This is a genomic window from Pseudomonas sp. TE6283 (genome assembly GCF_054060555.1).
Genome location: NZ_JBSSDH010000007.1, coordinates 227,053 through 279,408 on the forward strand (window position 1 = coordinate 227,053; position 52,356 = coordinate 279,408).

Annotated in this window: 44 protein-coding genes and 1 pseudogene (1 of these 45 only partly in view); 27 read left to right on the forward strand and 18 right to left on the reverse strand. The window is 66.7% G+C overall.

Annotated features, from left to right (window positions below):
- Positions 1-1,448 carry the 5' portion of a bifunctional acylase PvdQ gene (pvdQ, locus tag ACVWZ5_RS12650; RefSeq protein WP_457340652.1) on the reverse strand. It extends 859 nt beyond the left edge of the window, so the window shows 1,448 of its 2,307 coding nt (coding positions 1-1,448); it begins with the start codon at positions 1,446-1,448; its stop codon lies beyond the left edge, outside the window.
- A 199-nt stretch (positions 1,449-1,647) separates the two neighbouring features.
- On the opposite strand from pvdQ, the gene ACVWZ5_RS12655 reads away from it, so the two are divergent.
- A complete protein-coding gene (locus ACVWZ5_RS12655; RefSeq protein ID WP_062574301.1) occupies positions 1,648-2,010 on the forward strand; it encodes a hypothetical protein in 363 nt (120 codons plus the stop codon).
- Positions 2,011-2,046: 36 nt separating this feature from the next.
- On the opposite strand, the gene ACVWZ5_RS12660 is transcribed toward ACVWZ5_RS12655, so the two are convergent.
- Positions 2,047-2,235, reverse strand: coding sequence for a hypothetical protein (locus ACVWZ5_RS12660; RefSeq protein WP_011533313.1), 189 nt, complete (start codon positions 2,233-2,235; stop codon positions 2,047-2,049).
- Between the two features lie 425 nt (positions 2,236-2,660).
- On the opposite strand from ACVWZ5_RS12660, the gene ACVWZ5_RS12665 reads away from it, so the two are divergent.
- The gene (locus ACVWZ5_RS12665) at positions 2,661-3,041 is read left to right on the forward strand and encodes a Mor transcription activator family protein (protein WP_062574302.1); all 381 of its coding nucleotides are present in this window, start codon (positions 2,661-2,663) and stop codon (positions 3,039-3,041) included.
- An 18-nt stretch (positions 3,042-3,059) separates the two neighbouring features.
- Here ACVWZ5_RS12665 and ACVWZ5_RS12670 read toward each other — a convergent pair whose 3' ends face one another.
- The 3 genes from ACVWZ5_RS12670 to ACVWZ5_RS12680 are packed head-to-tail and all read right to left on the reverse strand — an operon-like array spanning position 3,060 to position 9,177.
- Positions 3,060-6,734: a translocation/assembly module TamB domain-containing protein gene (locus ACVWZ5_RS12670; RefSeq protein WP_457340653.1), complete on the reverse strand. Its 3,675-nt coding sequence runs from the start codon at positions 6,732-6,734 to the stop codon at positions 3,060-3,062.
- On the reverse strand, positions 6,731-8,473 hold the full coding sequence (locus tag ACVWZ5_RS12675) for an autotransporter assembly complex protein TamA (RefSeq protein ID WP_457340654.1): 1,743 nt from the start codon (positions 8,471-8,473) through the stop codon (positions 6,731-6,733). Before ACVWZ5_RS12675 ends, ACVWZ5_RS12670 begins: the two co-directional genes overlap by 4 nt.
- 53 nt (positions 8,474-8,526) lie before the next feature.
- On the reverse strand, positions 8,527-9,177 hold the full coding sequence (locus ACVWZ5_RS12680) for a GNAT family N-acetyltransferase (protein ID WP_062574305.1): 651 nt from the start codon (positions 9,175-9,177) through the stop codon (positions 8,527-8,529).
- Between the two features lie 164 nt (positions 9,178-9,341).
- On the opposite strand from ACVWZ5_RS12680, the gene xthA reads away from it, so the two are divergent.
- From xthA to ACVWZ5_RS12705, 5 genes are all read left to right on the forward strand, one after another.
- The gene (xthA, locus tag ACVWZ5_RS12685; protein WP_062574306.1) at positions 9,342-10,154 is read left to right on the forward strand and encodes an exodeoxyribonuclease III; all 813 of its coding nucleotides are present in this window, start codon (positions 9,342-9,344) and stop codon (positions 10,152-10,154) included.
- Between the two features lie 196 nt (positions 10,155-10,350).
- Positions 10,351-11,229, forward strand: coding sequence for a formylglycine-generating enzyme family protein (locus tag ACVWZ5_RS12690; protein WP_028690732.1), 879 nt, complete (start codon positions 10,351-10,353; stop codon positions 11,227-11,229).
- Between the two features lie 130 nt (positions 11,230-11,359).
- Positions 11,360-13,024 (forward strand): cyclic peptide export ABC transporter, encoded by a 1,665-nt coding sequence (locus ACVWZ5_RS12695; RefSeq protein WP_062574308.1) that lies wholly within the window; start codon positions 11,360-11,362, stop codon positions 13,022-13,024.
- 226 nt (positions 13,025-13,250) lie between these two features.
- Positions 13,251-15,695, forward strand: coding sequence for a TonB-dependent siderophore receptor (locus ACVWZ5_RS12700; protein WP_062574309.1), 2,445 nt, complete (start codon positions 13,251-13,253; stop codon positions 15,693-15,695).
- Between the two features lie 131 nt (positions 15,696-15,826).
- The gene (locus ACVWZ5_RS12705) at positions 15,827-16,834 is read left to right on the forward strand and encodes a GlxA family transcriptional regulator (protein ID WP_028690729.1); all 1,008 of its coding nucleotides are present in this window, start codon (positions 15,827-15,829) and stop codon (positions 16,832-16,834) included.
- A gap of 35 nt (positions 16,835-16,869) precedes the next feature.
- Here ACVWZ5_RS12705 and ACVWZ5_RS12710 read toward each other — a convergent pair whose 3' ends face one another.
- A complete protein-coding gene (locus tag ACVWZ5_RS12710; protein WP_062575738.1) occupies positions 16,870-17,385 on the reverse strand; it encodes a thioredoxin family protein in 516 nt (171 codons plus the stop codon).
- Positions 17,386-17,404: 19 nt separating this feature from the next.
- The gene (locus ACVWZ5_RS12715) at positions 17,405-17,680 is read right to left on the reverse strand and encodes a DUF2790 domain-containing protein (RefSeq protein ID WP_062574310.1); all 276 of its coding nucleotides are present in this window, start codon (positions 17,678-17,680) and stop codon (positions 17,405-17,407) included.
- 219 nt (positions 17,681-17,899) lie between these two features.
- Here ACVWZ5_RS12715 and ACVWZ5_RS12720 point away from each other — a divergent pair, with 219 nt between their 5' ends.
- The 5 genes from ACVWZ5_RS12720 (at position 17,900) to ACVWZ5_RS12740 (ending at position 21,893) form a co-directional block, all read left to right on the forward strand.
- Positions 17,900-18,640, forward strand: coding sequence for a response regulator (locus tag ACVWZ5_RS12720; RefSeq protein ID WP_028690726.1), 741 nt, complete (start codon positions 17,900-17,902; stop codon positions 18,638-18,640).
- Positions 18,637-19,923 (forward strand): sensor histidine kinase, encoded by a 1,287-nt coding sequence (locus ACVWZ5_RS12725; protein ID WP_096049953.1) that lies wholly within the window; start codon positions 18,637-18,639, stop codon positions 19,921-19,923. Before ACVWZ5_RS12720 ends, ACVWZ5_RS12725 begins: the two co-directional genes overlap by 4 nt.
- Positions 19,924-20,053: 130 nt before the next feature.
- The gene (locus tag ACVWZ5_RS12730; protein WP_280071301.1) at positions 20,054-20,752 is read left to right on the forward strand and encodes an AzlC family ABC transporter permease; all 699 of its coding nucleotides are present in this window, start codon (positions 20,054-20,056) and stop codon (positions 20,750-20,752) included.
- Positions 20,749-21,063, forward strand: coding sequence for an AzlD domain-containing protein (locus ACVWZ5_RS12735; protein WP_062363273.1), 315 nt, complete (start codon positions 20,749-20,751; stop codon positions 21,061-21,063). Before ACVWZ5_RS12730 ends, ACVWZ5_RS12735 begins: the two co-directional genes overlap by 4 nt.
- Positions 21,060-21,893, forward strand: coding sequence for an AraC family transcriptional regulator (locus ACVWZ5_RS12740; RefSeq protein WP_028690722.1), 834 nt, complete (start codon positions 21,060-21,062; stop codon positions 21,891-21,893). The genes ACVWZ5_RS12735 and ACVWZ5_RS12740 overlap by 4 nt, the downstream gene beginning before the upstream one ends.
- Here the strand turns inward: ACVWZ5_RS12740 and ACVWZ5_RS12745 are convergent.
- On the reverse strand, positions 21,853-22,662 hold the full coding sequence (locus ACVWZ5_RS12745) for an AraC family transcriptional regulator (RefSeq protein ID WP_062574312.1): 810 nt from the start codon (positions 22,660-22,662) through the stop codon (positions 21,853-21,855). The genes ACVWZ5_RS12740 and ACVWZ5_RS12745 overlap by 41 nt on opposite strands.
- Positions 22,663-22,770: 108 nt before the next feature.
- Here ACVWZ5_RS12745 and ACVWZ5_RS12750 point away from each other — a divergent pair, with 108 nt between their 5' ends.
- Both ACVWZ5_RS12750 and ACVWZ5_RS12755 read left to right on the forward strand, forming a co-directional pair.
- Positions 22,771-23,922, forward strand: a complete 1,152-nt coding sequence (locus ACVWZ5_RS12750; RefSeq protein WP_186600524.1) for an MFS transporter — start codon at positions 22,771-22,773, stop codon at positions 23,920-23,922.
- Positions 23,923-23,937: 15 nt separating this feature from the next.
- Entirely contained in the window at positions 23,938-24,165 is a 228-nt protein-coding gene (locus ACVWZ5_RS12755) for a hypothetical protein (RefSeq protein ID WP_023630605.1), read from the forward strand.
- A 77-nt stretch (positions 24,166-24,242) separates the two neighbouring features.
- Here ACVWZ5_RS12755 and ACVWZ5_RS12760 read toward each other — a convergent pair whose 3' ends face one another.
- From ACVWZ5_RS12760 to ACVWZ5_RS12780, 5 genes are all read right to left on the reverse strand, one after another.
- Positions 24,243-24,725, reverse strand: a complete 483-nt coding sequence (locus ACVWZ5_RS12760; protein ID WP_084943034.1) for a copper chaperone PCu(A)C — start codon at positions 24,723-24,725, stop codon at positions 24,243-24,245.
- The gene (locus tag ACVWZ5_RS12765; RefSeq protein ID WP_062574315.1) at positions 24,726-25,334 is read right to left on the reverse strand and encodes an SCO family protein; all 609 of its coding nucleotides are present in this window, start codon (positions 25,332-25,334) and stop codon (positions 24,726-24,728) included. It abuts the gene before it with no gap.
- 290 nt (positions 25,335-25,624) lie between these two features.
- The gene (gene nfuA / locus ACVWZ5_RS12770) at positions 25,625-26,209 is read right to left on the reverse strand and encodes a Fe-S biogenesis protein NfuA (RefSeq protein WP_023630602.1); all 585 of its coding nucleotides are present in this window, start codon (positions 26,207-26,209) and stop codon (positions 25,625-25,627) included.
- A gap of 57 nt (positions 26,210-26,266) precedes the next feature.
- A complete protein-coding gene (locus ACVWZ5_RS12775) occupies positions 26,267-27,301 on the reverse strand; it encodes an acyltransferase family protein (RefSeq protein ID WP_280071302.1) in 1,035 nt (344 codons plus the stop codon).
- A 190-nt stretch (positions 27,302-27,491) separates the two neighbouring features.
- A complete protein-coding gene (locus tag ACVWZ5_RS12780; protein ID WP_028690717.1) occupies positions 27,492-29,792 on the reverse strand; it encodes a fatty acid cis/trans isomerase in 2,301 nt (766 codons plus the stop codon).
- Positions 29,793-29,966: 174 nt separating this feature from the next.
- Here ACVWZ5_RS12780 and metH point away from each other — a divergent pair, with 174 nt between their 5' ends.
- The 4 genes and pseudogenes from metH to ACVWZ5_RS12800 all read left to right on the forward strand — a co-directional run bounded on the left by metH (position 29,967) and on the right by ACVWZ5_RS12800 (position 36,369).
- The gene (gene metH / locus ACVWZ5_RS12785) at positions 29,967-33,674 is read left to right on the forward strand and encodes a methionine synthase (RefSeq protein WP_062363285.1); all 3,708 of its coding nucleotides are present in this window, start codon (positions 29,967-29,969) and stop codon (positions 33,672-33,674) included.
- Positions 33,675-33,718: 44 nt separating this feature from the next.
- Positions 33,719-33,895, forward strand: a pseudogene (locus ACVWZ5_RS12790) (saccharopine dehydrogenase); the annotation flags it as partial.
- Positions 33,896-34,080: 185 nt separating this feature from the next.
- Positions 34,081-35,235, forward strand: a complete 1,155-nt coding sequence (locus tag ACVWZ5_RS12795) for a cysteine desulfurase family protein (RefSeq protein WP_280071536.1) — start codon at positions 34,081-34,083, stop codon at positions 35,233-35,235.
- 276 nt (positions 35,236-35,511) lie between these two features.
- Positions 35,512-36,369: a CAP domain-containing protein gene (locus tag ACVWZ5_RS12800; protein WP_062574319.1), complete on the forward strand. Its 858-nt coding sequence runs from the start codon at positions 35,512-35,514 to the stop codon at positions 36,367-36,369.
- 138 nt (positions 36,370-36,507) lie between these two features.
- Here the strand turns inward: ACVWZ5_RS12800 and ACVWZ5_RS12805 are convergent, their stop codons facing one another.
- The gene (locus ACVWZ5_RS12805; protein WP_062574320.1) at positions 36,508-37,488 is read right to left on the reverse strand and encodes a GlxA family transcriptional regulator; all 981 of its coding nucleotides are present in this window, start codon (positions 37,486-37,488) and stop codon (positions 36,508-36,510) included.
- 100 nt (positions 37,489-37,588) lie between these two features.
- Here ACVWZ5_RS12805 and ACVWZ5_RS12810 point away from each other — a divergent pair, with 100 nt between their 5' ends.
- Positions 37,589-38,200: a LysE family translocator gene (locus ACVWZ5_RS12810; protein ID WP_457340655.1), complete on the forward strand. Its 612-nt coding sequence runs from the start codon at positions 37,589-37,591 to the stop codon at positions 38,198-38,200.
- A gap of 12 nt (positions 38,201-38,212) precedes the next feature.
- Here ACVWZ5_RS12810 and ACVWZ5_RS12815 read toward each other — a convergent pair whose 3' ends face one another.
- Together ACVWZ5_RS12815 and ACVWZ5_RS12820 are read right to left on the reverse strand one after the other, a co-directional pair.
- Positions 38,213-39,409 (reverse strand): MFS transporter, encoded by a 1,197-nt coding sequence (locus tag ACVWZ5_RS12815; RefSeq protein ID WP_457340656.1) that lies wholly within the window; start codon positions 39,407-39,409, stop codon positions 38,213-38,215.
- A 107-nt stretch (positions 39,410-39,516) separates the two neighbouring features.
- Positions 39,517-40,416, reverse strand: coding sequence for a LysR family transcriptional regulator (locus ACVWZ5_RS12820; RefSeq protein WP_457340657.1), 900 nt, complete (start codon positions 40,414-40,416; stop codon positions 39,517-39,519).
- Positions 40,417-40,489: 73 nt separating this feature from the next.
- On the opposite strand from ACVWZ5_RS12820, the gene ACVWZ5_RS12825 reads away from it, so the two are divergent.
- Positions 40,490-40,819 carry a cupin domain-containing protein gene (locus ACVWZ5_RS12825; protein WP_028690708.1) on the forward strand — a complete coding sequence of 110 codons (330 nt, stop codon included), beginning with the start codon at positions 40,490-40,492 and terminating at the stop codon, positions 40,817-40,819.
- Here the strand turns inward: ACVWZ5_RS12825 and ACVWZ5_RS12830 are convergent.
- The gene (locus tag ACVWZ5_RS12830) at positions 40,810-42,177 is read right to left on the reverse strand and encodes an MATE family efflux transporter (protein ID WP_172402434.1); all 1,368 of its coding nucleotides are present in this window, start codon (positions 42,175-42,177) and stop codon (positions 40,810-40,812) included. The genes ACVWZ5_RS12825 and ACVWZ5_RS12830 overlap by 10 nt on opposite strands.
- A gap of 103 nt (positions 42,178-42,280) precedes the next feature.
- On the opposite strand from ACVWZ5_RS12830, the gene ACVWZ5_RS12835 reads away from it, so the two are divergent.
- The 4 genes from ACVWZ5_RS12835 (at position 42,281) to ACVWZ5_RS12850 (ending at position 48,299) form a co-directional block, all read left to right on the forward strand.
- On the forward strand, positions 42,281-42,874 hold the full coding sequence (locus ACVWZ5_RS12835; protein ID WP_062574325.1) for a TetR/AcrR family transcriptional regulator: 594 nt from the start codon (positions 42,281-42,283) through the stop codon (positions 42,872-42,874).
- 134 nt (positions 42,875-43,008) lie between these two features.
- Positions 43,009-45,414, forward strand: coding sequence for a glucose/quinate/shikimate family membrane-bound PQQ-dependent dehydrogenase (locus ACVWZ5_RS12840; RefSeq protein ID WP_457340658.1), 2,406 nt, complete (start codon positions 43,009-43,011; stop codon positions 45,412-45,414).
- Positions 45,415-45,523: 109 nt separating this feature from the next.
- Positions 45,524-46,774, forward strand: coding sequence for a carbohydrate porin (locus ACVWZ5_RS12845; RefSeq protein WP_186600531.1), 1,251 nt, complete (start codon positions 45,524-45,526; stop codon positions 46,772-46,774).
- Positions 46,775-46,937: 163 nt separating this feature from the next.
- Entirely contained in the window at positions 46,938-48,299 is a 1,362-nt protein-coding gene (locus ACVWZ5_RS12850) for an APC family permease (RefSeq protein WP_457340661.1), read from the forward strand.
- A gap of 24 nt (positions 48,300-48,323) precedes the next feature.
- On the opposite strand, the gene ACVWZ5_RS12855 is transcribed toward ACVWZ5_RS12850, so the two are convergent.
- Positions 48,324-49,337, reverse strand: a complete 1,014-nt coding sequence (locus ACVWZ5_RS12855) for an AraC family transcriptional regulator (RefSeq protein WP_062574329.1) — start codon at positions 49,335-49,337, stop codon at positions 48,324-48,326.
- Positions 49,338-49,509: 172 nt separating this feature from the next.
- On the opposite strand from ACVWZ5_RS12855, the gene ACVWZ5_RS12860 reads away from it, so the two are divergent.
- The 3 genes from ACVWZ5_RS12860 to ACVWZ5_RS12870 are packed head-to-tail and all read left to right on the forward strand — an operon-like array spanning position 49,510 to position 52,157.
- Positions 49,510-50,694, forward strand: a complete 1,185-nt coding sequence (locus ACVWZ5_RS12860; RefSeq protein WP_062574330.1) for an acetyl-CoA C-acyltransferase family protein — start codon at positions 49,510-49,512, stop codon at positions 50,692-50,694.
- 14 nt (positions 50,695-50,708) lie between these two features.
- On the forward strand, positions 50,709-51,557 hold the full coding sequence (locus tag ACVWZ5_RS12865) for a 3-hydroxybutyryl-CoA dehydrogenase (protein WP_280071449.1): 849 nt from the start codon (positions 50,709-50,711) through the stop codon (positions 51,555-51,557).
- 12 nt (positions 51,558-51,569) lie between these two features.
- The gene (locus ACVWZ5_RS12870) at positions 51,570-52,157 is read left to right on the forward strand and encodes a TetR/AcrR family transcriptional regulator (RefSeq protein WP_062574332.1); all 588 of its coding nucleotides are present in this window, start codon (positions 51,570-51,572) and stop codon (positions 52,155-52,157) included.
- The last annotated feature ends 199 nt before the right edge of the window (positions 52,158-52,356 follow it).

Sequence of the window (52,356 nt, forward strand, 5' to 3'; positions counted from 1 at the left end):
GCGTGCTGCACATAGTCGCGCCGTTCCAGGCTCGGCAGCAGGCTCGCCGGGAAGATCCCCGGCTGGGCCGCCTGTGCATCGACCTTCCACTGGCAGGCACTGCGCGAGCCATCGAGCACCACCAGCGGGCCGGAAGCCGCCGGATTGCTGCACTGCGCCAGCAGCGCCTGGTCGACATAGGGCACCACCGACTGGTTCAGGTACAAGGCCTGGCCGGCAGCATCCACCGCCAGGGTGTTGACCCAGGGGATACCCTGCAACTGCCGCACCGAGGCCTTGAGCGTTTCCAGGCTATCGGCGCGGTTGATCCGGTACCACTGCTGCAGGACCCGGGTATTGTCCAGGTTGGCGTCGCGCAGGCTGTAGGCCGCCTGGTTGTCCCAGTCCAGGCGCCCTGGCCACTGCACCACCGGGCCGAACTTCGACAGGTGGATCGTACGCTCCACCTCGCTCAGCGTGCCGTCCTTGTCCTTTACCATGACCTTGAGCTGTTTACGTTCGAGCGGCAGCGACTGGCCGTCAAACAGGTAACGGGTCGCGTCCTTGGGGTCCAGCTGCAGGCGGTAGAGGGTGAAATGCTTCGAGGTATCGACAGTGTGGGTCCAGGCCAGGTGTCGGTTGAAACCGATATTGACCACCGGCAGGCCCGGCAGGGCCGCGCCCATTACATCCAGTTGCCCGGGGATGGTCAGTTGCATCTGGTAGAAGCGCATGCCGCCGATCCAGGGGAAATGCGGGTTGGCCAGTAGCAGCCCGCGACCATTGGCCGAACGCTCGCTGCCCACCGCCACGGCGTTGCTGCCACGCTCGGCGGCGAACTGCGCCTGGCGCGCCAGGGCCACGCCGTAATCGACCGCCGGGCGTTGCGCCGCCAGCTTCGGCGGGGTCGCGGCCACCACCGCCTCGACGAACTGACCGACACCGCCTTCGGCCAGCAAGCGCCGGGTCAGCTTGACCAGGTCACGGCTGCTGATCGGCCGCAGCCAGTCCCCTGCCCCGCACTCGGCCGGCAGGCCTTGGGCGCGCCGCTCGCCCAGGGCGCGGTTGTAACCGCTGGCGTAGCCGTCGAGCAGGTCGCGCACCGCCAGCGGCTGTGCTTGCAGGAAGCCATCCACCGCCGCCGGTTCGTTGAGCCAGGTGAAGAACAGGTCGCTGGACAGGTTGTCGCGCTGCTCGACTGTCTTGCCGTCGCCGCCGAAATAGCGCGAGCGCTCGCCATTGACCGTCAGCACCTCGCCGGCCAGCAGGCACAGGTTGTCCTGGGCGTAGGCATAACCGATGCCGTAGCCAAGGCCGCGTTCGTCCTTGGCCAGGATATGCGGCACGCCGAAGCTGGTACGGCGGATCTGCGCAGAGGCCTCGTCGGCGACCTCCCGTGCCTGAACGACCAGGCTGGAGGCAACCAGGGCGGCGGCAAGGCCCAGGCGGAACAGGGGAAGAGGGATCACAGGCACTCCTCGTGCTATCGGGGTCATCCCGAACAGACGAATGGCCGGATGAAAATTTTACGGTCGACGCGAGGCTGCAACGTTCTCAACAGAACGTGTCAGATTTTTTTCACCGAGGGTTGCAGTTTTGTCGATCTCATTCGTCTTTAGATGTGAGGCACCCATGATTTCGGGACAGTCCACGAAAAGGAGCATTCACATGTACAACCCGCAACATACGCTATCGGCGCCGCCCGCCCCAGGCCAGGCCGCCGCTCCCCAGGAGGAACGCGTGGGCAACGAACAGATCCGCGAACTGCTGCGCGCCTACGGCCTGCGCACCAGCCTGATCCGCCTGAAGGTCATCGACGCCCTGCACACCGCCGGGCGCAATGGCCGCACCATCGGCGTGCGTGGCGTGCATGCGCAACTCGAGCAACTGGACATTCCCTTGTCGTTCCTGAGCGTGCGCGAGGTGCTCAAGCGCCTGTGCAGCGAAGGCGTCATCAGCCTGGGCAGCGACAAGTGCTACAGCCTGAACCCCCAGGCCCGGGCCGTGCTCGAGCAACCCGCCTCGCGTTGAGCGCCTGGCCGGCAGGGATATGCCGGCCCGCCCGTCTCAGGGCTTGACCTTGCGCCGCAAGATCCCGTTGATCACCACCACGACCACCGCGATGGCGATGGCGATGTACTGGAACGTCTGCTCGCTGATAGTGCCCTGCTTCTGCAGGTAGCTTAGGCCGAGCATGATCCCCAGAACCACCAGGATGATCAGGATCGAGTATTTGAGGCGCTGCACGTGGGTCATCGGAAATTCCTTGCGACATCGGGGACATGAGGCTCCAGCGGAGCCGATGCCATGATACCTCGCCCGTTTTCCCCTCGCTGAAGTTCCTGCCGCATCTTTTCCCTGCCCTCCCCAGACCCACCCCGGAACATCCCTGGGCGCACAACTGGGTCATCCACCCAGACTGCCACCATGGAACCCCTTCACTAGACGGTTTGGGGCCTGCAGCCAAAGGGTGAAGGCGTTTCCTACTTAAAGCTATCGTGTTGCCCGCAAACAGTAGGCAGCTGCGACTACAAGCTCCGGTCCGCTTCGCGCCTAGCGACCCTTTCCACTGCTGTTCGAAAATCGAACCACGCCACTCGGACCGCCACCCGTGGCCGACCACGCCGCAGCCATCCGGGCCTCGGCGTCTGCCAAACCTACATGACGGAAGGAACCATTTCGTGGAAAAGCCAGACCTGAGCAATATCGACATCACCCAACTGCCTCAATCGCTGCAGGCGCTGATCGAGTGCATCGGCCTGGACAGCGCCTACCGCCTGACCTGCGCCTTCGGCGGCCGCCCCAAGTACATTCCCAAGCATCGTGACCGCAGCAAGCTGGCCGACGTGCTGCCAGCCGAAGCACTCGACGCGCTGATCGAGCGCTACGCCGGCCTGGCCCTGGAAATCCCCAAGCCCGATCACTTCCAGCGCCAGTTGCGCAACCAGCAGATCCAGAAGGAAAGCGCCAGCGGGCTGTCGCGCAGCCTGCTGGCCAACAAATATGGCCTGAGCCTGCGGCAGATCGGCAATATTCGTCGCCAGGAGTGCCATGCCCGCTGAGCAGGCACTCCACCTGGTTTAGAAATCGCGCTTGTAGAAGATATCCAGCGAACTGGCCAGGCCGCTGGCGGCCTCGAGGTAGACCTTCTTGCTGAGCTTGTAGCGCAAGGCGATGGTGTTGGCGGGCTCGAACACGCCGACGCCATAGCGCAGGCTGAGCCGCTCGGTGAGGTTGCCGCTGGCCACCACGCTGGTCTTGTTGCCCGTACCCTGGGTGTCGAGCTGGAAGTCATCGATGCCCAGGTTGGAGGCCAGCCCCCCGGTCAGGCCGGCGCTGCCCATCAGGCCCAGGCCCAGTGCCGCTTCGGCAAGCATGTTGTTGTCCTCGCCGGAGCTGTTCAGCGGCCGGCCCAGCACCAAGTAGGATAACGCCTGCTCCTGGCTCATCGCCGGCTCCGAGAACACCTTGGTGGTCGGCTGCTCGGCACTGCCGCTCAGGCGGATGCCGGCAATCACGTCATCGACCTGGCGGATGGCCTCGATGTCCAGGTAAGGCTGGTCGATGGGCCCGGCGAACAACAGGCGCGCGCGGCGGATGGTCAGGTTCTGCCCATACTGCCGATAGCGCCCGTCGGCCAGGCTCAGCTCGCCGCGGGTATCGAGGTTGTCGCCTATATGCACATGCCCCAGCAGGTTGGCGGTAAGGCCAAAGCCCTTGAACGACAGTTTTTCGCTGCCGACCTCGACATCGATGTCCATGGCCACCGCCATCGGCGGCTTGCCCTGTTCAGTCTGGCGGCCAACGATCACCGTGTCGTCCGAGACCTTGACCGTCGACGGCGGCAACTCGCGCACGGTGATCTTGCCCTTGGGCACCAGCACCTTGCCGGTGACCGCCAGGCGGTCGTCCAGCAGGCGTAGGGTCAGGTCGGGCGCCACCTCCAGTACCGCGTACGGCTCGACGCTGACCGGCAGCTGCTGGCCCTGCAGGCGCAAATCCATGCCCAGTGCCTGCCCCCAGGTCAGGTGACCGGCCAGTTGCCCGCGACCGGCGGCGCCGCTGCGCCAGTTGCCGTTCAACTGCACCTGTTCACCGGCGATCAGTGCCTGCAGCGACAGGTCCTCGAGGCTGACCGGCAGCTCCGCGCCGCTGACCTCGCCACCGCTCAGGGCCAGGTTGCCATTGACCTGGGGCACCAGCAGGCTGCCCGACAGGCGGCCGCTGCCGTTGAGCTGGCCGGCCAGGCGCTCGACCATGGGCAGGAACGGGCGGATGACCGACAGATCGAGCCCGGCCAGGCGGAAGTCGCCGGACAGCGGCTTGTTGCGGCCCAGCGGGTCGATGCGGGCATTCAGGTTCACCTCGCCCAGGCGCTCGCCACGGAAATCCACGCGGGTGTCGACCCGGCGCGGCGCCAGGGTGCTGTCCAGGCGCAACACCTGGTAGGGGAAATCGATCCAGCGGTCCTTGTCGCGCACCCGCAGGGTGCCGCCGCCGGCATCGATGCGGATGCTGCCCTTGGGCCCACTGGCCGGGATATCGAGGTTGATGTCGGCGTTCAGCAGGCCTTGCCAGGCGAAGTCCTTGGGCAGCCACTGCGCCAGGCTGTCCAGCGGGAACTGCTTGAGGTGGTAGCGCAGCCGCGGCTCCGGTGCCAGGCGCTGGTCCTCGCCGCACAGGCTGGCCTGGCCGGAGCGCCAGCAGTGGGCGCCAAAGTCGAGCTGGCCGCTGGCCAGGCGTTGCAGACGCGCCGGCGCCTGCAGCTGCCAATCCTGGCCGCCGGCCTGGATGCGCCCGCTGGCCAGGCGGCCACGCCAGTCGCCCTTGTTCAGCGCACCGTCCAGCGCCAGATCGAGCTTGAGTTGCGGGCCGTCGAGGGCCAGCGTCACGGCCTGCTGACGGATATCGCCCTTGCCTTGCACGTCGAGGCTGCCCAGGGCGGTATCCCCCAAGCGTATCCCGCCGGCCTTGAGCGCCAGCTGGCCGCGCTGGACATTGTCCAGCCGTGCGTCCAGGTCCAGGCGCTGCACACGGTTGTCGGCCTGGCCCAGTTGCTGCCCCTGCAGGGCCAGGGTGCCCTGGGGCGCGGCCAGGGTACCGGCCAGGTCCAGGCGCCCCTTGGCCTGTCCTTGCAACTGCGGCCAGAGCTGGCCCAGGCGTGGCAGGTCGAGGTCGATGCGCCCGGCCAGGCGTTGCTGCAGGCTGGCGCTACCGTTGATGCGGTTGTCACCCAGTTGTACCGCCAGGCTGCCCAGGGTCCAGCGCTCGCCGGCGCCCTCGGCGTCGACCTTGACCAGCGCCGGCTGGCCACGCAAGCGGCCCTTGAGGTCCAGTTGCGCCTTGAGCGTCAACTGCTCGTGCTTGAGCTCGCCCTGGCTGCGCAGCGGACCGGCCAGGGTGCCCGGCAGCTCCGCCAGCCAATAGGCCGGATCCAGCGCCGACAATTGCAGGTCGACATCCCAGGCCAGGGTGTCGGCAAAGCGCAAGGCGACACTGCCCGCAGCCTTGCCCTGCCCCGCGATGAGCAGCAGCTGCGGCAGGCGTACCTGGCCCAGGTCACCCTCGAACGGGCTGGCCAGGGTGAAGGCCCCCGCCGGGCCGTCCAGATCGCCGTTGAACGCGCCCTTGTAGTTGCCGCCGCGGTACTGCACCTGGGCGTTGAAACGCTTGATCGTGACCTGGGGCGCCTGTTCCAGCGGATACAGGCGCAACCAGGGAAAGTCCAGCCAGTCGAGGCTGGCGTCGGCGCTCAGGTCCTGCTGCCAGTCGGCGCTGGCCTGCAGCTTGAGGCGCTGCGTGTCGCTGGCATTGAGGTCAAGGGCATCGATTCGGGCGCCCTTGGCGTCCACCTTGCCGGCCAGCACCAGGCCCACCGGCCCTTGCTCGGCGGGCAAGGTGGCGGAGCCTGAGAGTTGATAACCCTTGAGCAGGTCGCCCTGGGCGTCAAGCTTGAGCTGGTCCAGTTGCAGGGTGTCGGGCAACTCGCCGGCCGGCTTGAAAGCCTGCGAACGGATGCTCAGGCGGGCCGGCAAATGCTCGGCCAGCGCCTGCAATTCGCCGTTCAGCCGGGCGTCCAGGTAACCGCTGCTGGTGGCCTCGATGACGAGGGTCTTCTGCAGCTCGCCCTTGGCGTTCAAGGCCAGTTGCCACGGCTTGCCATCCACCGTCGGCAGTTGCAGCGTGCCCTGCAGCTGCAGTGGCCAGTCACCCAGGGGCGTCAGGTCACCTTGAACGTCCAGGTGCAGATCGTCTCGGCGCAGTTGCAGGCTGTCCACCCGCAGCCCGCTGGCGGTCCAGTGGGCCGCCAGGCTCAGGTCGCCCAGCAGGTCGCTGCCATCCAGGCGCAACTGGCCCACCTTGACCTCGCCCAGCTCGATGGCCAGCGGCAGGTTCAATGCTGGCAATTGCAGCGGACCGCTGTCGGGCTGGTCTTCGCCCGGCGCAAAGGCCATGTCGATGCGGTCGGCCTGCAAGCGTTCGACGCACAGGGTCGCACGCAGCAGGCAGGCCGGCGACCAGGCCAACTGCGGCGCCAGCAGCTCGACCCGATCGTCGCCAGCAGACCAGCGCAACAGGCTGGCCTGCCAGCTGCCGCCAAGGCGCCCGGTAAAATCGCTGACCTCGAGCCCCGGCACCCGCGCCAGCGCCCAGCGGCTGCCCGCCTGGGTGCCGAGCACCAGCCCCAGCGCCAGGACGATCAGCACCAGCAGGCCCGCCAGTACCAGCAGGATCGGTTTGAACACACGCATCAAAGCTCGGGCCCCATGGAGAAGTGCAAGCGAAAACCACCGTCGTCATCCAGTGCGCGGGCCAGGTCCAGGCGCAGTGGCCCCACCGGCGACACCCAGCGCACGCCGATGCCGACGCCGGTCTTGAGGCTGGGAAACTCCAGCGAGTTGAACGAGTTGCCTTGGTCGACGAAGGTCGCCAGGCGCCACTTTTCCGCGATCGAATACTGATACTCGGCACTGCCGGCCACCAGATAGCGGCCGCCGATGCGGTCGCCCTGGTTGTTCTTCGGCGACAGCGACTGATAGTCGTAGCCGCGCACGCTCTGGTCGCCACCGGCGAAGAAGCGCAGCGACGGCGGGATGTTCTGCTGGTAGCCGTTGGTGGCGCTGCCGCCGAACTGCACGCGACCCAGTAAACGATGGCGCTTGCCCAGGGTGGTCAGGCCCTTGAGCAGCACGTTGCCATGGATCAGGTTGGTATCCGAACCCAGGCCTTCCTTGGCCGCCTGCAGGTCGAACTGCAGGCGGTAGCCGTTGTGCGGGTCGATGCGGTTGTCGCTGCGCAGGTACGAAAAGCTGACACCTGGCATCAACAGGTTGCTCAGCCCCGAGTCGTCGCCCAGGCGGTACTCCTCACGCTGGTACTTGAGCGAGATCACGCGCTGCCAGCCACTGGGCAGCTTGCTGTGCCACTCGGGGCCGACGGTGAGCAGCTTGCTCAAGGTGTCGGTACCGGAGATCTCCTCGTTCTGGTAGCCGCCAGCGAAGCGCAGCTTGTCGGTGAGCGGCGGATCCAGCGGGATGTCGTACCACAGCCCGACGTTCTGCCGGGGCGCCGACAGTTCGGTTTCCCAGCCGTAGCTGTGGCCCTGCGGGTTCACCCAGTGACGGGTCCAGTTGGCCTTGCCACGCGGCCCGACGTCGGTGGAAAAGCCCAGGCCCAGGCCCAGGGTACGCGGCTTGCGGGTATCGAGGCGCACGTCCACCGGGATATCCTTGCCCACCGCGGCGGTGGGCGAGGCATCCACCCGCACGCTGTCGAAGTAGCCGCTCGATTGCAGGTCGTTGTTGAGTTCGGCGATCAGCTCTGAGTCATAGGGGGTACCGGGCTTGAACGACACCATGCGCTGCAGCAGGTCGTTGTCCAGCGGCGCGTCGCCGCCGAAGGTCACCGCGCCGAGACGGTAGCGCGGGCCGCTCTGGTAGACCAGCTCGATGTCGGCCACGCCGGCCTGCGGGTCCACCGCCAAGCGCTGGCGCTCGAAGCGCCCGGCGAAGAAGCCGTAGCGCGACGCCTGGTTCTGGATCAGCCGCTTGGCATCCTCGTAGGTGCCGTGGTTGAGCTGCTCGCCCGGGCGCAGCGCCTTGCTGTCGGGGATGCGAAAGACCTTGAGCTCGCTGGCCGGCCCGTCGATGCGCACGGTCACGTTGCGCAGGCGCACAGGCTCGCCGGGCTCGACCCGGATGATCAATTGCGCGGGTTTGTCCTTGTCGCCTGCGGGCTTGACCTCGGTCTCGACCCGCGCCTGGTAGTAGCCAAGGGCCTGGGCCGCCTTGCGCGTCTGCTCCTCGGCGCCCCGGCTGAAACGCAGCAGCGCTTCTTCGTCGCGGTCGCCCAGGCTGCCGATATACCCTTCGATATTGGACTTGAGCGCCTTGTTGGCGGGTTTGACCCGCACCAGCAATTCGCTCTGCGCCCATGCCATGGAGCTGGCGGCCAGCAACAGCAGGCCCCAGCCAAGTCTTCCTGAATACGTCATGCGCGGCATGCTACCAGAGCAAAGGGGTCAAGAGGGCTGTCGGCAAACGCCTGTCACAGGTTCGCCACCCTCGACGAGCGCGGGTTGGGGTGGAAGAACACCCGTTCGCGGATCGGCCCTACGGCGATCTCGCCGATCTCCTCATAGCCCTGGCGCTGGTAGAACGCCAGGTAGTGCGCATTGCCGGTGTCCAGCACCACGCCCTCGGTGCTGGCATCCTCCGCGCACCAGTCGTGCACGGCCTGCAGCAGTTGCTCCCCATAATGCTGGCCCTGGAACTGCGGGTGCACGCCCAGCAACGGCAGGACGTGGACATTGTCGCCCGGCAGGCAGCCGGCCAGCGCGGCCTGGTAGTCCAGGTAGCGCCGGGTACAGCGCAGGCCGGTACCGAGGATCATGCGCAGGCGCCAAGCCCAGCTGTCGGCCACGCCCAGGCGCCGCTGCGGCGGCACGATCAGCGCCAGGCCGATCAGGCGGTCCTCCAGCAGCAGGCCGATCGCCGGCAGTTGCAGATAGAAGTGCTGGCGCACCCACTCGCGCACCATCACCCGCAGGCGGCGCTCGTAGCCGGGACGCTGGCCCTCGAACAGCCAGGCAAAGGTCGGCTCGTGACGATAGGCATGGTAGAGCAGCGAACGCGCCTCACGGGCGTAGCCGGCGTCGAGCAGGCAGGTCCGGGCCGGGGCGGCGATGACGTCGGGCATTGCGGGCAGTCCTCCTGGAATGGGCGTACAGTGCCTTGGAGCCAGATTCCGGCGCTGGGTTCACCTCCTCCAGCACGTTAGCAGCGCCCGCCGCGCGGCGCCATGCTGGCCGTGGCCGGCGATGTCGGCTAGCATCCGTGGCTTTTTACTAGGATCATCTTTCCATGAAGATCGTCTCGTTCAACATCAATGGCCTGCGCGCCCGTCCGCACCAGCTGGCGGCGCTGATCGACAAACACCAGCCGGACGTGATCGGCCTGCAGGAAACCAAGGTCAGCGACGATCAGTTCCCGTTGGCCGACGTCGAGGCGCTCGGCTACCACGTGCATTACCACGGCCAGAAAGGCCACTATGGCGTCGCCCTGCTCTCGCGACAGGCGCCGCTGTCTTTGTCCAAGGGCTTCGCCGGCGATGACGAGGACGCCCAGCGCCGCTTCATCTGGGGCACCTTCGCCGATGCCGACGGCACGCCGATCACCATCATGAACGGCTACTTCCCCCAAGGTGAAAGCCGCGACCACCCCACCAAGTTCCCGGCCAAGCAGCGCTTCTACAGCGACCTGCAGGCCCTGCTCGAAGGGCAGTTCAAGAATGACCAGCCCGTCGTGGTGATGGGCGACCTGAATATCTCGCCCCAGGACTGCGACATCGGCATCGGCGCGGACAATGCCAAGCGCTGGCTGAAGACCGGCAAGTGCAGCTTCCTGCCCGAGGAGCGCGAGTGGATGGAGCGGCTCAAGGGCTGGGGCCTGGTCGACAGCTTCCGCCACCTGCACCCGGAAGTGGCCGACCGCTTCAGTTGGTTCGACTACCGCAGCCGCGGCTTCGAGGACGAGCCCAAGCGCGGCCTGCGCATCGACCTGATCATGGCCTCCCAGGGCTTGCTGCCACGGCTCAAGGCCGCCGGGGTCGACTATGAACTGCGGGGGATGGAGAAGCCTTCGGACCATGCGCCGATCTGGCTTGAGTTGGGTTGAGCCGACAACAGGCGCTGGACGATAGCCTTGCAGCGCTCTCGAGATCGAGCGCCGCCCGCGCGGCGCTCGATCTCATAGGCGCCACACCTCTCTCGTCAAACACTTACACAAATCCCCCTTAAACATCGCCTCGTTCATTTCGTCCATCAGCACGAACTCCCGCTGTCTGCCCAGCTACCCTGAACAAGGCTTCCCCATGACCGCACCCCTGAACCGCCTCACCCTGGCCGCCCTGCTGGTCGCCTGCAGCCTGCCGGCCCTGGCCGCGGCGCCCGCGCACAAACCCGGCACGGTGTTCCGTGACTGCGCCAAGACCTGCCCGGAAATGGTGGTGCTGCCCGCCGGCAGTTTCATGATGGGCACCCCGGATGACGAAAAAGGTCGCCAGGACGACGAGGGCCCACTGCACGAAGTGACGTTCAAGAAAGCCTTTGCCGTCAGCCGCTACCAGATCACCAACGGGGAATGGAAGGCCTACCTCAAGGCCAGCGGCTACAAGGTCCCCAACGGCGACACCCGTCCGGGCCGCGAATGCATCGCGGGCGTGCCTCGCTACCAGCAGGGTGACCGCCAGCCCGCCGTTTGCCTGAACTTCCACGAGGCCGAGGCCTACGCCACCTGGCTGTCGAAGAAGACCGGCAAGGTCTACAAGGTGCTCAGCGAATCCCAGCGCGAATACGCCGTGCGCGGCGGCAGCACCGGGCCATTCCCCTTCCCGCTTGATGACAACGACGAGCAGAAGTACCAGATCTCCAAGCACGCCAACACCTACGGTCCCACGGACGGCTTCTCCTTCACCTCGCCTGTCGGCAGCTTCCCGCCCAACGCCTACGGCGTCTACGACGGCCACGGCAATGTCTACGAGTGGACCCGCGACTGCTACGTCGACAGCTACGCCACCGCCCCCACCGACGGCAGCCCGCAGACCAACAGCAGCGAATGCGAGGACCGCCGGGTGATCCGCGGCAACGACTACACCGAGGCACCGATTTTCTCCCGTTCGGGCAACCGCAACGAGCGCAGCTCCACCTTGCGCGGCGACTGGATCGGTTTCCGTGTCGCCCGCGAGCTGTAACGCCCGCCCTGCCTCCGGCGCCCCGGCGCCGGATCCGCCTCGCCACTAAATCCGCGCAAAACCCTGTCGTCTACCAAGATCAGGGCCTGGTCCGCCGCCCTGCGCCAACGAATACTCACGAGATGACTCCATGACGTCCACGACCCCCAGCCTCGCCCAGGAAACCCTGCGGATACTCAAGCCGTTCTGGATGCTGGTCGCGCTTTCGGCGGCCCTCGGCGTGGTCAGCGGCCTGAGCGTCACCGCCCTGCTGGCCACCATCAACAGCGCGATGAACGCCGCAGGCGGGCCGGACACCCGCACCGCCCTGCTGTTCGGCGGCCTGTGCCTGCTGACCCTGGCCTGCTCCACCGGCTCGAACCTGCTGACCAACTACGTCGGTCAGAAGGTGGTGGCGCGCCTGCGCCGCGAGCTGGCCGCCAAGGTGCTGGTGGCGCCTATCGCGCAACTGGAGCGCTACCGCGCCCACCGCCTGATCCCGGTGCTGCTCAACGACGTCAGCACCATCAGTGCCTTCGCCCTGTCGGTGGCGCCGATGGTCATCGCCTTCACCGTCACCCTCGGTTGCCTGTCCTACCTGGCGCTGTTGTCCTGGCAAATCCTCCTGGTCACCGTGCTGACCGTGGTGATCGGCACCGGCGCGCAGTTCCTCGCCCACCGTTACGGTATGAAGAACATCCTTACCGCGCGCAACAACGAGGACGAGCTGCAGAAGCACTACCAAGCCCTCTCCGGCGGCGCCAAGGAACTGCGTATCCAGCGCAAGCGCCGCCAGCACATGCACGACCAGCTGATCCACGGTGCCACCGAGCGCATCAGCAAGGCCAACATCCGCGCGGCGAACATCTTTGTCAGCGCCGAGACCTTCGGCTCGATGCTGTTCTTCGCGGTGATCGGCATCGCCATCGCCTTCCAGGCCCTGTGGCCGAGCACCGACCGCACCGTGCTGGGCGGCTTTGTGCTGGTCATGCTGTACATGAAGGGGCCGCTGGAACAGCTGATCAACAACCTGCCGAGCATCAGCCGCGCACAGATCGCCCTGCGCCGCATCGCCGAGTTGTCCCAGCGTTTCTCATCGCCCGAGCCGCACCTGCTGGTCAGCGACCGCGTCCCGCAAGTGACCGAGGTTGCCTCCATCGAACTGCGCCAGCTGCGCTACGACTATCCCCAGGTCGAGGGCAGCCAGCCGTTCCATCTCGGCCCGGTGGACCTGACCATCCGCCAGGGCGACATCGTCTTCATCGTCGGCGAGAACGGTTGCGGCAAGACCACCCTGATCAAGCTGCTGCTGGGCCTGTACACCCCACAGCAGGGCGAGGTCCGCCTCAACGGCGAGGCGGTCACGCCGCAGCACCTGGACGACTACCGCCAGCTGTTCACCACCATCTTCGCCGACTACTACCTGTTCGACGAACCATTGCCGGGCCTCGCCCAGCTGCCGCCGGAGGCCGCCAAGTACCTCGAGCGCCTGGACATCGCGCACAAGGTCGGGATCCGCGACGGCAGCTTCACCACCACCGACCTGTCCACCGGCCAGCGCAAGCGCCTGGCGCTGATCAACGCCTGGCTCGACCAGCGCCCGGTGCTGGTGTTCGACGAATGGGCCGCCGACCAGGACCCGGCCTTCCGCCGGGTGTTCTACACCGAGCTGCTGCCGGAGCTGAAGCAGCAGGGCAAGACCATCATCGTCATCTCCCATGACGACCGCTACTTCCCGGTGGCCGACCAGCTGGTGCGCATGCACAGCGGCAAGATCCTGGTCGAGCGCAACCAGGAACCCGCCCTGCCCGCCTGACGCCCTCTCACGGGCGGCGCCCTGGCGCCGCCCGCCGCTTAAATTCCCCGTCGCACCGCTCGTTCCCCTATTGCCGCACGCCGAATCAACCCTGCCCACAGGGAAGTCGCAGGTCACGCCTCTACCAACCGTAATAATTATTTTTCCGGTTTTGGCATTCGCATGCGTCCTACTCGCAACGGAATAATTTTCATTTACTTTGCGTACCTTGAGCCAGAGCATAAAAATGCCAATACCAGCCAACACCCTGACCCCTTTGAGCAAAGCGTTGATGCTGCGCCGGATGCTGCGCTCCTCCCCGGCCATGGCCACCCTCGGCCTCGCCCTGTCCCTGCCGCTGGCCGCCCAGGTGCAGGCCCAGGAGCAGGACTTCGACATCCCGGCGCAGTCGCTGGCCAGCGCGCTGCAAGAGCTCGGCCGCCAGGGCAACCTGCAGGTGCTGTTCAGCCCCGAGACCGTCCAGGGCCTGCGCAGCAGCCCGGTCAAGGGCCGCTTCTCGCCAACCCAGGCAGCTGGGGAGCTGCTCCGGAACAGCGGGATTCGCTACAGCGTGCAGGACAACACGCTGATCATCAGCGGTGCGGCGGAGTCCGGCTCGGCCATGACCCTGGACGCCACCACCATCAACGGCCAGGTGCTGGGTGCCACTACCGAGGGTACTAACTCCTACACCACCGGCGCGGTGACTATCGGCAAGACCGCGCAGTCCCTGCGTGAAACCCCGCAGTCGGTGACAGTGGTCACCCGCAAGCTGATGGACGACAAGAACCTTGTGTCTCTGGACCAGGTGATGGCCCAGACCCCTGGCATCACCCGCGCTAATCGTGGTTATGGTAACCATCATTTCAGCTCTCGCGGGTTCGACCTCACCGACGAAAGCTATATGGTCGATGGCGTGCCCGGACAGGCTTATGCCTACACCGGCTGGATGACTCCGGATATGGCGATGTTTGATCGGGTCGAGGTCTTGCGCGGTGCTTCGGGACTGCTGGTGGGCGCGGGTAACCCTGGAGGAGCGGTCAACCTGGTACGTAAGCGTCCTACCAACGACCCACGCTTTTCGGTCATTACCCGCGCCGGATCATGGGACAACTATCGTCTGGACCTGGATGCCAGCGGCCGGCTAAACCCGGAAGGTACCTTACGCGGCCGTATGGTCGCCTCCTATGAAGACCGTGGCTACTTTACCGATGTCACCACGTCCAAGCGTCCTCTGCTGTACGGCATTGTCGAGGCGGATCTGAACGATGCCACCACCCTTGGAGTGGGGCTACGCCGCCAGACTTCACGCATCGACGGCTACAGCGTGCTGGGCTTACCAAACAACCCCGATGGCAGTAATCCGCACCTCAAGCGCTCGACGTTTTTGGGCCAGGATTGGGCAAAGCTGCAAACCCGGACCGACGAAGTTTTTGCCGACCTCACCCACCGCTTCAACGACAACTGGAGCGGCAAACTGGCGCTGTCCCACACCGAGAGCAGCTACAACCGCAGTGCCATCGAGTGGAGCGCGCGCGACACGCTTGAGTACGGCAGCCCAACAGGGCCTATGGTCAACGACGTCAACTATCACAAGTTCGACGCCACCTCCAACGCCGTTGATGGCCACCTGGACGGTGAATTCGAGGCTTTTGGCCTAAACCACACGGTGACCCTGGGCGCCAACTGGTCCAAGCGCAAGATGAACGACAAGGAAGCAGCCATCTATCTGGATAGCTCTATCCCGCTTGATGTTTTCAACCCCGACCACAGCAACATACCTCAGCTCCCGCGTCAGGGCTGGGACTATAAAGACGATACCATCGACACCCGCTACGGCACCTACCTGAGCACGCGTCTGCGCATGACAAAGGACCTGAGCTTTGTACTGGGTGGGCGCCTGAGCTGGTACAAGACCGACGCATGGAACGGTCCACAGGTAACGACCAACCGCCAGGATCACGAATTCACGCCCTTTGTCGGCGCCATCTATGACCTGAACGACCAATGGTCCTGGTATGCCAGCTATGCGGATATCTTCCTGCCACAAGCGGGTTACCGAACAGTCGGTGGGAGCATGCTGGACCCGTCGGTCGGCTCGAACTATGAAACAGGTATCAAGGGAGAATTGTTCGACAAGCGCCTGAACGTTTCCTTCGCTGTGTTTTACATCGAACAGGAAGACGTTGCGGTACAAGATGAACCAAACCGCGGCAATTGCCCAACAGATCCGGGCCTGCGCTGCTGGCTCAACAGCGACGGCATCAACCGCAGCAAGGGCTTCGAGGCCGAAGCCAGTGGCGAGCTGCTGCCGGGCCTGCAGGTGGCTGCCGGTTACACCTACAACACCACCAGCTCCTCCGACGGCGGCCCGATCTCCGCGCAGACGCCGAAACACATGCTGCGCCTGAACACCAACTACACCCTGCCGGGTGCGTGGAACCGCCTGAGCATCGGTGGCGGCGTCTCGGCGCAGAACTCCTACGTCGACAAGGGCAACGAAGCCTACAACAGCGGCCGGGCGATCTTCGACGCGCGCGCCGCCTACAAGCTCGACGAGCACTGGACCGTGGGCGTGGACGTCGAGAACCTGTTCGACCGCAAGTACTTCGACTCGATGGGCTACTGGACCCGCGGCACCACCTACGGTACGCCGCGCAGCTACATGTTCACCCTGCGCGGCGACTTCTAAGCCCCGCCTGGCAACAACCGGCGCCCCCTCTCGAGGGGGCGCTGTGCTTTCAGCGCCAGCAAGCGCCCCTGTTGTCTTTCCCCGCGCCCCACCGCACACTCGTCCCCGCCAGCCAGGAAGCGGAGTCCGCAGTGCCCACGCCACGCCAGTTCAGCAAGAAGACCAGCACCAGCAACATGCTGCGGCTCAAGTCCGGTGACGCCGGCAGCCAGCGTCCCTATCGCGTGGACTTCGTCCTGCTCGAGCACTTCTCCATGGCCAGCTTCACCGTGGCGATGGACGTGCTGGTCACCGCCAACCTGCTGCGCGCCGACAGTTTCACCTCCACCCCGCTGTCGCTGGCGGGCGATCGCGTGCTCAGCGACCTGGGCCTGGAGCTGGTGGCCAGCCCGCTCGAACCGCGCAGCCTGCAAGACCTCGACCTGCTGGTGATCTGCGGCGGCCTGCGCACACCGCTGAAATACCCCGACCTCGACCGCCTGCTGGCCGACTGCGCCAGCCACGGCATGACCCTCGCCGGGTTGTGGAACGGCGCCTGGTTCCTCGGGCGTGCCGGGGTGCTCGACGACTACGGCTGCAGCGTGCACCCCGAGCAGCGCGCCAGCCTGGCCGAGATCAGCCCGCAGACGCGCATCACCCCGGCCAGCTTCACCCTCGACCGCGACCGCCTGAGCGCCGCCAGCCCCAACGGCGCCATGGAGCTGATGCTCGGCCTGGTGCGGCGGCTGTACGGCGATGCCCTGGCCGAAGGCGTCGAGGAGATCCTGTCGTTCTCCGGGGCGCGCTATCGCCAGGTCGGGCCCGGGGCGAAGAAGTCCATGAGCCTGCACCTGCGCACCATCGTCGAGCTGATGGAGAACAACCTCGAGGAGACCCTGAGCCTCGATCAGCTGGCCGTCTACTCCGGGCGCTCGCGGCGGCAGATCGACCGGCTGTTCCAGGCCCAGCTGGGCACCTCGCCCCGGCGTTACTACATGGAACTGCGCATCACCAAGAGCCGGCGGCTGCTGCAGTATTCGGACCTGTCGGTGATGGAGGTGGCGGTGGCCTGCGGGTTCGTCTCGGTGTCGCACTTCAGCAAGTGCTATGCAGCGTATTTCGGTTATCCGCCGTCGCGGGAGCAGCGGCTGGGCGAGTGATCCGACCCCGCGACAGGGCCGGAGCGGGCAACGGCTCAACCCTGCTCATCCAGCAACGCCTGAATCACCTGCTCCTGCCCCGCATAATCCCCCTCGCCAAAGTGCACATGACGCACCTGCCCCTTGCGATCGACGAAGTAATGCGCCGGCCAGAACTGGTTGCCCCAGGCGTTCCAGATCCGGTAGCCATTGTCCACCGCCACCGGGTACCCGATCCCCAACTGCTGCACCTGTGCCCGTACATTGCCCACATCGTGCTCGTAGTCGTACTCCGGCGTATGCACCCCGACCACCACCAGCCCCTGCTCGCCGTAGCGTCGCGCCCAGTCGTTGACATGGGGCAGGCTGCGCCGGCAGTTGATGCAGTCGTAGGTCCAGAAGTCCACCAGCACCACTTTGCCCTTGAGCGCGGGGCCATCCAGCGGCGGCGAGTTGAGCCATTGCTCGGCCCCCGCCAGCGACGGCATGGGACCGTAGCTGTCGCGGGCCAGCAGCTGGCCAGCCAGGCCCAGTCCGAGCAGGGCCAGGGCCACGCCGCCGGCCTTGAGCAGGCGGCGCTTGCCGCGCGCCTCAGTTGTCATGGCAGCCACTGGTGGCATAGGTGCGGTACTCGACACTCTGCGGCTTGCCCTGGGAGTCGAGGTAATCCATGCGGGTCTTCACCGGTCCGCAGGCATTGCTGCGGTCGTCCTTGACCGACAGCACCTTCTTGACGTCCAGCCGGTCGCCGTAGCGGTATTGCATCACGCTGGCGTCATTGAGCGAGCTGCTGCTGGCCTGGGCAGCCAGGGAGCCAAGGCCGAGCACGGCGAACAGGGCGGCGCTGGCGAGGGTCTTGATAGTCATGGCATGTCTCCTGATACGAGGTCTTGTGTGGAGAGGCTTCACTCCCCGGTCGAGAGCCATTTCGCGCCTGCCAGGTATCCCGCTTGTGTCCGCCCAGTGCCCTTCGTGCTTCTTCCTGTATCTGTGCCGCCAACAGATACACTGCAATACAAACCTGTGCAGGCAAGTCCGGATCCGCTCGGTACACTGCGCCCATTCCCCACGTACAAGGACATCCCGATGGAACACGCCGATCACATCCTGGTCGTCGACGACGACCGCGAGATCCGCGAACTGGTCGGCAACTACCTGAAGAAGAATGGCCTGCGCACCAGCATCGTCGCCGATGGCCGGCAGATGCGCGCCTTCCTGGAAAACAACGCCGTCGACCTGATCGTCCTCGACATCATGATGCCCGGCGACGACGGCCTGCTGCTGTGCCGCGAACTGCGCGCCGGCAAGCACCGCAACACGCCGGTGCTGATGCTCACCGCGCGCAACGACGAGACCGACCGCATCATCGGCCTGGAGATGGGCGCCGACGACTACCTGACCAAGCCGTTCTCCGCCCGCGAGCTGCTGGCGCGGATCAACGCCGTGCTGCGCCGCACACGCATGCTGCCGCCGAACCTCACCATCAGCGAAAGCAGCCGGCTGATCGCCTTCGGCCAATGGCGCCTGGACACCACCGCCCGCCACCTGCTCGACAACGAAGGCACCCTGGTGGCACTGTCGGGGGCCGAGTACCGCCTGCTGCGGGTGTTCCTCGACCATCCGCAGCGGGTGCTCAGTCGCGAACAGCTGCTCAACCTGACCCAGGGCCGCGAGGCGGACATCTTCGACCGCTCCATCGACCTGCTGGTCAGCCGCCTGCGCCAGCGCCTGGGTGACGACGCCCGCGAACCCACCTGCATCAAGACCGTGCGCAGCGAGGGCTACGTGTTCTCGCTGCCAGTACAGCTGCTGGAGTCGCCGGCATGAAATGGCCGCGCACCCTGGCCTCGCGCCTGGCCCTGATCTTCTTCACCGGGCTGGTGCTGGCCTACGGCTTGTCGTTCAGCCTGCAGGCCTACGAACGTTTTATCAGCAGCCGCTCGATGATGCTCAGCAACCTGGAGCTGGACGTCTCGACCTCGGTGGCCATCCTCGACCGCCTGCCCGCCGCCGAGCGGCCGGCCTGGCTGTCGCGCCTGGAGCGGCGCACCTACCGCTACCGCCTGGACGGCGGCCTGCCCGGCGAAGCCATGCCCAGCGCGGACCCGCCCATGGCCGCCGAATCCATCGTCAAGGCCATCGGCGACCGCTACGCCCTGACCTTCCAGGAAATTCCCGGCCCCAACGCGCACTTCCAGGCCCACCTGCGCCTGGCCGACGGCGCGCCGCTGACCATCGACGTCACCCCCGCCCCGGTACCGGTGGCCACCTGGCTGCCGGTGGTGCTGCTGATCCAGCTGGCGGTGCTGCTGGCCTGTACCTGGCTGGCGGTGCGCCTGGCCATCGGCCCGCTGACCCGCCTGGTCCAGGCGGTGGACAACCTCGACCCGAACAGCCCCGGCCCGCAGTTGGACGAAAGCGGCCCGCGCGAGGTGCGCTACGCCGCCGTGGCCTTCAACGCGCTGCAGGCGCGCATCGGCGCCTACCTCAAGGAACGCATGCAGCTGCTGGCTGCCATCTCCCACGACCTGCAGACGCCGATCACGCGCATGAAGCTGCGCGTCGAGCAGATGGACGACGGCCAGGAGAAGGACAAGCTGGCGCACGACCTGGACGCCATGGAGCACCTGGTGCGCGAAGGCGTGGCCTATGCCCGCAGCATGGACAGCGGCACCGAGGCGCCATGCCGGGTCAACCTCGACGCCTTCCTCGACAGCCTGGTGTTCGACTACCAGGACAGCGGCGCCCGGGTGGACCGCCACGGCAGCGCCCAGGCTACCCTGCAAACCCGTCCCCATGCCCTGCGCCGGGTACTGGTGAACCTGGTGGACAATGCCCTCAAGTTCGCCGGCGCCGCGCAGCTCGAGGTGGGCTGCGAGAACGGCGTGACACTGATCCGTGTGCTCGATGATGGCCCGGGGATTCCCGAGGCGGAGCTCGACGACGTACTCAAACCGTTCTACCGGGTGGAAGGCTCGCGCAACCGCAGCACCGGCGGCACCGGGCTGGGGCTGGCGATTGCCCAGCAGCTGACCCAGGCCATGGGCGGCAGCCTGACCTTGCGCAACCGCGCCGAAGGCGGGCTGTGCGCGCAGGTCGAGCTGCGCTGAAGCCACAGCCGCGGTCTCATACAGGGATTGCGCAAGGCTTGGGGAGCGGCGACAACAAAGCAAGATCGTTCAAGCCACCCTCGGAGCTGTCTGTCATGCTGGCCTGCCCTGTCGATTCGTTGTCGTTCCCATGTCCAGCCCTCTGCTCGCCCGCCACGCCTTTCTCCATGGCGCCATCGCCATCCTGCCGCTGTCCCTGGCCGTCGCGCCCTGGGGCCTGCTGGCCGGCTCCATGGCCATCGAAGCCAACCTCAGCGCCTGGCAAGGCCAGGGCCTGTCGGCCATTGTCTTCGCCGGTGCCGCGCAACTGGTGGCCATCGGCATGCTCAAGGGCGGCGCCAACCTGCTGTCGATCCTGCTCACCACCCTGCTGCTGACCTCGCAGCACCTGCTCTACGGGTTGTCCATGCGCCCGGTGATGTCCGGCTTGCCGACCCGCTGGCGCCTGGGCCTGGGCTTTCTGCTCACCGACGAGTTCTTCGCCCTGACCAGCCACCACGACCAGCAGCAGTTCAATCGCTGGTACGCCCTTGGGGTCGGCCTGACCTTCTACGTGGCCTGGAACCTGTTCACCCTCGCCGGCATCATCCTCGGCCAGAACATTCCACATCTGGACCAACTGGGCCTGGACTTCTCCATCGTCGCCACCTTCGTTGCGCTGATCGCGCCGCTGGTGCGCAACCTGCCGACCGTGGTGTGCGTGGCCGTGTCGCTGTTCTGCTCGGTGCAGTTCAGCTACTGGCACTGGGAAACTGCCCTGGTGGCAGCCGGCCTGCTGGGCATGGCCGCCGGGTTCGTCTGCCAGAAATTCTCCGGAGGTCGTTCATGATCTGGCTGCTGATCGTCGCCATGGGCGCGGTGGTGTTTCTCAACCGCTACGCCTTCCTCGAACCACGCCTGCCGCTGCGCCTGAGCTCCAACGCGCGGCAGTTCCTAGGCTTCGCCGTACCCGGCATGCTCACCGCGATCTGCGGGCCGATCATCTTCCTGCCCGGCCACCAGCTCGAGCTGAGCCCGCTCAACCCTTACCTGCTCGGCTCGGTGGTGGCGATCGCCCTGGTGCTGTTGACCCGCAGCGTATTGCTGAGCATGCTGGCGAGCATGCTGATCTTCTTCCTTCTGCGCAGCTGGCTGGCATGAGCACGCCCCTGCGCGAACAGGCCCACCTGTGGCAGGCGCCCGCCCTCGGCGACGTCGAGATGCTGCACGCCCGCTACATCCAGCAGCGCTTTGCCCCGCATGTGCACGAAGGCTACGTGTTCACCGTGATCGAGTCCGGCGCCCAGCGTTTCTGGCACCGCGGCAGCGAGCATTTGGCGCCGGTGGGCAGCATGGTGCTGATCAATCCCGACGAACTGCACACCGGCGCCACCGCCCACGAGGCCGGCTGGCGCTACCGTGGCTTCTACCCCGAGCACGAGCGGGTCAGCGGCGTGCTCGACGAACTGGAACTGGGCCGCCACGGCCTGCCCCGGTTCAAGGACAGCGTGATCCAGGACCCGGCCCTGGCCGCCGCCTTCAGCCAGTTGCACAAGCTGTCCGAGTCCTGCGCCAGCGCCCTGGAGCAGCAGACCGCCTGGCGCCAGGCGGTACTGGCGCTGGTGCAACGCCACGGCCACTGCGCCGAACCCGCCGCCCCCGGCAACGAGCCACTGGCCGTGGCTCGTGCCCGCGAGCTGCTGGAGAGCCAACTGGCCGAGCCGCCCTCGCTGGAAGCCCTGGCGGCGGCGGTGAACCTGTCGCCGTTCCACTTCGCCCGGGTGTTCCGCCAGGCCACCGGCCTGCCGCCCCACGCCTGGCTAAAGCAGCGCCGCCTGGCCCGCGCCCGCGAGCTGCTGCGCAGCGGCCTGCCGGCACTGGAGGTCGCCGTCACACTGGGTTTCGCCGACCAGAGCCACCTCAGCCGCCAGTTCAAGCAGGCCTATGGCGTTACGCCGGGGGCCTATCGCCAGGCCTGTCTGGGCCTGTAGCCGCGCCACGGCTCCAGGCCCCGGGCGTGGTGCCGGTCATGCCGCGGAAGAAGGCAATGAACGCACTGTCGCTGGCAAACCCCAGGTCGTCGGCGATGGCGCCCAGCGGCCGTTGCAATGCCAGCTGCTCCAGCGCACGCAACAGCCGCCACTGCTGGCGCCATTGCTGATAGGACATGCCAGTGTCCCGGCGCAGCAGGCGGCTGATGGTCTTCTCGCTGGCGCCGACTTGTTGCGCCAGTTCGCCCAGCGCCGGCGGCAGGCGCTCGAGTCGCTCGACCAGCCCGGCCAGGCGCCGATCGCCGGGCAATGGCAGGAACATCGGTTGGTGAGGTGCAAGGCGCAATTCACCCAGGCACAGCGCCAGCAAATGCGTTTGGTCGCCTTGGTCCCAGGCCGTGTCGAACGGCGCCTGGGCGATGCGTTCGAGCAGTTCGCGCAGCATCGGGTTGACGCTGATGATCGTCACCTCGTCAGGCAGCCCCACGCTGAGCGCGGTGCTGAAGTAGAGCGAGCGATAGTCCACCGTCTCGCGCATGCGCGCCCGGTGCTCCAGCCCTGCCGGAATCCACGCCGCCTGGGTCGGCGGCAACAGGTACAGGCGTCCGGGTGCCTGGATGCGCACGCAGCCCTGGCGGGTGAACAGCACCTGGCCGCGGCCATGCCGGTGGCGCCCGGAGTCGTGGTCGCCCAGGGCCGAGCAGATGCCCACTACCGGCGCATCGAATGCATCGGGATCGAAGTGGGCGTCGGGGGCTAACCAGGCCATGGCAGTAATTGTCCGATTTCAACGATAGATCAGCAGAGTCGCGATAATAGCCCACGGCACAACGTCCCTACCATGACCGCCCGTTTGTGCTGCAAGGCGTTCACTCCCATGCTTTCCCGTTCCTGGTTGGCCCTGGCCACCGCCCTGCTGATGTTTCCTCAGGTTGCCGAAACCCTCTACAGCCCTGCCCTGGTCTCCTTGGCCGAAGCATTCGCCGTCAGCCCTGCCCAGGCTTCGCTGACCCTGTCGCTGTATTTTGTCGCCTTTGCCGCCGGGGTGCTGGCCTGGGGGCGTGCCAGTGACCTTTGGGGGCGGCGCCCGGCCATGCTTGTCGGCCTGCTGCTCTACACCGGCGCGGCGCTGGCGGCGTTGCTGGCGGTCGACTTCAGCCAACTGCTGGTGGCTCGGGTCGTGGCGGCCTTTGCCGCGGCGGTGGGCTCCGTGGTTACCCAGACCGTGCTGCGCGATCGCCACGCTGGCCCTGAGTTGGCCCGGGTGTTCTCGCTGATCGGCGTATGCCTGGCACTCAGCCCGGCGCTGGGGCTGGTCAGCGGTGCCTGGCTGGACCGGCTGTTCGGCTATCACGGCGTACTCGCCGGCCAGTTGCTGATGGCCGCGCTGCTGCTCGCCTGGACCTGGCGCGGCCTGCCCGAGACACGCCCCGCCACGCAGGCGACGCCCGCGCTTGGCCAGGTGCTGCAGCGCCTGCTGCGCGACCGTCGCGTGCTGCTGGCCAGCGCCCTGGTGGCGGTGTTCAACATCAGCGTGTTCAGCTGGTACAGCCTGGCGCCGTTCATCTTCGAGCGCCTCGCCGCCAAACAATGGATGGGCTACTCCGGCGCTGCGTTGGCGCTCGGTTCGCTTCTGGGCGCGCGCCTCAATGCATGGCTGCTGCAACGCGGGGTGGCCATGGCGCGCTTGCTGCGCCTGGCGTGCCTGCTCGACCTGCTGGCGGCGCTGGCACTGTTGGGGCTGGGCGACAGCCTGTGGACGGTGCTGGCCATGGCCCTGGTGATGTTCGCCTTCGCCATGGCGATTCCGCTGGTGCTGGGCTCGGCGCTGGTCGACTACGCCGACTGCCGTGGCACGGCGGGTGCGTTGTTCGGCTTGTTCTACTATCTGCAGATCGGAGCGGGACTGCTGCTGGCGGGTGCTTGCCAGGCTATGGGGGGGACGCTGTTTGTCTGTGCGATGGCGGCCTGGGCACTGGCCATCGGCTACGAGCAGCCTGGCCGGGCGCTGCTACACTCAAGGGGCTGAATGGAGGATCGCGTCATGTCCGAACGAGAAATCACCACGCTCCTGTCGCTGATGAGCCAGCGCCAGGCCTGCCTGAGCAGTGCCTGCAAGGAGATCGCCGACTGGATCGACCGCCAGGGCGATGTGCCTGCCGCCGGGAAGATCCGCGCCAGCCTGAAGGCGCTGGAGGCCGAGGATGCGCAGGTGCGCAAGACCCTGACTTCGCTGAACATCGAGCGGCCGCTGCCACGTTTTCGTAGCTGACCGCCGAAAACCATCGCGGGTCAAGCCCGCTCCCACCGATCGCGTGGAAGCGGGCTTGACCCGCGATGGTGGCTGTATCAGTGGTTCATGTGCATATGGTCATGCCCGCCGCCAGCCTCGGCGTTGAGCGCACGCACCGGTGCCTGCACCTGCAGGGTTTCCTTGGCGCCCTTGGCATCCTCGATGGTCAGGGTCAGCGGCACCTGTTCGCCTTCCTTCACCTGCTGGTTCAGGCCCATCAGCATCACGTGGTAGCCGTTCGGGTCCAGCTTCACCGCCTTGCCCGCCGGCAACTCGACCGACTTCACCTCACGCATGCCCATCACATCGCCGTTCATGGTCATCTCGTGCACCTGCACGGTCTTGGCCACGGGCGAGGCGACACTCACCAGCTTGCTGTCGCTGCTGGCGGTCAGGGTCATGAAGGCACCGGTCGACTGCTGGTGCGGCACGCTGGCGCGGACCCAGGCGTCGCTCACGGTGGTCTGGGCGAACGCCGGCAGGGTCATGCCCAGCAGGGCCAGGGCGGCCAGGCCGCGTTTGATCGGTTGCATCGACATTCAGCAGATCTCCATCAGGGTGACCAGGTCTTCGGCGCATTCCTTGGCGTTCAGGGAATGGCCCAGGCTCAGGCGCAGGGTGCCACGCGTATCGTAGACGTAGCTGGTGGACGAGTGAGAGATGGTATAGGTATCGCCGGCCGGGACCTTTTCGTAGAACACCTTGAATTCCCGGGCCACCTCGGCGATTTCCTCGGGGGTGCCGGTCAGGGCGACGATCGACGGGTCGAAGGCCTTGGCGTAGGCGTCGAGCACCTCCGGGGTGTCGCGTTCCGGGTCCAGGGTGATGAATACCGGCTGGAACAGCTCGCGGTCACGGCCCCTGAGGATCTTGCGGATCTGGGCGATCCGCGCCAGCGCGGTCGGGCAGACCGCCGGGCACTGGGTGAAGCCGAAGAAGATCATCGGCATCGAGCCGTAAAAGCTCGACAGGGTGCGCTCGTTGCCTTGAGTGTCCTTGAGCTTGAATTTGCGCCCGAGGATCTCGTTGCTCATGTTCTTGCCGTACTTGAAATCCAGGCCCCGGGCCGGGTTGCAACCCGCCAGCAGGCCAAGCCCCAGTACGCCCATCCCGGCGACAACCGCGCGCCGGGTCAACAGATCATTCATGGAACCATCCTTTACAGGGAAGGTGCCGACCCCTGGGATGGGCCGGCCAGAAAACCGGGGCATTCTGTCACGCTCCCCCCGCACCATCCACCCGACATCCGGCCAATCGGGCTGCAGCCCTTTGTTTACGGGGCGCGACCGGTTGTCGCAGGGGTTGAATCCGTAACACTTTGTTGCTAGGGATCAATGCACAACGCCTGAAAAGCATCGCGGGGCAAGCCCGCTCCCACGCTGTGCCCAGGTATGCCCTAGGCGTGGGAGCGGGCTTGCCCCGCGATTGGAAAGACGCCTTAGTAGTAGGCGTTTTCCTTCTGGCTGTGGTCGGTCACGTCACGCACGCCCTTGAGCTCCGGAATGCGCTCGAGCAGGGTGCGTTCGATGCCTTCCTTCAGCGTCACGTCGGCCTGGCCGCAGCCCTGGCAGCCGCCGCCGAACTGCAGCACGGCGATGCCGTCGTCGACCACATCCACCAGGCTCACGGCGCCGCCGTGGCTGGCCAGGCCGGGGTTGATCTCGGTCTGCAGGTAGTAGTTGATACGCTCGTTGATCGGGCTGTCTTCGTTGACCATCGGCACCTTGGCGTTCGGCGCCTTGATGGTCAGCTGGCCGCCCATGCGGTCGGTGGCGTAGTCGACCAGCGCGTCCTCGAGGAACGGCACGCTGACCGCGTCGAGGTAGGCGGTGAAGCTCTTCAGGCCCACCGGCTGGTCGTCGGGCTTCTCCTCGCCCGGCTTGCAGTAGGCGATGCAGGTCTCGGCGTAGGTGGTGCCCGGCTGGGTGATGAAGATACGGATGCCGATGCCAGGCGTGTTCTGCTTGGAGAGCAGATCGGCCAGGTAATCATGGGCGGCGTCGGTAATGGTTATAGCGCTCATGGAAGTTCCTCACAGACTTGCCGGCAGTGTACGCCAACCCGGCCCTCGAACAAAGTCCTAGTATTTGACTCGGGATAGCACCAGCGCCGGCTGCGCGGCGCCACGTCCCGCGAATCCGGCCTTGAGCCGCCCGTACAGGCCACGCTCCAGCCAGTGGTAACTAAGCCACGACATTAGTCCGATTGACGGCACGCACAAGGCGAATACCAGGTACGGGTTCAGGTGCAGGCGTTCGCTGGCGAACAGGCCGCCGTACAGCACCAGCACATGCACCAGGTACACCGAATAGGAGCAATCGCCCAGCGCCTTGAGCACCCGGTTGCCGTTGAAGTAGCGCTCCAGGGCGATGAACGCCAGCACCACCAGGGCGCTGGGCAGGCCCCAGTGCAACAGGCGTTGCGAGGCGTCCAGTTGATACAGCGCATACCCCGCCACACCCAGCAGCCCCAATGGCAGCCACAGGCCCTGGCGAATCAGCCCGCGGCGGTACAGCACGCCCAGGCCGATGCCCAGCAGGAACTCGTAGACGATGTCGTTGCTGTAGAAGCGGCTGAGCACGCCGAGGCGGCCCAGCACCTCGCTGACCAGCAGCAGCGCCCCCGTCACCAGCAGCAGGTGATGACGCTGGCGCACCAGGAACGCCAGGCCGAACAGCAGGTAGAAGAACATCTCGAAGTTCAGCGTCCAGCCGACGTTGAGGGTCGGGTACAGGCCGTAGCCGCCCGGATTCTCCGCCGGGATGAACAGCAGCGACAGCAGCAGGTGCTGCCATTCGAACACCTGGTGCGGCATCCAGCGGCTGGCGACCAGCATCAGCGCGGCCATCAGCAGGGTGTAGAACCAGTAGGCAGGCACGATGCGCAGGACGCGATTGAGCAGGAACTGCGCGGGCGCGATGTCCTTGTCGCGGGTCGAAAGGTAGATCACCAGGCCGCTGATGACGAAGAAGATGTCCACCCCTACCGCGCCGCGATCGGCGAGCAGTTGGCCGACAGGGCCGGTGGCGTTGAAGTCGAAGAAGATCTGCATGAAGTGGTGGCAGACCACCACCCAGGCGGCGAATGCCCGGAGAGCCTGAAGCGAATACAGCATGAAAAACCCTGCGTTCGTCGATGCATTGAGGCCCGGCGAGCGCTTCGCGCTCGTTTCGCCGGCAAGTCGGCTCCCACAGGGATTGCGCACGTCTGCGGGAGCCGGCTTGCCGGCGATGGGCTGCAAAGCAGCCCCGGGGCCTGTCCATCGATTCCGACCGCATGGGTGCCGAAAAGATCAGGCCAACCGATCAGAGGTTCTCGTAGCGGTTCATGTCCAGCACGCCGGCCTCTACCGGCTCGGTTTCCTTGATGTAGCTGTTCAGGTCATGGAAGTAGCGCCAGAATTCGGGGTGGCTGCGGCGCACGCCCCAGCGCATGACGATGCGCTCGAACTTCGCCGTGTCGTCCCGCGCCGCCTCCATGTCCTCGACGAACTCCGGCACATCGGCCACCGGGATGTTGAAGATGAAGTTGGGATAGCTGCTGAGCACGCCCGGGTACAGGGTCAACGTGTCCAGCCCCGGCTGGTAGCGGTAGGCCTCGCCAAGCAGGAACGCCACGTTGCTGTGCGCGCGATTGCGCAGCAGGCTGTAGACCTGGCGCTGGCCGCCCTGCCCTTCGATGCGCAGCATGGTCGCCTCGGGCAGTTGCCCGATCACCTTGAGCCCTGCCGCCGGGCGCGACACCAGGCGGCTCAGCGACTGCTCGGCGTCACGGAACTCCGTGGGCAGGCCGGACCGCGAGCAATAGGCGCCCTGGCAACGGTTGATCGGATCCGGCGCGGCGTTCAGGCTGCCGGTGCGTTGCAGCAGCTTGAGGCCGAAGTCGCGCTTGGGATCGTGCTTGTCCAATTTCAGCGCGCTCGGAGTGCTGGTGTCGATGTCCTCGTAGTCCATCCACATCTTCACCTTGCCGCTGTTCTGGTACCAGTCGCCGAGGATCTCGCCACGCTTGCCCGCAGGCATCAGGCGCAGGAAGTTGATCTCGGCGCCGTTGCGGATCAGGTCGAAGTACAGCCGTGTCTGCAACTGGTGCGAGACATTGCCGAACACATCGAAGTTCACCGCCAGCTGGTAGTAGGTGCGCTCGAACAGCGGGTAGTCGAACAGCCACATGGTCAGCGGCACATCACCGATCAGGCCCTTGGTCACCGAGGCGCTGTCGAAGTGGCGGAAAATGCTCAGCAGTGCGTTGTCGTTGCCGGCCCACAGGGTCGACCAGCTTGGCGCCGGCTGCTCGGCATAGGCTTCGCGACGCAGCGCCTCGTACTCGTTGCGCTTGTCGCGGTAGGCGTGCCACAGGCTCAGCACGCTGCCAACGTCATCGATCTGCCCGGGCATCGCAAGCAACGGCGTGGCCTCGCCCCGGTACTTGGCGTCGGTGATGTACAGGTCGTGGGCCGGCTCCTGGAACAGCGCCCAGAAGTTGTCGCGGATCACGTCGGTGGCGATCTGCCCGCGGCACACCGGGCCGCGAATGAAGGTGCGGACGAAGTACTCGGCGTTGTCCAGCATGAACTGGTAGCGGGCCACCGCCGGGATCGCCTCGAAGGTCTCGAACGGGTTGGCGCGGTGGCGCGGGCCATAGCCGGGCAGCGACGAGGCATGCCAGTCGCCGCTGTAGAACAGCTGCTTGACCCGCTTGAGCTTCTGCGGCCCCATCGGGTAGGTGATGTGGGTCTTGTGGACGATCACGCCCTGCACCGGAATCAGCCGGTAGTAGAAATCGGTGCCCGGCGGGTCGTTGGGCCGGCGGGTGGCGATCAGGTCCACCGGCTGGCCGCTCGGCGTGCGCGAACGCACCCATTGGAAGAAGTGTCCGGGCTCACCGCCGACGAAGTGGATGTGCGCCAGGAACAGGTGCTCGTACAGCCAGCGGCCGACCAGCGCCTCGGTCGAGCCCGGGCGGTTGAGCAGCTCTTCCCAGTCGGCGATCTGCTTCGCCTCGACCGCGCTGGGCTGGATTGGCGTCTTTTCGACCGGAGCCCCGGCTGCCAACCAACGCTGCAAGGTCTGGTACTCCTGGTCGGTCAGGCCGGTGACCGCCAGCGGCATGCCCTCTTTCGGGTGGGCGCCGGCGTAGGCGTCGAACTCGTGGGGCAGCGGGCACATGTTGTTGCGATTGAGCCCCAGGACGATTTCTTCGGGCAGCTTGGCATTGGGCGTGAGCGGGGTCTTGTGGCCCAGTTCGAGCATGCGCGCCATCAACGCCGCCTGGCTGCCCTGCTTGTCCAGCACCGAGTAGAAACCCTGCTTGCGCCAGCCGGCCTCGTCGCGGGCATCGTAGAACAGCCGCGTGGTGGGTACCGCCTGGCTGCGTTCGCCCTGGTAGACCGGCACCTTGGAAGCGCCGCGCTCGGCGCCCTCGGCGCTGCCCAGGTTGAGTTGGCAGGCTGCATCGTTGCAGGCGTGGCAGGCCACGCACTTCTCGGTGAAGATCGGTTGGATATCCCGGGTGTATGAAATCGTCGGGCTCGATTGGGGGGCCTGCCCGAACGCCGCGCCACTGAGGAGCAGGGCGAAGGCGCTGGCAAGTATGCGATGCAACATGTGCCGAATGTCCTGGTTCTTGAAAGCCATCACGATGTGCCTGGCGGGTCCTGAGGTGTTGGGGGCGCCGCGCCAACATGAGGGAAATTCATGCAAATGGGCGGTACGCCTAAAATCCGTGCAGCTTTGTTATTATTCGGCACCTTCTGATATTCGCCCGACCAGGTAGTTCCTATGTCCGACCGCAGCGCTCGTTACCAAGCACTCCAGAAAGCACTCAAAGAGCGCATCCTGATCCTCGACGGCGGCATGGGTACTATGATCCAGAGTTACCGCCTCGAGGAACACGACTATCGTGGCACGCGCTTCGCCGATTGGCCAAGCGATGTCAAAGGCAACAACGATCTGCTGCTGCTCAGCCGCCCGGATGTCATCGCCGCGATCGAGAAGGCCTACCTGGACGCCGGCGCCGATATCCTCGAGACCAACACCTTCAACGCCACGCAGATTTCCCAGGCCGACTACGGCATGGAGGCGCTGGTCTATGAGCTCAACGTCGAGGGCGCGCGCGTCGCCCGCCAGGTGGCCGACGCCAAGACCCTCGAGACCCCGGACAAGCCGCGCTTCGTCGCCGGCGTGCTCGGCCCGACCAGCCGCACCTGCTCGATCTCCCCTGACGTCAACGATCCGGGCTATCGCAACGTCACCTTCGACGAACTGGTCGCGAACTACATCGAAGCCACCCGCGGCCTGATCGAGGGCGGCGCCGACCTGATCCTGATCGAGACCATCTTCGACACCCTCAACGCCAAGGCGGCGATCTTCGCCGTGCAGCAGGTGTTCGAAGAGGACGACGTCGAACTGCCGATCATGATCTCCGGCACCATTACCGACGCCTCCGGCCGCACCCTGTCGGGCCAGACCACCGAGGCGTTCTGGAACTCGGTGCGCCACGCCAAGCCGATCTCCGTCGGCCTGAACTGCGCCCTCGGCGCCAAGGACCTGCGCCCGTACCTGGAAGAGCTGGCGACCAAGGCCGACACCCATGTGTCCGCCCACCCCAACGCCGGCCTGCCCAACGCCTTCGGCGAGTACGACGAGACCCCGGCGGAAATGGCCGCGGTGGTCGAGGAGTTCGCCGCCAGCGGCTTCCTCAACATCATCGGCGGCTGCTGCGGCACCACCCCGCCGCACATCCAGGCCATCGCCGAGGCGGTCGCCAAGTACAAGCCGCGCGCGATTCCGGACATCCCCAAGGCCTGCCGCCTGTCGGGCCTGGAGCCGTTCACCATCGATCGCCAGTCGCTGTTCGTCAACGTCGGCGAGCGCACCAACATCACCGGCTCCGCCAAGTTCGCCCGGCTGATTCGCGAGGAGAACTACACCGAGGCCCTGGAAGTCGCCCTGCAGCAGGTCGAGGCCGGCGCCCAGGTGATCGACATCAACATGGACGAAGGGATGCTCGACTCCCAGGCCGCCATGGTCCGCTTCCTCAACCTGATCGCCGGCGAGCCGGACATCTCCCGGGTGCCGATCATGATCGACTCCTCCAAGTGGGAGGTGATCGAGGCGGGCCTGAAGTGCATCCAGGGCAAGGGCATCGTCAACTCGATCTCGATGAAGGAAGGCGTCGAGCAGTTCAAGCACCACGCCCGCCTGTGCAAGCGCTACGGCGCCGCCGTGGTGGTGATGGCCTTCGACGAGGTCGGCCAGGCCGACACCGCCGCGCGCAAGAAAGAGATCTGCCAGCGCAGCTACGACATCCTGGTCAACGAGGTGGGCTTCCCGCCGGAAGACATCATCTTCGACCCGAACATCTTCGCCGTCGCCACCGGCATCGACGAGCACAACAACTACGCCGTCGACTTCATCGAGGCCTGCGCCTACATCCGCGACCACCTGCCGTATGCCCTGAGCTCGGGCGGCGTGTCCAACGTGTCGTTCTCGTTCCGCGGCAACAACCCGGTGCGCGAGGCGATCCACTCGGTGTTCCTCTACCACGCGATCCAGAACGGCCTGACCATGGGTATCGTCAACGCCGGCCAGCTGGAGATCTACGACGAAATCCCCGCCGCCCTGCGCGAGAAGGTCGAGGACGTGGTGCTCAACCGCACCCCGCACGGCACCGACGCCCTGCTGGCGATTGCCGACGACTACAAGGGCGGCGGCGCCACCAAGGAAGTCGAGAACGAAGAATGGCGCTCGATGCCGGTGGACAAGCGCCTCGAGCATGCGCTGGTCAAGGGCATCACCGCCTACATCGTCGAAGACACCGAAGAGTGCCGCCAACAGTCGGCGCGCCCGATCGAAGTCATCGAAGGCCCGCTGATGAGCGGCATGAACGTGGTCGGCGACCTGTTCGGCGCCGGCAAGATGTTCCTGCCCCAGGTGGTGAAATCCGCCCGGGTGATGAAGCAGGCCGTGGCCCACCTGATCCCGTTCATCGAGGCCGAGAAAGGCGACAAGCCCGAGGCCAAGGGCAAGATCCTCATGGCCACGGTCAAGGGCGACGTACATGACATCGGCAAGAACATCGTCGGCGTGGTGCTCGGTTGCAACGGCTACGACATCGTCGACATGGGCGTGATGGTCCCGGCCGAGAAGATCCTGCAGACCGCCCGCGAGCAGAAATGCGACATCATCGGCCTGTCCGGCCTGATCACCCCATCGCTGGACGAGATGGTCCACGTCGCCCGCGAGATGCAGCGCCAGGACTTCCACCTGCCGCTGATGATCGGTGGCGCCACCACCTCCAAGGCGCACACGGCGGTGAAGATCGAGCCCAAGTACGCCAACGACGCCGTGGTCTATGTCACCGACGCCTCGCGCGCGGTGGGCGTGGCCACCCAGTTGCTGTCCAAGGAACTCAAGAGTGGCTTCGTCGAGAAGACCCGCCAGGAATACGTCGAGGTGCGCGAGCGCACCGCCAACCGCAGCGCCCGCACCGAGCGCCTGAGCTACGCCCAGGCCATCGCCGCCAAGCCACAGTACGACTGGGCCGCCTACCAGGCCGCGGTGCCCTCCTTCACCGGCGTCAAGGTGCTGGAAGACATCGACCTGCGCACCCTGGCCGAGTACATCGACTGGACGCCGTTCTTCATCTCCTGGGACCTGGCCGGCAAGTTCCCGCGCATCCTCACCGACGAAGTGGTCGGCGAGGCCGCCACGGCGCTGTACAAGGACGCCCGCGAGATGCTCGACAAGCTGATCGACGAAAAGCTGATCAGCGCCCGCGCGGTGTTCGGCTTCTGGCCGGCCAACCAGGTCGAACACGACGACATCGAAGTGTACGGCGACAACGGTGACACCCTGGCCACCCTGCACCACCTGCGCCAGCAGACCATCAAGCCCGACGGCAAGCCGAACTGGTCGCTGGCCGACTTCGTCGCGCCTAAGGACAGCGGCGTGACCGACTATGTCGGCGGCTTCATCACCACCGCCGGCATCGGCGCCGAGGAAGTGGCCAAGGCCTACCAGGACAAGGGCGACGATTACAGCTCGATCATGGTCAAGGCCCTGGCCGACCGCCTGGCCGAGGCCTGCGCCGAGTGGCTGCACGAGCAGGTGCGCAAGGAGCACTGGGGTTATGCCAAGGACGAGCACCTGGACAACGAGGCGCTGATCAAGGAGCAGTACAGCGGCATCCGCCCGGCACCTGGCTACCCGGCCTGCCCGGACCACACCGAGAAGGAAACCCTGTTCCGCCTGCTCGACGGCACCGCCATCGGCGAGACTGGCCCGAGCGGCGTGTTCCTCACCGAGCACTTCGCCATGTTCCCGGCGGCGGCGGTCAGCGGCTGGTACTTCGCCCACCCGCAGGCGCAGTACTTCGCCGTGGGCAAGGTGGACAAGGACCAGATCGAGCAGTACAGCGCCCGCAAGGGCCAGGACATCAGCGTCAGCGAGCGCTGGCTGGCGCCGAACCTGGGCTACGAGGGCTGAATCCGGGTCTCATGGAAACAAACGTATGTAACTGATTTAACCGGTACAGCGTGGCCGAAGCCTGCATCGAGGCGGGCGCCAGCTATTGCGACCTCTCCGACTGCCGGGTGTTCGTCAACGGCATCGAGCGCCTGGACGCCCGCGCCCGGGCGGCCAATGTCGCGCTGCTCAGCGGCTGTAGCTCGGTACCCAGTCTGTCGTCGGCGATCCTCGACGAGCAGGCACCGTGGCAGTGGCTCTGACCCTCGCGAGAAAAATATTCTAAGTACATAGCGAAAAAGCATAGAATTTTTTTCGAGTATCGCCTTGGCATGGGAAAAAGGAAAAACATTCATATCGGCAATTGCCTAGGATGATGTCCATGGATGCCGACAGGCGGCGTCCACGCACGGACCCGCCCGCGATCATGCCCAGCACCCCGCTCTACTTCGATTACGCCGCCACCACTCCGGTCGATGACCGGGTCATCGCCGCCATGCTCACCTGCCTGGGCCGCGAAGCGAACTTCGGCAACCCCGCCTCCAGCGGCCACTTCCATGGCCAGGCCGCCCGCGAAGCCGTCGAGCAGGCCCGCCGCCAGGTGGCCGAGTGTGTCGGCGCCCAGCCCGACGATCTGGTCTGGACCTCCGGCGCCACCGAATCCAACAACCTGGCGCTCAAGGGCATCGCCCAGGGCTTCGCTCAGCCGGGGCACCTGCTGACCAGCCAGCTCGAACACAAGGCCATCCTCGACACCGCCGCCGAACTGGAGCGCCAGGGCTGGACGGTGACCCGCCTTGAACCGGACACCCATGGCCTGATCCAGGCCGAGGCCGTGCAGGCCGCGCTGCGCCCGGACACGCGCCTGGTGTCGCTGATGGCGGTGAACAACGAACTGGGCACGCTGACCGACTTCGCCCGCATCGGCCAACTGGTCCGCGACCACGGCGCCCTGCTGCACGTGGACGCGGCCCAGGCCGTGGGCAAGGTCGGCATCGACCTGGCGCACCAGGCCGTCGACCTGATGTCGTTCTCGGCGCACAAGGTCTACGGCCCCAAGGGCATCGGCGCCCTCTACGTCGGCCCCCGAGCCCGCCCGGCCATGCGTGCGCAGATGCACGGCGGCGGCCATGAGCGCGGCCTGCGCTCCGGCACCCTGGCCACCCACCAGATCGTCGGCATGGGCAGCGCGTTCGAGCTGGCCGGCCAACCCGGCGAGGCCGAATACCAGCGCCTGGAGCAGCTCGCCCGACGCCTGCGCGAAGGTCTGCTGGCCCTGCCTGGGGTCACGCTCAACGGCTGCGCGGTGCAGCGCATTCCCCACACCCTCAACCTGTGCATCGACGCCAAGGGCTTCAGCAGCCTGGCCCTGGCCGGCGAGTTGGCGCTGTCCACCACCTCGGCCTGCAACTCGGCAAGCAACGCGGCGTCCCACGTGCTGCTGGCCCTCGGCCTCGACGAGCGCCAGGCGCGCAACAGCGTGCGCCTGAGCCTCGGGCGCTACACCAGCGAGGCGGACGTGGACACGGCGCTGGCGGTGTTCGGTCGGGTTGTTGGAGCAGCCGCGGTGGCACTCTGGTAGGCACGCAGCAACCCCTGCTGGTCAACAGGGTGCCGGTGATACGGCCGGTTCTCCCTGTTGACCGCAGGGTCACAACCTTCTTCCGTACCTTCAAGCGATAGCGCGCCAACAACGATCGCACTTTTTTGCCGACCGGCGGTCTACTCCCTCTTTTGCCAACCGCATTCGATTGCCAAGGCCCGCTTTTTCACACTGCACATGGCCAGGCCAAAAGTCTTGCCGTTGTGTAGGATGGGCAGCGCAGATCCAGACGCTGCCAGTTACAGGGAGATCCACATGCGCGTCCCATCCGTTGCCTGCCTCATCGGCCTGACGCTGGGCCTGCTCGCCGCGACCAGCGCCCAGGCCTTCACCGGTGAAGAGGCGCAACTGATCGATACGATCAACGTCTACCGCAGCCAAGCCCAGCGCTGTGGTGGCGAAGCCTCGCTGGAGCTGCCGCCGCTCAACAGCGACACCCGCCTGGCGCTGTCGCCCGAAGGCACCCGCGACCTGCAGCAGGCCATGACCCGCGCCGCCTACCCGATGGTCAACGTGCAGGCCATCAGCCTGTCCGGCCCGCGGGACGCCCAGGCAGCGATGAAGGCCGTCGAGGAGAGCTTCTGCCAGGTGGTGCTCGACCCGCAGTTCGTCGACATCGGCGTCAGCCAGGAGGGCCGCGACTGGCGCATCGTCCTGGCCCGGCCGCTGCTCAGCGCCCGCCTGGGCGACTGGCAGGCCGAAGGCCAGAAGCTGCTGCAGGAGATCAACGCCGCGCGCCAGTTGCCCCGCCAATGCGGCGGCCAGCCGTTCGCCGCCGCCCCGGCGCTGGCCTGGAACGCCACCCTGGCGGGTGTGGCCGCCAACCACACCCGGGCCATGGCCAACCAGAACTTCTTCGACCATCTCGACCGCGATGGCCGCACCCCGGGCGACCGGGCGGAGCTGGCCGGCTACCTGTACCGGCAGATCGGCGAAAACATCGCCGCCGGGCGCGACACCGCGCGCAAGGTGGTCGATGGCTGGCTGGCCAGCCCAGGGCACTGCGCCACGCTGATGAACCCGGACTTCCGTGAACTGGGAGCGGCGTATGCGGTGGATCCGAAGAGCGATGCCGGGATCTACTGGACGGGGTTGTTCGGTACGCCGCAGTAGGGAACGAATCCGCCTGCCATGCACAGCACCTGTGGGAGCGGCCTTGCGTCGCGAAAGGGCCGCAAAGCGGCCCCGGCAATTTCAGCGATTCCCGAAATAGGCGCCGCTGCGCAGCCCTTTCGCGACGCAAGGCCGCTCCTACAGGGACGGCGCATGGCCCGACCTGCGTAACGCCAGTGCCGTGCAACCAAACCGCCGCCGCACCCACTTGCCCAGGTAGCTGGCATCCCCCATTCCCACCTCATCGGCGATCTGCGCCAGGCTGTGGCTGGAGTTGAGCAAGCGCCAGCGCGCCTGCTGCAGGCGTAGCTCCTGCCACCAGGCCTTGGCGCTCATTCCATGGCAAGCCTGGAACTGGCGGTCGAGCTGGCGCCGGCTGATGCCCAGCTCTGCCGCCAATACCTCCACCGGCAGCTGCGTCGCCAGGTGATGGCGCATCAGCGCCGTGGCCCGCTGCACCTGGCGTCCCTGCCCGGCGCCGGCCTCCAGCGAACGCAAGGCGTGCTGGCTGTCCCGGCTTTCGTCCACCAGCATGTCGGCCAGGCCCTTGAGCGCCCGGGCACGGCCACTGGCGCGGGCGATCAGCTCCACCGCCAGGTCGATGGCCGCCGTGCCGCCGGCACAGGTGATGCGCTCACCGTCGAAGCAGAACAGCTGCCCGGTCAACAGGCGCACGCGGGGAAAGGCCAGGCGAAACTCCGCTTCATGGCGCCAGTGCACCACCACCTGATGACCGTCCAGCAGGCCACAGGCCGCCAACAGGAAGGCCGCGTTGTCGACACACACCAGCTTCACCCCGGCCTTGCTCGCCTGCTTCAAAAGGGCCTTGTAGCGCGGTGCCAAGGCCGCCGTGGCACTGGCGTTGCGCCCGCCGAACAGCACCAGGTGGTCGTAGTCGCCCCAGCGGATCTGCGCAGGGGTTGCCTCGACCTGGACAATCGCTGCGCTGCTTGAAACCACCGGCTCCCGGTCCAGCCCGAGCACTGTCCAACGGCAATAGCGCTGACGGCTGTAGTCCTCGTCGTCGGCGGAGAAGCGCAGCTTGTCGAGGAACGCGCCGAACGGCAGCAAGGCGAACTCCGGTAAAGGCAGGATCAGCAGACGCAGGTCGGGTGTCATTCAGGAATGTCCAGATATAACCATTCAATGACCAGATACTACCCTGTATTTCCACTGCCCTGCCCTACACTGGCGCCCTGCACATCCACAAGGCTCCCCCATGGCACTCGACACCTGGCTCATCTACCTGCTCGCCAGCATCGGACTGTCGCTGACCCCAGGCCCCAACAGTCTGCTGGCCCTGACCCATGGCGCGCTGTACGGCGCCCGCCGCACGCTGTTCACCATCCTCGGCGGCGTGCTGGGCTTCAGTCTCCTGATCGCCCTGACCATGTTCGGCCTGAACGCCCTGCTGCAGGCCTCGGCCTCGTTGCTGACGGTGCTCAAATGGATCGGCGGGGCCTATCTGGTCTGGCTTGGGATCCAGCTGTGGCGAACACCGGCGCTGCACCTGGAACAACCGCGCGGCGGTGTGGCGCTGAGCAATGCCGGGTTGTTCCGCCAGGGCTGCCTTTCGGCTGTGGCCAACCCCAAGGTGCTGCTGTTCTATGGCGCGTTCCTGCCCCAGTTCATCGACCCGCAGCGTGGCCTGCTGGTGCAGTTCGTGGCGATGGCGGCGACCTTCGCCAGTGTCGAATGCCTGGTGGAGTACCTGCTGGCACGCCTGGCGTTTCGCATCCGCCCGTGGCTGGCCAAGGGTGGCCGGGGGTTCAATCGCTGTTGCGCGAGCCTGTTCGCACTGATCGGCGTGGCCCTGCCGCTGGGACGATAGAAGCCCCGGGGATCATCGCCGGGAAACAACCAGGAACACCCCCAGCGCAACCGCCGGCAATCCCGCCCCCAGCAACGCCACGCCGCTCCAGCCGTACTGCGCGTACACCCCGCTGGCCAGCGCCGAGCCCAGCGCCCCACCGAGGAAGATGCTGGTCATGTACAGGGCATTGAGCCGGCCACGGCTGGCCGGATCCAGCGCGTACACCTCACGCTGGCCGATGACCATGTTCATCTGCACGGCGAAATCCAGCAGCACCCCGGTCAACCCCAGGCCGATCACGCTGGCGCCCGGTACGCTCAAGCCAAGCAGTAACGCCAGCGGCGCCAGGGCCATCGCCAGCAGCGAAGCGCGTCGCGCATGCCCGGCATCGGCCAGGCGCCCGGCCAGCGGCGCCGCCACCGCGCCCACCGCGCCCACCAGGGCGAACAGCGCGATCTGGCTCTGCGACAGGCCGTGCTCGCCAGCCAGCGCCAGCGGCACCGCCGTCCAGTACAGGCTGAAGGCGGCGAACATCAGCGCCTGGTACAGCGCCCGCTGGCGCAACACCGGATGGCGGCGCAACAGCACCAGCAACGAGGCCATCAGCCCGGCATAACTGGCCTTGTGCTCCGGCAGCCGGCGGGGCAAGGTCAACGCCAGCAGCAGGATGATCGCCACCATCACCCCGGCGGCGCCGACAAACACCGCACGCCAGCCGAAGTGATCGGCCACCAGGCTCGCCAGCGGCCGCGCCAGCAGGATGCCCAGCAGCAACCCACCCATGATGTTGCCGACCACCCGGCCACGCTCGCGCTCCGGCGCCAGGTGCGCCGCCAGCGGTATCAGCATCTGCACCGCCACCGAGCTGAAGCCGATCAGCAGTGCGTACAGCAGGAACACCTCGCCCTGCCCGTGACCGCTGGTGCCAGCCAGCAGCAGGCTGCCGGTGGCCAGCACCGCCGTGGCGATCATCAACCGGCGGTTCTCCAGCAGGTCGGCCAGCGGCACCAGGAACAACAGGCCCAGGGCGTAGCCGATCTGGGTCAGGGACACGATCAGGCTGGCCCGCTCGGTGGACAGCCCCAGGTCCGGCGCGATCAGGCCGACGATGGGCTGGGCGTAGTAGATGTTGGCGACGATGGCGCCGCAGCAGAACGCCAGCAGCGTCACCAGGGCCCGGCTCAGGCTCCGTGCTGATGTCTGGGCGACGGCGAGGGAGGGATTCATTCGAGGGCACCTCGGCTTGCGAAAGGATGTGCGCGAAGGGTGACGGACATCCGCCCCGGCGAGAATCCATCGCCCGCGCAACGGGCCTTTGCGCGGCGCGCAACGCATCAGCCGGCCAGCAACCCCTCGCAGAAGGCGACGAACGCCATGACCCGGCGCGAGCCGCGGTGGTTGGGCAGGTACAAGGCGTTGATGCTGGCACTGGCCGCCCCCGGACTCACCGTCCAGTCGGCGAACAGCCGCTGCAGGCGCCCGGCCTCGACATCCTCGCGCACCAGCCAGTCGGCCAGCAGCGCCACGCCGCTGCCGGCAATGGCCGCCTCACGCAAGAGGTCGGCGTTGGCGCTGCGCAACGGGCCGCTGACGTCCAGTTCCAGGCGCTGCTCGCCCAGGCTTAGCCGCCACGGCCGCGCCGACTGGCCGTAGCGAAAACGCAGGCAGGCGCACGCGGCCAGTTGCTGCGGCTCGCTCAGCGCCGGCTGCTGGCGCAGGTACGCCGGGCTGGCCACCAACCAGCGCTCGAAGCGCCCCAGCGGGCGACACACCAGTTCATCACTGGGCGCCGGCTCGCCAAGGCGGATGCTCAGGTCGTAGCGGCCATCGAGCAGGTCGTCAAAGCGGTCGCTCAGGTCGATGTCCAGCTCCAGTGCCGGGTAACGGGCGAGGAACGCGCCCAGGTGCGGAGCGATGACCCGGCGACCGAACTCCACCGGCAGGCACAGGCGCAACACGCCGACCGGCTCCTCGCCGCGATCGGCGACGCTGGCGTCGGCCTCGGCCAAGGCCTCGAGAATCTCGCGGGCCCGCTGGTAGTAGCTGGCGCCGGCTTCGGTCAGGCTGACCTGGCGGGTCGAGCGGTTGAGCAGGCTGGCCCCCAGCTCAAGTTCCAGGGCGTCGACCTGGCGGGTCACCGAGGAGGTCGCCACCCCGAGCCTGCGCGCGGCGGCGGAAAAGCCGCCGGCCTCGGCGGTGGCCATGAACACCTTGAGCGCCAGCAGCTTGTCCATCGTCAATCTTCCAGGAGGCAAAGGCCGAAACCTTCCTACAATCACCGACTGGAATCAACCACGCGAGACACCCATGCCCGACAACCTGTTCAGCGCCCTGCCCCCGCTCGCGCCCGACGCCGACGAGCAGTTCACCGACCTGCTCCGGCGCCCGGGCCTGCGCATCGAGCGTATCGTCTCCAGCGGCCAGTCCAGCCCGCCGGGGTTCTGGTACGACCAGGCCGAGGGCGAATGGGTGGTCGTGCTCAGCGGCAGCGCCGGGCTGCGCCTGGAGCACGAGCCACATACCCGCGTGCTGCGCCCCGGCGACCATCTGGACATCCCGCCCGGTTGCCGCCACCGGGTGGAATGGACCGAGCCCGGCGTGGCGACGGTATGGCTGGCGGTGTTCTATCAGGGCTGAGCCAGTACCGCCGTGGCGGGCGTTGCCTGCAGGCGATAGAACCGCCACGGCAGCAGCACCGCCGCCACGGTCAGGCCGCAGGCGAAGCCGACCCAGACGCCCACCGCGCCCAGCGAGGAGTGGAAGGCCAGCCAGTAGCTCAGTGGCAGCGCCAGCAGCCAGTAGCTGACCAAGGTCACGCCCACCGGCCAGCGGTAGTCCTGCAGGCCGCGCAAGGCGCCCAGCGCGGTGGACTGCAGGCCATCGGCCACCTGCATGGCCGCGACCACCACGAACATCGGCACGGCGATGGCGATTACCTGCGGGTCGTCGCTCATGGCCTCGGCGATGGAGCGCCCGAACAGCGCCAGCAACATGGTGGCCACCAGCATCCAGGCAGTGACGCTGGCAAAGGTGGCGCTGCCGATGGCGCGGATGCGTGCCGTCTCACCGCGGCCCTGGGCCTGGCTGATGCGGATGCTGACCGCCGCCGCCATGCCCAGCGGCAGCATGTACAGCAGCGCGCCGATCGACTGCACCACCTGGTTGGCCGCCAGGGCCGCATTGCCCAGCCAGCCGAGCATCCAGGCAGCGATCACCACCGCGCCGGCCTCGGCAAGATACCCCAGGCCCAGCGGCCAGCCCTCGCCCAACAGCGTGCGCCAGGTCAATCGTGCCCCTTGGGCAGCCTGACGGTAACTCGCCAGCGAGGGCGCCAGGCGCCAGTAAGCCAGGGCCAGCAGCACCGCCAGCGATTCGGCGATCACACTGGCGATACCCGCCCCCAGCAGGCCCAGCGCCGGCAAGCCGAAATGGCCGTGGATCAGCCCATAGCTCAGCGGAATGTTGAACAGCACCGCGTTCATCACCAGCAGCACACCCACCCAGGGCCGGCCGATGGCTTCCAGCACGTCCTTGAACACCACCGCCAGGCAGTACGGGATCAGGAACACCGCCATCGCCTGCCAGTACGGCGTCAGCAGCGCCACATCGGGCAGCGGTACGCCCAACCATTGCACCAAGGGCAGACAGGCCAGCATCGCCAGGCAGCCGAGGATACCCACCAGCAGGCCATAACCCAGCCCGGCACGCAGCGTGCGTGCCACGGTGCCGGGGTCGTCTGCGCCATGGGCATGGCCGACGCGCACGCTGAGGGTGGCGAGCATGCCGTACAGCCCGGCATGGAAGATCAGCCCGGCGCTGCTGGTCAGCGCGACACAGGCCAGCACCACGGTGCCCAGCGAGGCCAGCAGCACGGTATCGGTCAGGCTGATCAGCTCGGCCGCCGATAGGCCCAGCACCAGCGGCAGCGCCAGGCGCAACAGGCCAGGCAGCTCGCCCAGCCAGGCAACATTCTTGGGTGAAGCGAGGGCAGTCACGGTAGCCACCTCCAATTTACATACGCCGCGTATGCTAATGCCATTTATTGGCATACGCAACGTATGCTAATTTGCAGCCATCGTTCTTGACTCGGAGCCCTCCATGCCCACCCCTCGCCGCAGCCGCGCCGCCATGAGCGCGGACACTACCGAACGGCTGATCGCCGTCGCCCGCCGCCAGTTCGCCGAAAAGGGCTTTGCCGCCGTGGTGATGGACGAACTGTGCGCCGAGGCCGACCTCACCCGCGGGGCCCTGCACCACCATTTTGGCGGCAAGGCCGGGCTGTTCACCGCTGTGGTGCAGCACCTGCTCGAGGAGATCAACCAGGCGATCGACACCCGCTACGCCACTCATGACGACCCGTGGGAGGGCTATATCGACACCTGCCTGTACTACTACGACCTGCTGCACGAGCCGGCCCTGCGCCGCATCCTGCTGCAGGACGCCCCCGGGGTGCTCGGCCCGCGACTGCGCGAACTGGAGGAAGCCAGCTACATCGGGCCCATGGCCCAGGGGCTGGTGGAGTTGCAGCAGGCCGGCAGGCTGCGCGCCTTCGACGCCGTGGCCATGGCTCACCTGATCAACGGCGCGATGGGCGACAGCGGCATGTGGGTGATTGCCCAGGACGATCCGCAGGCGGCGGCGGAGCGGGTCAAGGGGGCGTTGCGCTGTTTGCTGGAGGGGTTGCAGGTCTGAGTTCATGCAGGTGGCGCCGCTCCTACACGTGAGGCGTGCAGCCTGCAGAATTTTGCTCGCCGGAAATGTACTAACTTGTTAATTAGCTTGCTAAGGGCTTAAACTTCTCGCATTCCACCTGCGAGATCCCTGGCATGAAAGACTCACCCCGCGCCTCCGGCGCCTCAACCTTCATCCTGGTCGGACTGGGCGTCGTCATCGCTCTGCTCGGCCTGCTCCTGGCCGCCGGCGGCGTCAAGCTGGCCGGCCTGGGCGGTTCCTGGTACTTCCTGGTCGGCGGCCTGGCCATGGCCATCGCCGGCCTGCTCATCGCCCGTCGCAATCCGGCCGGCGCCTGGCTGTACGCGATGTTTCTCGCCGGCACCGCCGTCTGGGCCGTGGCCGATGCCGGGCTGGTGTTCTGGCCGCTGTTCTCGCGGCTGTTCATGTTCGCCGCCATCGGCCTGGTGGTGGCGCTGGTGTATCCGCAACTGGTCCGAGGCCCGGCGCGTGGCGCCTATGGCGTCGCCGGCCTGCTGGGCGTGGCGCTGGTGATCGCCGCCGGCAACATGTTCGTCGCCCATCCCAGCGTCGCCCCCACCGGCAAGGCCCCGGGCCTGACGCCGGTGCAACCCGGCCAGCAGCAGAAGGACTGGGCCCACTACGGCAACACCGAGGGCGGCAGCCGCTTCGCCGCGCTGGACCAGATCAACCGAGGCAACGTCGACCAGCTCAAGGTGGCCTGGACCTACCACACCGGTGACGTCGCCCTCAGCGACGGCAACGGCGCCGAAGACCAGCTCACCCCGCTGCAGGTAGGCGACAAGGTGTTCATCTGCACCCCGCACAACAACCTGATCGCCCTCGACGCCGACACCGGCAAGGAACTGTGGAAGAACGCCATCAACGCGCAGTCCAAGGTCTGGCAGCGCTGCCGCGGCCTGGCCTACTTCGACGCCAGCGCGCCGATCGCCCAGCCGACCCAGCCTGACAGCACGCCAGTCAGTGAGACCCGCCTGCCGGCCGGCGCCAACTGCCAGCGCCGCCTGCTGACCAACACCATCGATGCCCGCCTGATCGCGGTCGATGCCGACACCGGCGCGTTCTGCGAAGGCTTCGGCGACAACGGCAAGGTCGACCTCAAGGCCGGCCTGGGCAACGTACCGGACTCGTACTACCAGCTGTCCTCGGCACCGCTGATGGCCGGCACCACCGTGGTGGTCGGCGGCCGCGTCGCCGACAACGTGCAGACCGACATGCCCGGCGGCGTGATCCGCGGTTTTGACGTGATCACAGGCGCCCAGCGCTGGGCCTTCGACCCGGGCAACCCGCAGGACCGCGAAGCCCCGCAAGGCGACCGGACCTACGTGCGCAGCACCCCCAACAGCTGGGCGCCGATGTCGTACGACCCGGCGATGAACACCCTGTTCCTGCCGATGGGTTCCTCGTCCACCGATATCTACGGTGTCGAGCGCAACAAGCTGGACCACACCTACGGCGCCTCGGTGCTGGCCTTGGACGCCACCACGGGCAACCAAAAGTGGGTGTACCAGACCGTGCACAACGATCTCTGGGATTTCGACCTGCCAATGCAGCCGAGCCTGATCGACTTCACCAAAGATGACGGCAGCACCGTGCCCGCCGTGGTGATCGGCACCAAGGCCGGGCAGATCTACGTGCTCGACCGCGCCACCGGCAAGCCGCTGACCCAGGTCGACGAAGTACCGGTCAAGCCGGGCAACATCCCTGACGAGCCGTACTCGCCGACCCAGCCAAAGTCGGTGGGCATGCCGCAGATCGGCGCGCAGACCCTGACCGAATCGGACATGTGGGGCGCCACCCCGTACGACCAACTGCTGTGCCGCATCGACTTCAAGAAGATGCGCTACGACGGCCTGTACACCGCGCCGGGCACCGACCTGTCGCTGAGCTTCCCCGGCTCGCTGGGCGGCATGAACTGGGGCAGCCTCTCCACCGACCCGGTGCATGGTTTCATCTTCGTCAACGACATGCGCCTGGGCCTGTGGATCCAGATGATCCCGTCGCAGAACCAGGGCGCGGCGGCAGGCGGCGGCGAGGCGCTGAACACCGGCATGGGCGCGGTGCCGCTCAAGGGCACGCCGTACGCGGTGAACAAGAACCGCTTCCTGTCGGTGGCCGGTATTCCGTGCCAGGCGCCGCCGTTCGGCACCCTCACCGCCATCGACATGAAGACCCGGCAGGTCGCCTGGCAGGTGCCGGTCGGCACCGTCGAGGACACCGGCCCCCTGGGGATCCGCATGCACCTGCCGATCAAGATCGGCCTGCCGACCCTGGGCGGCACCCTGTCCACCCAAGGTGGCCTGGTGTTCATCGCCGGCACCCAGGACTTCTACCTGCGCGCCTACGACAGCGGCAACGGCAACGAGATCTGGAAGGCCCGCCTCCCGGTCGGCAGCCAGGGCGGCCCGATGACCTATGTGTCGCCGAAAACCGGCAAGCAGTACGTGGTGGTCACCGCCGGCGGCGCGCGCCAGTCGACCGACCGTGGCGACTACGTGATGGCGTACGCCCTGCCGTAATCGCGTCGCCTGCATCGCCGGCAAGCCGGCTCCCACAGGGTCCGTGCACTCAGTGTAGGAGCCGGCTTGGCGGCGATGCAGGCCCTTTCAGACAACCCGAGACTCCGCAATGTCATCCGTTTCACGCCTCACGCCCCCCCTGCTTCTTGCCCTCGCCAGCACTGCTGCATTCGCCGCCGACAACACCCTGACCGGCGACTGGGGCGGTCTGCGCCAGCAGCTCGCGGCAGACGGCATCACCTTCACCGGCGACTACAGCGGCGAGACCGCCTACAACGCCCATGGTGGCCTGCACCGTTCGGCCCGCTACTCGCAGAACCTCAAGCTGGGCGTGCAGTTCGACCTGTCGAAGCTGTCCGGCCTGGACAACGGCGGCAAGGTCCAGCTGACTATCAACGACCGCCGTGGCAACAGCGCTTCAGAAGACCTGGTAGGCAACCGCCTGCCGATCCAGGAAAACTACGGCGGTCTCTACACCCGCCTGACCGAACTCAGCTACGAGCGCAACCTGTCGCCCGCGCTCAACCTCAAGCTCGGCTACATGGCCATGGGCAACGACCTCGGCGGGCTGGACAGCGGCATCCTGTGCAACTTCATGAACGCCGGCTTCTGTGGCCACCCGCTGAACATGTCCGGCGGCAGCGGCTGGACCAACTACCCCAACGCCCACCTCGGCGTACGGGTGAAATATGACCTCGCGCCCGACTGGCAACTGCGGGTGGCGACGTTCAACGTCGACCCCGAGAGCAACGGTAATTCCAGCCGCGCCTGGCACCTGGGTCCCAAGCACACCACCGGCACCGTGGTCCCGGTGGAGCTGGTGTACAAGCTGCGCGGCGAACTGCCGGGCGAGTACAAGCTAGGTTACTACTACGACAGCTCGAACGTGAAGCGCATCGGCAGCAGCGAGGAGGTCGCCGGTCGTGGCGGGCATTACCTGCTGGTCGACCAGGCCGTGTGGAACGACCCGGCATCGCCCGGGCGCAGCCTGCATGCCTTCGGCCAGTACTCGGCCTCGAGCAAGGCCGCCTCGCCATTCACCCGGTGGTACGGCGCAGGCGTGGTGCTGTACCAGCCATTCGCAAGCCGGCCACGGGATACCGTTGCCCTGGGGTATGGCCGCGCGGTACCGAACCCACGTAGCCGCGATGTGCTGGAAGATGCGGCCGTCGATGCCGGGCAACCCTTCCCGAACCTCGACAGCGCCGAGCAACTGGTCGAGCTGAGCTATGGCTACCAGGCCACCGCTTGGCTGAACCTGCGCCCGGATGTGCAGTACATCGTCGAGCCGGGAGCGTTTTCCGGGAAGGACATCGACAATGCGCTGATATTCGGCTTGCAGGTCAAGGCGACGTTCTGAAAACAGGCCTGGCGGGCTCTGGAGGAGCGCCTAGCTTTTTCCTGCCTAGCAACCACATATTTACTAATTTCCCCGCCCCGCACCCTGTCCCAGTATCTGGCGCAACTACAACAACAAAGAGCGGGGAACTGTCATGAGTGCAAGTGCGTCCGTGCCTGCCAGCATGCAGCACGATCAAGCCGGCTTTCGCCGGGTCCTGGGGCTGGGGTCGCTGCTGGCGGTGGCCGTGGGCCTGGTGGTGTCGCAAGGGGTGATGGTGATGATGCTGCAGGGGGTCGGTGCCGCCGGCCTGGGCTTCATCGTGCCGTTGGGGCTGGCCTACCTGCTGGCCCTGAGCTACGCCTTTTCCTTCTCCGAACTGGCCCTGCTGGTGCCCCGTGCCGGCAGCCTGTCGAGTTACACCGAGGTGGCGCTGGGGCACTTCCCGGCGATCCTGGCGACCTTCTCCGGCTACGTGGTGGTGGCCATGTTCGCCCTGTCGGCCGAACTGCTGTTGCTCGACCTGATCGTCGCCAAGGTCTACCCCGGGGTGTTCCCGCAATACTCGGTGGCCTTCGGCGTGCTCGCGCTGTTCACCGGCCTGAACCTGATGGGCATCGACATCTTCGCCAAGCTGCAGAGCGCCATGGCCGTGGTCATGGTGATCGTGCTGCTGATCCTCGGCGTCGCCGCGATCAGCGAAGGACATGCCGAAGGGGTCACCACCACGCTGCTGCAGGGCGACTGGAACCCGATGGGCGCCGGGGTGCTGGCCCTGACCGCCATGGCAGTGTGGGGCTTCGTCGGCGCCGAGTTCGTCTGCTCGCTGGTGGAGGAAACCCGCAAGCCCGAACGCAACATTCCGCGTTCGATGATCATCGGCCTGACCGTGATCTTCGCCACCATTGGCCTGTACGGCCTGGGTGCATTGTTCCTGGTGCCCCGCGAAGCCCTGAGCAGCGATGCCCTGCCCCATTACCTGTTCGCCACCACGGTGTTCGGCAAGACCGGCGAGGTGTTCCTGGTGATCGCCGCGGTGACCGCCACCTGCAGCACCCTCAACACCTCGCTCGCGGCCATTCCGCGCATGCTCTATGGCATGGCCTGCAATGGCCAGGCGTTTCCCCAGTTCAAGCAGCTCAGTCCGCGGGCGCGCACGCCCTGGGTGGCCGTGCTGTTCGTGGCGGCGATCACCGGCCTGCCGATCCTGCTGATGGGCCAGGACGCCGCCGCGATCAACCTGCTGCTACTGGCCGCCGCCCTGGCCTGGCTGCTGGCGTACATCATCGTGCACCTTGACGTGATCGCCCTGCGGTTGCGCTACCCGCATCGGGCGAGGCCATTCCGCACCCCGCTCTATCCGCTGCCGCAGCTGTTCGGCATCGGCGGGATGCTGTATGCGATCTGGCATGCCTCGCCCAGCCCGGAGATGAACCTGAAGGTCTTCGGTACGGCAGGGATCGTGCTGGCGGTGGTATCGCTGATCGCGCTGGTCTGGATCAAGGGCGTGATGAAGAAGCCGTTGTTCAGGCCCGAACCGCTTTAGCGATAGCGGACCAAGCACGCCCCATCATGCCGAAGAGGCGCGCTTGGCCCGATAGCTGCCCGGACTCTGCCCGGTCCACTTCTTGAACGCCCGGTGAAACGCACTGGGTTCCTGGAACCCGGTGTGCTCGGCGATCTCGGCGATGCTCAGGTGGCCTTCGCGCAAGAGTTCGAAGGCCATCGCCCGGCGTACTTCGTCCTTGATCTGCTGGTACGAGCGCCCCTCTCGCTCCAGCTGGCGGCGAAAGCTGCTGGCGCTGAGCCGCTGCCGTTCAGCCATGGCGTTGAGCGTCGGCCACTGCCCGTAGTGGCGGGCGCGCAGGTGGCGATAGACCTCGGCCACCAGGCCGTTCTGGTTGCGAAAGCGGATCACCAGCCCTTGCGGCGCGCTGCGCAGAAAACCCTTCAGCGCCGTCAGGTCCTGCACCACCGGCAAGCGCAGCCAGGCGCTGTCGAACTCCACCTCGGTGCGTCCGCTGCCCAGGCGCAGGTCCGGCCCCCAGAGCAGCGCGTCATCCTCCTGCGCCGGGCGCCCCAGGGCCAGCTCGGTACGGTCGATGGCGATGCGCCGACCGGCCAGCCAGCACAGCAGGCCGATCACCAGGACCAGGTAGGTTTCCTCGGCATAGACCCGGGTCAGCGGGTCGGCGATGTTCGATTGCACGCTGATCACGGTGCGCGCACCGCGCACCGTGACACTGCCGTTCAGGTCGCGCAAAAACAGGGCGAAACTGCCCAGGCACTGACGCAACGCCTTGCCCAGGGTCGGCTCCTGGATCAGCCCGCGGCAGATCAGGGCGAAGCTGCCCAGGGGCATGCCATGGCTGTCGAGGCGGAAGAACTCATCGTGCAGTTCGTCGATCAGCGCCAGCCACAGTTGGGCGAACGCCTTGGCCGGTACCCGCGCCAGCGGCTGGGCCAGCACCTGCGGGTCGATGCCCACCGCCCGCAGATGGGCATCGCGCGCCTGTGGCCGCTCACGCAAGGCGTGAAGCATGGCATTGAGGAAGTACACCGCGACCGTATCGCTATCGCGCATGGCAGAAGTCCGCTGTCTATGCTGAGTGGCAAAAAATGCCAGGTTGACTGAACAGATCCGGCATAGGCCGCCTGAGTGCCTTTGCCTAGACTCGATCCACCCCGGGAGGGTGCGGCCGCCATTCTCGCAGAGCCACTCCCACCCCGCCACGCCTTCGCAAACGGAGCCCCCCATGAGCAGCACAGAAATCTTCGTCGTCAGCGCGGTACGTTCGGCCATCGGCAGCTTCGGCGGTTCGCTCAAGGACCTGCCCCTGGCCGACCTCGCCACCCAGGTGACCCGCGCCGCCATCGAGCGCTCGGGCGTCGCCGCCGAGCAGATCGGCCATGTGGTGATGGGCAACGTGATCCCCACCGAACCACGCGACGCCTACCTGGGCCGGGTCGCGGCGATGAACGCCGGCATTCCCAAGGAAACCCCGGCCTTCAGCGTCAACCGCCTGTGCGGCTCGGGCCTGCAGGCCATCGTCTCGGCCGCCCAGGGCCTGCTGCTGGGCGACAGCGACATCGCCCTGGCCGCCGGCGCCGAGTCCATGAGCCGCGGCCCCTACCTGCTGCCGCAGGCCCGCTGGGGCGCGCGCATGGGTGACCTGCAGGGTATCGACTACATGGTCGGCATCCTCCAGGACCCGTTCGAGCACTTCCACATGGGCATCACCGCCGAGAACGTCGCGGCGGCCCACGGCATCAGCCGCCAGATGCAGGACGAGGTCGCCCTGACCAGCCAGCGCCGCGCCGCCCGCGCCATCGCCGAAGGCCGCTTCGACGGCCAGATCGTGCCGATCGAGATCAAGACCCGCAAAGGCCCCGTGCAGTTCGCCGTGGACGAGAACGTGCGCGGCGACGCCAGCGCCGAACAGCTGGCGGCCATGAAGGCGGTGTTCAAGAAGGACGGCACCGTCACCGCCGGCAACGCCAGCAGTATCAACGATGGCGCCGCCGGCCTGGTCCTGGCCACCGGTGACGCCGTGCGCCGCCAGGGCCTCAAGCCGCTGGCGCGGATCGTCGCCTACGCCCACGCCGGCGTGGAACCGGCACTGATGGGCCTGGGCCCGATCCCGGCCACGCAGAAGGTGCTGGAAAAAGCCGGCCTGAGGGTCGCCGACCTGGACGTGATCGAGTCCAACGAAGCCTTCGCCTCCCAGGCCTGCGCCGTGGCCCGCGCCCTGGGCTTCGACCCGGAGAAGGTCAACCCCAACGGCTCGGGCATTTCCCTCGGCCACCCGGTCGGCGCCACCGGCGCGATCATCGCCACCAAGGCCATCCATGAACTGCATCGCGTCCAGGGCCGCTACGCCCTGGCCACCATGTGCATCGGCGGCGGCCAAGGCATCGCCGTCGTCTTCGAACGCGTCTGAAAGGAGTCAGCAACATGAACATCGAACACATCGCCGTGATCGGCGCCGGCACCATGGGCAACGGCATCGCCCAGGTGTGCGCGCTGGCCGGCTACCAGGTCCTGCTGGTGGACGTCTCCGACGCCGCGCTGGAGCGCGGCGTGGCGACCCTGGGCAAGAACCTCGAGCGCCAGGTCGGCAAGGGCACCATCGACGCCGACAAGGCCAGCGCCGCCAAGGCCCGGATCCGCACCAGCACCGATTATGCCCATCTGGCGGACGCGCAGCTGGTGATCGAGGCGGCCACCGAGAATCTTGCGCTCAAGCAGCGCATCCTGCAGCAGGTGGCCGCCAACGTCGGCGCCGAGTGCCTGATCGCCACCAACACTTCGTCGCTGTCGGTCACCCAGCTGGCGGCCAGTATCGAACAGCCGCAGCGTTTCATCGGCGTGCACTTCTTCAACCCGGTGCCGATGATGGCGCTGGTCGAGATCATTCGCGGCCTGCAGACCAGCGATGCGACCTACGCCCAGGCGCTGCTGGTCACCGAGAAGCTCGGCAAGACGCCGATCACCGCCGGCAACCGCCCAGGCTTCGTGGTCAACCGGATCCTGGTGCCGATGATCAACGAGGCGATCTTCGTACTCCAGGAAGGCCTGGCCAGCGCCGAGGACATCGACACCGGCATGCGCCTGGGCTGCAACCAGCCGATCGGTCCGCTGGCCCTGGCCGACCTGGTGGGCCTGGACACCTTGCTGGCGATCATGGAGGCCTTCCACGAGGGCTTCAACGACAGCAAGTACCGCCCCGCCCCGCTGCTCAAGGAGATGGTTGCCGCCGGCTACCTGGGGCGCAAGAGCGGCCGCGGCTTCTTCACCTACTGACGGAGCCGCGCCATGCCCCCGGTCAACGCGGCGCTGCGCTGCGCCAATTTCGAGGAGCGGCGTGACCGGGCCATGGCCCTGTTCGCCGAGAAAGGCTTCGGCCAGGTCAGCATGCGTGAGCTGGCGGCGCACGTGGGCTTGACCGCGGGCTCGCTTTATCACCATTTCCCCAGCAAGCAGGACCTCTTGTACGACCTGATCGAAGAACTGTACGAGGAGTTGCAGGCCACCCTGGACCTGGGCCGTCGGGCGCGGGCCCAAGGGCGGCCGGTGCTGGCCTGCCTGATTGCCGCGCACTGGCAGTTGCATGGGGAGCGGCCGTTGCAGTTTCGCCTGGCCGAGCGGGATTTCTGCTGCCTCACCGGGGAGCAGCAGGTGCGCCTGGCGGGCTTGCGGGAGCGCTATGAAACCGGGCTTTTACGGTTGATTGCGCCGCAGGCGCGGTTGGGCGCGCAGGCACTGGCGGCTAGCGGGCATGTGCTGGCTACGCTGTTGAATCAGTTGCCTGGGATGTTGCGGGGGAAGGGGCTGGGTGAGGTTGAGGGGGTTGGGTTGATGGAGAGTTTGGTGGTGGGGGCTGTGGAGGGGGCTTTGGGGTAGGGTTCTGGTTCTGGTTCTGGTTCTGGTTCTGGTTCTGGCTCTGGCTCTGGCTCTGGCTCTGGCTCCTTGGTGATTGTTTTGGTTTTTGCATGCGCATTCGTAGGAGATAGCGACATTTAGTCACCTTTCCGCCTTTACGGCGGCCTACTTTTCTCGTGGGAAAAGTAGGCAAAACCGTTCCGCTCCGTTCATCCGGCCC

Excerpts from the sequence above, each read along its gene's own strand:
- ACVWZ5_RS12760 (WP_084943034.1), bottom strand. The coding sequence starts at position 24,725 with ATGTCGATGCAACCGATCAAACGCGGCCTGGCCGCCCTGGCCCTGCTG.
- ACVWZ5_RS12740 (WP_028690722.1), top strand. The coding sequence starts at position 21,060 with ATGAGCACGCCCCTGCGCGAACAGGCCCACCTGTGGCAGGCGCCCGCC.
- ACVWZ5_RS12765 (WP_062574315.1), bottom strand. The coding sequence starts at position 25,334 with ATGAATGATCTGTTGACCCGGCGCGCGGTTGTCGCCGGGATGGGCGTA.
- ACVWZ5_RS12735 (WP_062363273.1), top strand. The coding sequence starts at position 20,749 with ATGATCTGGCTGCTGATCGTCGCCATGGGCGCGGTGGTGTTTCTCAAC.
- ACVWZ5_RS12825 (WP_028690708.1), top strand. The coding sequence starts at position 40,490 with ATGCCCGACAACCTGTTCAGCGCCCTGCCCCCGCTCGCGCCCGACGCC.
- ACVWZ5_RS12695 (WP_062574308.1), top strand. The coding sequence starts at position 11,360 with ATGACGTCCACGACCCCCAGCCTCGCCCAGGAAACCCTGCGGATACTC.
- ACVWZ5_RS12675 (WP_457340654.1), bottom strand. The coding sequence starts at position 8,473 with ATGACGTATTCAGGAAGACTTGGCTGGGGCCTGCTGTTGCTGGCCGCC.
- ACVWZ5_RS12820 (WP_457340657.1), bottom strand. The coding sequence starts at position 40,416 with ATGGACAAGCTGCTGGCGCTCAAGGTGTTCATGGCCACCGCCGAGGCC.
- ACVWZ5_RS12795 (WP_280071536.1), top strand. The coding sequence starts at position 34,081 with ATGCCCAGCACCCCGCTCTACTTCGATTACGCCGCCACCACTCCGGTC.
- ACVWZ5_RS12690 (WP_028690732.1), top strand. The coding sequence starts at position 10,351 with ATGACCGCACCCCTGAACCGCCTCACCCTGGCCGCCCTGCTGGTCGCC.
- ACVWZ5_RS12815 (WP_457340656.1), bottom strand. The coding sequence starts at position 39,409 with ATGAATCCCTCCCTCGCCGTCGCCCAGACATCAGCACGGAGCCTGAGC.
- ACVWZ5_RS12775 (WP_280071302.1), bottom strand. The coding sequence starts at position 27,301 with ATGCTGTATTCGCTTCAGGCTCTCCGGGCATTCGCCGCCTGGGTGGTG.
- ACVWZ5_RS12800 (WP_062574319.1), top strand. The coding sequence starts at position 35,512 with ATGCGCGTCCCATCCGTTGCCTGCCTCATCGGCCTGACGCTGGGCCTG.
- ACVWZ5_RS12780 (WP_028690717.1), bottom strand. The coding sequence starts at position 29,792 with ATGTTGCATCGCATACTTGCCAGCGCCTTCGCCCTGCTCCTCAGTGGC.
- ACVWZ5_RS12715 (WP_062574310.1), bottom strand. The coding sequence starts at position 17,680 with ATGACTATCAAGACCCTCGCCAGCGCCGCCCTGTTCGCCGTGCTCGGC.
- ACVWZ5_RS12730 (WP_280071301.1), top strand. The coding sequence starts at position 20,054 with ATGTCCAGCCCTCTGCTCGCCCGCCACGCCTTTCTCCATGGCGCCATC.
- ACVWZ5_RS12725 (WP_096049953.1), top strand. The coding sequence starts at position 18,637 with ATGAAATGGCCGCGCACCCTGGCCTCGCGCCTGGCCCTGATCTTCTTC.
- ACVWZ5_RS12720 (WP_028690726.1), top strand. The coding sequence starts at position 17,900 with ATGGAACACGCCGATCACATCCTGGTCGTCGACGACGACCGCGAGATC.
- ACVWZ5_RS12835 (WP_062574325.1), top strand. The coding sequence starts at position 42,281 with ATGCCCACCCCTCGCCGCAGCCGCGCCGCCATGAGCGCGGACACTACC.
- ACVWZ5_RS12750 (WP_186600524.1), top strand. The coding sequence starts at position 22,771 with ATGCTTTCCCGTTCCTGGTTGGCCCTGGCCACCGCCCTGCTGATGTTT.
- nfuA (WP_023630602.1), bottom strand. The coding sequence starts at position 26,209 with ATGAGCGCTATAACCATTACCGACGCCGCCCATGATTACCTGGCCGAT.
- ACVWZ5_RS12810 (WP_457340655.1), top strand. The coding sequence starts at position 37,589 with ATGGCACTCGACACCTGGCTCATCTACCTGCTCGCCAGCATCGGACTG.
- xthA (WP_062574306.1), top strand. The coding sequence starts at position 9,342 with ATGAAGATCGTCTCGTTCAACATCAATGGCCTGCGCGCCCGTCCGCAC.
- ACVWZ5_RS12660 (WP_011533313.1), bottom strand. The coding sequence starts at position 2,235 with ATGACCCACGTGCAGCGCCTCAAATACTCGATCCTGATCATCCTGGTG.
- ACVWZ5_RS12700 (WP_062574309.1), top strand. The coding sequence starts at position 13,251 with ATGCCAATACCAGCCAACACCCTGACCCCTTTGAGCAAAGCGTTGATG.
- ACVWZ5_RS12855 (WP_062574329.1), bottom strand. The coding sequence starts at position 49,337 with ATGCGCGATAGCGATACGGTCGCGGTGTACTTCCTCAATGCCATGCTT.
- ACVWZ5_RS12805 (WP_062574320.1), bottom strand. The coding sequence starts at position 37,488 with ATGACACCCGACCTGCGTCTGCTGATCCTGCCTTTACCGGAGTTCGCC.
- ACVWZ5_RS12865 (WP_280071449.1), top strand. The coding sequence starts at position 50,709 with ATGAACATCGAACACATCGCCGTGATCGGCGCCGGCACCATGGGCAAC.
- ACVWZ5_RS12860 (WP_062574330.1), top strand. The coding sequence starts at position 49,510 with ATGAGCAGCACAGAAATCTTCGTCGTCAGCGCGGTACGTTCGGCCATC.
- ACVWZ5_RS12655 (WP_062574301.1), top strand. The coding sequence starts at position 1,648 with ATGTACAACCCGCAACATACGCTATCGGCGCCGCCCGCCCCAGGCCAG.
- ACVWZ5_RS12850 (WP_457340661.1), top strand. The coding sequence starts at position 46,938 with ATGCAGCACGATCAAGCCGGCTTTCGCCGGGTCCTGGGGCTGGGGTCG.
- ACVWZ5_RS12755 (WP_023630605.1), top strand. The coding sequence starts at position 23,938 with ATGTCCGAACGAGAAATCACCACGCTCCTGTCGCTGATGAGCCAGCGC.
- ACVWZ5_RS12845 (WP_186600531.1), top strand. The coding sequence starts at position 45,524 with ATGTCATCCGTTTCACGCCTCACGCCCCCCCTGCTTCTTGCCCTCGCC.
- ACVWZ5_RS12840 (WP_457340658.1), top strand. The coding sequence starts at position 43,009 with ATGAAAGACTCACCCCGCGCCTCCGGCGCCTCAACCTTCATCCTGGTC.
- metH (WP_062363285.1), top strand. The coding sequence starts at position 29,967 with ATGTCCGACCGCAGCGCTCGTTACCAAGCACTCCAGAAAGCACTCAAA.
- ACVWZ5_RS12680 (WP_062574305.1), bottom strand. The coding sequence starts at position 9,177 with ATGCCCGACGTCATCGCCGCCCCGGCCCGGACCTGCCTGCTCGACGCC.
- ACVWZ5_RS12870 (WP_062574332.1), top strand. The coding sequence starts at position 51,570 with ATGCCCCCGGTCAACGCGGCGCTGCGCTGCGCCAATTTCGAGGAGCGG.
- ACVWZ5_RS12745 (WP_062574312.1), bottom strand. The coding sequence starts at position 22,662 with ATGGCCTGGTTAGCCCCCGACGCCCACTTCGATCCCGATGCATTCGAT.